General features: G+C 63.0%; 58 protein-coding genes, 1 tRNA gene and 1 pseudogene (1 of these 60 only partly in view). 29 read left to right on the top strand and 31 right to left on the bottom strand.

Annotated features, from left to right (window positions below; translation table 11 throughout):
• The 7 genes from GS429_RS10445 to GS429_RS10415 all read left to right on the top strand — a co-directional run.
• Positions 1-29, top strand: the final stretch of a protein-coding gene (locus GS429_RS10445) for a polymer-forming cytoskeletal protein (protein WP_328821338.1). 826 nt of this gene lie to the left of the window's left edge; the window shows 29 of its 855 coding nt (coding positions 827-855); its start codon lies beyond the left edge, outside the window; it ends in the stop codon at positions 27-29.
• A gap of 388 nt (positions 30-417) precedes the next feature.
• Complete coding sequence (locus tag GS429_RS10440; RefSeq protein ID WP_160065301.1) at positions 418-1,287, top strand: electron transfer flavoprotein subunit beta/FixA family protein; 870 nt, start codon at positions 418-420, stop codon at positions 1,285-1,287.
• Positions 1,288-1,289: 2 nt separating this feature from the next.
• On the top strand, positions 1,290-2,879 hold the full coding sequence (locus GS429_RS10435) for an electron transfer flavoprotein subunit alpha/FixB family protein (protein WP_160065299.1): 1,590 nt from the start codon (positions 1,290-1,292) through the stop codon (positions 2,877-2,879).
• Complete coding sequence (locus tag GS429_RS10430) at positions 2,872-4,542, top strand: FAD-dependent monooxygenase (protein WP_160065297.1); 1,671 nt, start codon at positions 2,872-2,874, stop codon at positions 4,540-4,542. Before GS429_RS10435 ends, GS429_RS10430 begins: the two co-directional genes overlap by 8 nt.
• 2 nt (positions 4,543-4,544) lie before the next feature.
• Positions 4,545-4,922, top strand: coding sequence for a DUF8055 family protein (locus GS429_RS10425; protein ID WP_328821337.1), 378 nt, complete (start codon positions 4,545-4,547; stop codon positions 4,920-4,922).
• Positions 4,923-5,018: 96 nt separating this feature from the next.
• Positions 5,019-5,660, top strand: coding sequence for a helix-turn-helix domain-containing protein (locus GS429_RS10420; RefSeq protein ID WP_328821336.1), 642 nt, complete (start codon positions 5,019-5,021; stop codon positions 5,658-5,660).
• 54 nt (positions 5,661-5,714) lie between these two features.
• The gene (locus GS429_RS10415) at positions 5,715-6,026 is read left to right on the top strand and encodes a HalOD1 output domain-containing protein (protein WP_160065295.1); all 312 of its coding nucleotides are present in this window, start codon (positions 5,715-5,717) and stop codon (positions 6,024-6,026) included.
• A 51-nt stretch (positions 6,027-6,077) separates the two neighbouring features.
• Here the strand turns inward: GS429_RS10415 and phoU are convergent, their stop codons facing one another.
• On the bottom strand, positions 6,078-6,749 hold the full coding sequence (phoU, locus tag GS429_RS10410; protein ID WP_160065293.1) for a phosphate signaling complex protein PhoU: 672 nt from the start codon (positions 6,747-6,749) through the stop codon (positions 6,078-6,080).
• Between the two features lie 161 nt (positions 6,750-6,910).
• Here phoU and GS429_RS22660 point away from each other — a divergent pair.
• Both GS429_RS22660 and GS429_RS10405 read left to right on the top strand, forming a co-directional pair.
• Positions 6,911-7,028 (top strand): annotated as a pseudogene (locus tag GS429_RS22660) (ACR3 family arsenite efflux transporter); the annotation flags it as partial.
• Between the two features lie 79 nt (positions 7,029-7,107).
• The gene (locus tag GS429_RS10405) at positions 7,108-7,863 is read left to right on the top strand and encodes an HNH endonuclease (protein WP_160065351.1); all 756 of its coding nucleotides are present in this window, start codon (positions 7,108-7,110) and stop codon (positions 7,861-7,863) included.
• Positions 7,864-7,906: 43 nt separating this feature from the next.
• On the opposite strand, the gene GS429_RS10400 is transcribed toward GS429_RS10405, so the two are convergent.
• The 6 genes from GS429_RS10400 to GS429_RS10375 all read right to left on the bottom strand — a co-directional run bounded on the left by GS429_RS10400 (position 7,907) and on the right by GS429_RS10375 (position 15,879).
• Positions 7,907-9,805, bottom strand: a complete 1,899-nt coding sequence (locus GS429_RS10400; protein ID WP_160065291.1) for an ATP-binding protein — start codon at positions 9,803-9,805, stop codon at positions 7,907-7,909.
• 139 nt (positions 9,806-9,944) lie between these two features.
• A complete protein-coding gene (gene pstB / locus GS429_RS10395; protein WP_160065289.1) occupies positions 9,945-10,799 on the bottom strand; it encodes a phosphate ABC transporter ATP-binding protein PstB in 855 nt (284 codons plus the stop codon).
• Between the two features lie 235 nt (positions 10,800-11,034).
• Positions 11,035-12,798: a sensor histidine kinase gene (locus tag GS429_RS10390; protein ID WP_160065287.1), complete on the bottom strand. Its 1,764-nt coding sequence runs from the start codon at positions 12,796-12,798 to the stop codon at positions 11,035-11,037.
• A gap of 199 nt (positions 12,799-12,997) precedes the next feature.
• Entirely contained in the window at positions 12,998-13,933 is a 936-nt protein-coding gene (gene pstA / locus GS429_RS10385) for a phosphate ABC transporter permease PstA (RefSeq protein ID WP_160065285.1), read from the bottom strand.
• Positions 13,934-13,985: 52 nt separating this feature from the next.
• The gene (pstC, locus tag GS429_RS10380) at positions 13,986-14,903 is read right to left on the bottom strand and encodes a phosphate ABC transporter permease subunit PstC (protein WP_160065283.1); all 918 of its coding nucleotides are present in this window, start codon (positions 14,901-14,903) and stop codon (positions 13,986-13,988) included.
• A gap of 1 nt (position 14,904) precedes the next feature.
• Entirely contained in the window at positions 14,905-15,879 is a 975-nt protein-coding gene (locus GS429_RS10375) for a PstS family phosphate ABC transporter substrate-binding protein (protein ID WP_160065281.1), read from the bottom strand.
• A 203-nt stretch (positions 15,880-16,082) separates the two neighbouring features.
• Here GS429_RS10375 and GS429_RS10370 point away from each other — a divergent pair, with 203 nt between their 5' ends.
• On the top strand, positions 16,083-17,078 hold the full coding sequence (locus GS429_RS10370; protein ID WP_160065279.1) for a phosphate signaling complex PhoU family protein: 996 nt from the start codon (positions 16,083-16,085) through the stop codon (positions 17,076-17,078).
• 115 nt (positions 17,079-17,193) lie between these two features.
• Positions 17,194-18,177, top strand: a complete 984-nt coding sequence (locus GS429_RS10365) for an aldo/keto reductase (protein WP_160065277.1) — start codon at positions 17,194-17,196, stop codon at positions 18,175-18,177.
• A 134-nt stretch (positions 18,178-18,311) separates the two neighbouring features.
• On the opposite strand, the gene GS429_RS10360 is transcribed toward GS429_RS10365, so the two are convergent.
• From GS429_RS10360 to GS429_RS10350, 3 genes are all read right to left on the bottom strand, one after another.
• The gene (locus tag GS429_RS10360; RefSeq protein ID WP_160065275.1) at positions 18,312-18,683 is read right to left on the bottom strand and encodes a 30S ribosomal protein S8e; all 372 of its coding nucleotides are present in this window, start codon (positions 18,681-18,683) and stop codon (positions 18,312-18,314) included.
• 119 nt (positions 18,684-18,802) lie between these two features.
• Complete coding sequence (locus GS429_RS10355; protein ID WP_160065273.1) at positions 18,803-20,155, bottom strand: outer membrane protein assembly factor BamB family protein; 1,353 nt, start codon at positions 20,153-20,155, stop codon at positions 18,803-18,805.
• 130 nt (positions 20,156-20,285) lie between these two features.
• Positions 20,286-22,541 (bottom strand): NADP-dependent malic enzyme, encoded by a 2,256-nt coding sequence (locus GS429_RS10350; RefSeq protein WP_160065271.1) that lies wholly within the window; start codon positions 22,539-22,541, stop codon positions 20,286-20,288.
• Between the two features lie 141 nt (positions 22,542-22,682).
• On the opposite strand from GS429_RS10350, the gene GS429_RS10345 reads away from it, so the two are divergent.
• Positions 22,683-23,180 carry a phosphopantetheine adenylyltransferase gene (locus tag GS429_RS10345; protein ID WP_160065269.1) on the top strand — a complete coding sequence of 166 codons (498 nt, stop codon included), beginning with the start codon at positions 22,683-22,685 and terminating at the stop codon, positions 23,178-23,180.
• Between the two features lie 217 nt (positions 23,181-23,397).
• Here GS429_RS10345 and GS429_RS10340 read toward each other — a convergent pair whose 3' ends face one another.
• Positions 23,398-23,706 carry a transcription initiation factor IIB family protein gene (locus GS429_RS10340; RefSeq protein WP_160065267.1) on the bottom strand — a complete coding sequence of 103 codons (309 nt, stop codon included), beginning with the start codon at positions 23,704-23,706 and terminating at the stop codon, positions 23,398-23,400.
• Positions 23,707-23,976: 270 nt separating this feature from the next.
• Here GS429_RS10340 and GS429_RS21840 point away from each other — a divergent pair, with 270 nt between their 5' ends.
• From GS429_RS21840 to GS429_RS10320, 5 genes are all read left to right on the top strand, one after another.
• Entirely contained in the window at positions 23,977-24,150 is a 174-nt protein-coding gene (locus GS429_RS21840; protein ID WP_012943626.1) for a hypothetical protein, read from the top strand.
• Positions 24,151-24,196: 46 nt separating this feature from the next.
• Positions 24,197-24,281: transfer RNA gene (locus tag GS429_RS10335), tRNA-Leu, on the top strand.
• A gap of 356 nt (positions 24,282-24,637) precedes the next feature.
• Positions 24,638-25,456 carry a diadenylate cyclase DacZ gene (gene dacZ, locus GS429_RS10330; RefSeq protein WP_160065265.1) on the top strand — a complete coding sequence of 273 codons (819 nt, stop codon included), beginning with the start codon at positions 24,638-24,640 and terminating at the stop codon, positions 25,454-25,456.
• A 1-nt stretch (position 25,457) separates the two neighbouring features.
• Entirely contained in the window at positions 25,458-26,222 is a 765-nt protein-coding gene (locus GS429_RS10325; RefSeq protein ID WP_160065263.1) for a mechanosensitive ion channel family protein, read from the top strand.
• A 170-nt stretch (positions 26,223-26,392) separates the two neighbouring features.
• Positions 26,393-27,766, top strand: a complete 1,374-nt coding sequence (locus GS429_RS10320; protein WP_160065261.1) for an APC family permease — start codon at positions 26,393-26,395, stop codon at positions 27,764-27,766.
• Between the two features lie 135 nt (positions 27,767-27,901).
• Here the strand turns inward: GS429_RS10320 and GS429_RS10315 are convergent, their stop codons facing one another.
• Positions 27,902-28,729, bottom strand: a complete 828-nt coding sequence (locus tag GS429_RS10315; RefSeq protein ID WP_160065259.1) for a nucleoside phosphorylase — start codon at positions 28,727-28,729, stop codon at positions 27,902-27,904.
• 59 nt (positions 28,730-28,788) lie between these two features.
• On the opposite strand from GS429_RS10315, the gene GS429_RS10310 reads away from it, so the two are divergent.
• A complete protein-coding gene (locus GS429_RS10310; RefSeq protein WP_160065257.1) occupies positions 28,789-29,223 on the top strand; it encodes a DUF488 domain-containing protein in 435 nt (144 codons plus the stop codon).
• Positions 29,224-29,270: 47 nt separating this feature from the next.
• Here the strand turns inward: GS429_RS10310 and GS429_RS10305 are convergent, their stop codons facing one another.
• The 4 genes from GS429_RS10305 to GS429_RS10290 are packed head-to-tail and all read right to left on the bottom strand — an operon-like array spanning position 29,271 to position 32,356.
• Positions 29,271-29,492: a CbaC protein gene (locus GS429_RS10305; RefSeq protein WP_328821335.1), complete on the bottom strand. Its 222-nt coding sequence runs from the start codon at positions 29,490-29,492 to the stop codon at positions 29,271-29,273.
• Positions 29,492-31,288 (bottom strand): b(o/a)3-type cytochrome-c oxidase subunit 1, encoded by a 1,797-nt coding sequence (locus GS429_RS10300; protein ID WP_160065255.1) that lies wholly within the window; start codon positions 31,286-31,288, stop codon positions 29,492-29,494. The genes GS429_RS10305 and GS429_RS10300 overlap by 1 nt, the downstream gene beginning before the upstream one ends.
• Positions 31,281-32,138, bottom strand: coding sequence for a cytochrome c oxidase subunit II (locus GS429_RS10295; RefSeq protein WP_160065253.1), 858 nt, complete (start codon positions 32,136-32,138; stop codon positions 31,281-31,283). Before GS429_RS10295 ends, GS429_RS10300 begins: the two co-directional genes overlap by 8 nt.
• Positions 32,135-32,356 carry a hypothetical protein gene (locus tag GS429_RS10290; RefSeq protein ID WP_160065251.1) on the bottom strand — a complete coding sequence of 74 codons (222 nt, stop codon included), beginning with the start codon at positions 32,354-32,356 and terminating at the stop codon, positions 32,135-32,137. Before GS429_RS10290 ends, GS429_RS10295 begins: the two co-directional genes overlap by 4 nt.
• 99 nt (positions 32,357-32,455) lie before the next feature.
• On the opposite strand from GS429_RS10290, the gene GS429_RS10285 reads away from it, so the two are divergent.
• Complete coding sequence (locus GS429_RS10285; protein ID WP_160065249.1) at positions 32,456-32,659, top strand: DUF8131 family protein; 204 nt, start codon at positions 32,456-32,458, stop codon at positions 32,657-32,659.
• A 133-nt stretch (positions 32,660-32,792) separates the two neighbouring features.
• Positions 32,793-35,372 (top strand): heavy metal translocating P-type ATPase, encoded by a 2,580-nt coding sequence (locus GS429_RS10280; RefSeq protein ID WP_160065247.1) that lies wholly within the window; start codon positions 32,793-32,795, stop codon positions 35,370-35,372.
• 35 nt (positions 35,373-35,407) lie between these two features.
• Here GS429_RS10280 and cdd read toward each other — a convergent pair whose 3' ends face one another.
• From cdd to GS429_RS10245, 7 genes are all read right to left on the bottom strand, one after another.
• Positions 35,408-35,800, bottom strand: coding sequence for a cytidine deaminase (gene cdd / locus GS429_RS10275; RefSeq protein WP_160065245.1), 393 nt, complete (start codon positions 35,798-35,800; stop codon positions 35,408-35,410).
• A 159-nt stretch (positions 35,801-35,959) separates the two neighbouring features.
• A complete protein-coding gene (locus tag GS429_RS10270; RefSeq protein WP_160065243.1) occupies positions 35,960-37,027 on the bottom strand; it encodes an ABC transporter permease in 1,068 nt (355 codons plus the stop codon).
• Positions 37,020-38,381 carry an ABC transporter permease gene (locus GS429_RS10265; protein WP_160065241.1) on the bottom strand — a complete coding sequence of 454 codons (1,362 nt, stop codon included), beginning with the start codon at positions 38,379-38,381 and terminating at the stop codon, positions 37,020-37,022. The genes GS429_RS10270 and GS429_RS10265 overlap by 8 nt, the downstream gene beginning before the upstream one ends.
• Positions 38,378-40,063, bottom strand: coding sequence for an ABC transporter ATP-binding protein (locus GS429_RS10260; protein WP_160065239.1), 1,686 nt, complete (start codon positions 40,061-40,063; stop codon positions 38,378-38,380). Before GS429_RS10260 ends, GS429_RS10265 begins: the two co-directional genes overlap by 4 nt.
• A 10-nt stretch (positions 40,064-40,073) precedes the next feature.
• The gene (locus GS429_RS10255) at positions 40,074-41,129 is read right to left on the bottom strand and encodes a BMP family lipoprotein (protein WP_160065237.1); all 1,056 of its coding nucleotides are present in this window, start codon (positions 41,127-41,129) and stop codon (positions 40,074-40,076) included.
• Positions 41,130-41,416: 287 nt separating this feature from the next.
• Complete coding sequence (locus tag GS429_RS10250; RefSeq protein WP_160065235.1) at positions 41,417-42,835, bottom strand: phosphohexomutase domain-containing protein; 1,419 nt, start codon at positions 42,833-42,835, stop codon at positions 41,417-41,419.
• Between the two features lie 158 nt (positions 42,836-42,993).
• Positions 42,994-43,629 carry a MaoC family dehydratase gene (locus tag GS429_RS10245; protein WP_160065233.1) on the bottom strand — a complete coding sequence of 212 codons (636 nt, stop codon included), beginning with the start codon at positions 43,627-43,629 and terminating at the stop codon, positions 42,994-42,996.
• 261 nt (positions 43,630-43,890) lie between these two features.
• Between GS429_RS10245 and GS429_RS10240 the strand changes: the two genes are divergently transcribed.
• The 6 genes from GS429_RS10240 to GS429_RS10215 all read left to right on the top strand — a co-directional run bounded on the left by GS429_RS10240 (position 43,891) and on the right by GS429_RS10215 (position 48,157).
• Positions 43,891-44,211: an AbrB/MazE/SpoVT family DNA-binding domain-containing protein gene (locus GS429_RS10240; protein WP_160065231.1), complete on the top strand. Its 321-nt coding sequence runs from the start codon at positions 43,891-43,893 to the stop codon at positions 44,209-44,211.
• On the top strand, positions 44,208-44,693 hold the full coding sequence (locus tag GS429_RS10235; protein ID WP_160065229.1) for a hypothetical protein: 486 nt from the start codon (positions 44,208-44,210) through the stop codon (positions 44,691-44,693). The genes GS429_RS10240 and GS429_RS10235 overlap by 4 nt, the downstream gene beginning before the upstream one ends.
• A 52-nt stretch (positions 44,694-44,745) precedes the next feature.
• On the top strand, positions 44,746-45,291 hold the full coding sequence (locus GS429_RS10230; RefSeq protein ID WP_160065227.1) for a poly(R)-hydroxyalkanoic acid synthase subunit: 546 nt from the start codon (positions 44,746-44,748) through the stop codon (positions 45,289-45,291).
• Entirely contained in the window at positions 45,288-46,913 is a 1,626-nt protein-coding gene (phaC, locus tag GS429_RS10225; protein ID WP_160065225.1) for a class III poly(R)-hydroxyalkanoic acid synthase subunit PhaC, read from the top strand. The genes GS429_RS10230 and phaC overlap by 4 nt, the downstream gene beginning before the upstream one ends.
• 90 nt (positions 46,914-47,003) lie before the next feature.
• Positions 47,004-47,747 carry a beta-ketoacyl-ACP reductase gene (locus GS429_RS10220; protein ID WP_160065223.1) on the top strand — a complete coding sequence of 248 codons (744 nt, stop codon included), beginning with the start codon at positions 47,004-47,006 and terminating at the stop codon, positions 47,745-47,747.
• Between the two features lie 5 nt (positions 47,748-47,752).
• A complete protein-coding gene (locus GS429_RS10215; protein WP_160065221.1) occupies positions 47,753-48,157 on the top strand; it encodes a VOC family protein in 405 nt (134 codons plus the stop codon).
• Between the two features lie 14 nt (positions 48,158-48,171).
• Here the strand turns inward: GS429_RS10215 and moaC are convergent, their stop codons facing one another.
• Positions 48,172-48,726 carry a cyclic pyranopterin monophosphate synthase MoaC gene (moaC, locus tag GS429_RS10210; RefSeq protein WP_160065219.1) on the bottom strand — a complete coding sequence of 185 codons (555 nt, stop codon included), beginning with the start codon at positions 48,724-48,726 and terminating at the stop codon, positions 48,172-48,174.
• Entirely contained in the window at positions 48,719-50,146 is a 1,428-nt protein-coding gene (locus tag GS429_RS10205; protein ID WP_160065217.1) for an NAD(P)H-hydrate dehydratase, read from the bottom strand. Before GS429_RS10205 ends, moaC begins: the two co-directional genes overlap by 8 nt.
• A gap of 175 nt (positions 50,147-50,321) precedes the next feature.
• Here GS429_RS10205 and GS429_RS10200 point away from each other — a divergent pair, with 175 nt between their 5' ends.
• Positions 50,322-50,819 (top strand): hypothetical protein, encoded by a 498-nt coding sequence (locus tag GS429_RS10200; RefSeq protein ID WP_328821334.1) that lies wholly within the window; start codon positions 50,322-50,324, stop codon positions 50,817-50,819.
• Between the two features lie 71 nt (positions 50,820-50,890).
• On the opposite strand, the gene GS429_RS10195 is transcribed toward GS429_RS10200, so the two are convergent.
• Positions 50,891-51,169 (bottom strand): acylphosphatase, encoded by a 279-nt coding sequence (locus GS429_RS10195; protein ID WP_160065213.1) that lies wholly within the window; start codon positions 51,167-51,169, stop codon positions 50,891-50,893.
• Between the two features lie 175 nt (positions 51,170-51,344).
• On the opposite strand from GS429_RS10195, the gene GS429_RS10190 reads away from it, so the two are divergent.
• On the top strand, positions 51,345-51,590 hold the full coding sequence (locus GS429_RS10190) for a hypothetical protein (RefSeq protein WP_160065211.1): 246 nt from the start codon (positions 51,345-51,347) through the stop codon (positions 51,588-51,590).
• Between the two features lie 151 nt (positions 51,591-51,741).
• Here GS429_RS10190 and GS429_RS10185 read toward each other — a convergent pair whose 3' ends face one another.
• Both GS429_RS10185 and GS429_RS10180 read right to left on the bottom strand, forming a co-directional pair.
• The gene (locus tag GS429_RS10185) at positions 51,742-52,059 is read right to left on the bottom strand and encodes a DUF3784 domain-containing protein (RefSeq protein ID WP_160065209.1); all 318 of its coding nucleotides are present in this window, start codon (positions 52,057-52,059) and stop codon (positions 51,742-51,744) included.
• Positions 52,060-52,145: 86 nt separating this feature from the next.
• Positions 52,146-53,027, bottom strand: a complete 882-nt coding sequence (locus GS429_RS10180) for a DNA-3-methyladenine glycosylase family protein (RefSeq protein ID WP_160065207.1) — start codon at positions 53,025-53,027, stop codon at positions 52,146-52,148.
• Positions 53,028-53,196: 169 nt separating this feature from the next.
• Here GS429_RS10180 and GS429_RS10175 point away from each other — a divergent pair, with 169 nt between their 5' ends.
• The gene (locus GS429_RS10175) at positions 53,197-53,703 is read left to right on the top strand and encodes a DUF555 domain-containing protein (RefSeq protein ID WP_160065205.1); all 507 of its coding nucleotides are present in this window, start codon (positions 53,197-53,199) and stop codon (positions 53,701-53,703) included.
• Between the two features lie 127 nt (positions 53,704-53,830).
• On the opposite strand, the gene GS429_RS10170 is transcribed toward GS429_RS10175, so the two are convergent.
• The 3 genes from GS429_RS10170 to GS429_RS10160 all read right to left on the bottom strand — a co-directional run bounded on the left by GS429_RS10170 (position 53,831) and on the right by GS429_RS10160 (position 55,601).
• Entirely contained in the window at positions 53,831-54,067 is a 237-nt protein-coding gene (locus GS429_RS10170; RefSeq protein ID WP_160065203.1) for a UPF0058 family protein, read from the bottom strand.
• Positions 54,068-54,336: 269 nt separating this feature from the next.
• Entirely contained in the window at positions 54,337-54,516 is a 180-nt protein-coding gene (locus GS429_RS22155; protein ID WP_160065201.1) for a DUF7836 family putative zinc-binding protein, read from the bottom strand.
• Positions 54,517-54,629: 113 nt separating this feature from the next.
• A complete protein-coding gene (locus GS429_RS10160) occupies positions 54,630-55,601 on the bottom strand; it encodes a transcription initiation factor IIB (protein WP_160065199.1) in 972 nt (323 codons plus the stop codon).
• Between the last annotated feature and the right edge of the window lie 421 nt (positions 55,602-56,022).

Raw genomic sequence — 56,022 nt, 5'->3', positions numbered from 1 at the left:
TGGGGACGACCGATCGCGACCCGGAGTGATACGTGACGAGTGCGGACGAGCGAGCGACGAATGCGCACGGCTATCGGCGAGACGCACCAACCGTTTTCGGGACTTGCTGTTACTGTTTCTGCTACTGACCGGATCCTGCACTGACTAGTGTTTCTGCTACTGACCCAGCACCTGTTCCTGCTACAGTTCCCGTCTCTTCCCTAGCACTGTCACCGACCCAACCTTTACTCGGCACTAAGGTCCCGGTTCGCACTAATAGCCGGCACAGCGCGTACACTGCGCTCGAGTGAGCGATCGGCAAGTGCTAACCGTCGCTGTATCTGTCGGCGATTTTGACCCCTATTCTTAATACTGACAATTGCGATAGGGAAAGACAGGCATGCGAGTGAAAACCACGCAACGATGGTGGAGGGATCAATGCGATCGATCGTGCTGACGAAAGGGGTGCCGGACTTCTCGGAGGGTGCGGTGTCGTTCGACGAGGACGGCCACCTCGAACGGGGGAAGACGCCGACGGTGATGAATCCCAACGACGGGTTCGCCGTTCGGGCGGCGCTGCAGACGAAGGTTCGCCACGGCGGGCACGTCAGCGGGATGAGCATGGGACCGCCGGGGTATGCGGACGTGTTAAAGGAGGCCATGGGCTCGGTCTACACCGACGACAGCTATCTGCTGTCCGACCGGGAACTGGCGGCCTCGGACACGTGGGCGACGGCGATCACGCTCAGCGCCGGCCTCGAAAAATACCAGGAGGAGGTCGGAGAGATCGACCTCGTCTTCGCCGGCTTCAAATCGGCCGACGGGGAGACCGGACAGACCGGCCCACAGACCGCCTGGGCGATGGACTGGCCGATCGTCACGCACGTGCTCGCACTGGATATCGACCCCGACGAGCGAACGCTCCGGGCGAAGCGACTCGTCGAGGGCGACAGGGACGAGATCGAAACCGTGGAGGCACCGCTGCCCTGTTTCGTCGTCACCGATCCCGAGTTCCAGCCGACCTATCGCAAGGCCTCCCACCGGTTGACCCACAAACGGCTCCGAGCGGAGACCGAAGAACGGGCGGCCGACCACGACGACCATCTGACGACGTGGAGCCAGGAGGACCTGAACCTCGACCCCGACTACATCGGACTCGACGGCTCGCCGACGATCGTCTCCTCGGTCGATCCGATCCCAAAGGCGCCGTCGGAGCGGGAGGCGACGATGGTTGATCCCGACGAAGAGACCGAGATGAGCGAGGTTCTCGAGGAGATGCAACCGTACGCGGCGGGGGCGGGTGATTGACGATGACGGAACTCGATCCCGACGACCACACCGTCGACGAACTAACCGAGAAACTCGAGACGATCGACGACGTCGAGGAACTCCGGGGAATCCTCGAGGCCGAGCAGGCCGGACGAGACCGGAAGACGGCCCACGAGGCGGTTCACAGGCGACTCGAGGCGATCGGTGCCGAGGCGGCCGGTGAGGGTGACAGCGGCGGCGTCGAAGAGGGCACCGAGACCGAAGGCGAGTACGAAGAAACGAAAGAAGACGTCGGCGAGGAGGCCGAGGGCGAGGAAGTCGAGGCGGCGACGGAAGACGACGAAGAAACCGAGCCGGACGAAACCGACGAGCCGGCAGAAGACGACGGGCTCTCACACCCAACGCGCGATAAGAAACACGTCAGAGCGCTCGCGGACGGCGAGTACGCCGACATGTGGGTCTTCTGTGAGACCCAGGGCGGCGAGTTGCTCGAGGTCTCGAAGGAGATGCTCGGCAAAGCCCGACGGTTGATGGACCAGTTCGCGGACGACTATGGCGACGAGGAGCGGGTCGTCGCGTTCCTCATGGGCGACGACTGCGAGGGGCTCGCCGAGGAGTGTATCACCTACGGTGCGGACATCGCAGTCTATCACGACGACGAACGACTCGAGCGATTCCTCCACAAACCCTACACCGAAATCTCGTCCCACATGGCCCGCGGCGAGGGAACCGTCGAGAGCACGGACTGGCGCGACTACGACAAGCCGCGTTATATCTTGTTCCCGGCGACGAACAACGGGCGGGACCTCTCCGCGAAGGTCCAGGCCGAACTCGACTCCGGGCTCGCGTCGGACTGTTCCGACCTCTTCATCGAAGAGAACGAGGTCTCGAACCCGGTCAAGACCGGCGAACCCGGCGTCAAGAAGACCTTCGAGAAGGTCTTACACATGAAGCGGCCGGACTTCTCGGGCTTCGAGTATTCGACGATCCTCTGTCTCGACAATCCCGGCCGGGAGTTCCACCCGCAGGGGGCGTCGATCATTCCGGGGAGCTTCGATCCGATCGAACGCGACCCCGATCGCGACGGACTCGTGATCGAACACGACATGGAACTCGAGGAGGACTGGTTCCGGGTCGAGATCACCGAGTACGACCAACTCGAGGCCGGAATCGACCTCACCGGTCACGAGGTGATCGTCTGTCTCGGTCGCGGCATCGCCGACGATCCGACCGGAGGGATGGAGCTCGGACTCGACCTCGTCGACGCCTTCGCGGACGCCGAACTCGGCATCACGCGGGGGATCGTCACCTCCTCCTACCAGTTCGAGGGCCACGTCGAGGAGTACTCGAAGGAGGAGCGCCAGATCGGCGAAACCGGTCAGGTGGTCGCACCGAATCTCTACGTCGCCGCCGGCGTGTCCGGTGCCGTCCAGCACAAAGTCGGTATGGACGAGTCGGACACGATCGTGGCGATCAACACGGATACGGACGCTCGGATCCGAGACTTCAGCGACTACTTCGTCGAGGGCGACCTCTTTGCGGTGCTCCCGCGGCTGACGGACGCGGTCGAATCGGGCGAGATCGAACTCGAGGCAGTTGCGGACGGAAGCGGAGGTGAACGCGATGACTGAGTACGAACACTACGAAGCCGTCGTCGTCGGCTGTGGACCCGGTGGGGCCGCGGCCGCCGCGCGACTGGCCGATCACGGCGTCGAGACGCTGGTTCTCGAGCGGGGTACGGAAGCGGGATCGAAGAACGTCTCCGGCGGGCTCATTTACGCGGAGGAGTCGGCACCGTACACGATCGACGACCTCTTCGAGGGCTTCCGCGAGGAAGCCGGCGAACGACCGGTCACGGACTACCACATCCACAACATTGCGGAGAACAGCGTCAAGACCTACGACCTGTCGGATCTCCACGAAGACGATACCGACTGGTGTGACGCGGTGTTGCGCCGGAAGATGGACTCGTGGCTCGAGCGACGGGTCCACGAGAAGACCAGCGAGACGGGCGGCGGGGTGTTGACGAACGTCCGCGTGAACGGGCTGCTCCGCGACGGTGGCGAGATCGTCGGCGTCACCTGCGACGAACTCGATCCCATCAAAGCCGACCTGATCGTCGGCGCCGACGGCGTCAACTCCGAACTCGCCCGCGATGCGGGCCTGATGGACTGGGAGGAGCCCGACGAGTGGTTCCAGGGGGTCAAAGCCGTCGTCGATATGGAGCCCGACGTGATCGACGACCGGTTCGACATCGAGCCGGACGAAGGAGCCGCCCACCTGTTCTCGGGCGACCTCTTCGAGGACGTTCGCGGCGGCGGGTTCCTCTACACGAACGAGGACTCGCTGTCGATCGGGACCGTCTTCCACCTCGACAGCCTCGTCGAACAGGAAGCCGAACCCCACGAACTGCTCGACGCGTTGCTCACCCATCCCCTGCTCGCCCAGTGGGTTCGCGACGACTATCACGAACGCGAGTACGCCGCGAAGCTCGTTCCCGACTCGAAGAAAGTCGCCCACGAGGAACCCTACCGAGACCGGCTCGTTCTCGTCGGCGACGCCGCCGGACAGATGCAGGCTCAGGGGCCGATCATCAAGGGCATGAACCACGCTGTCACCGCCGGCGCGCTCGCCGCCGACGCCTTCGTCGTGACTCGCGGGAACACCGACTCGGAGGCCGTCGGCCGGCGATACGCCCAGATGCTCGAGAAGTCCGGCACGATGGACAAACTGCGGCCCCGGCGGTACGAAATCTCGCGGACCCTCGGCGAGCGCGACGCCGTCACGAACGTCGTCGAACGGGTCCTCGAGTCGCCGGTCGGATCGGTCGCGATCGGCAACCCGATCGCAAATCGGCTCCTAAAGCGGGCGTACAACTCGCCGTTCCTCGTCTCGATGCTGCCCGATACGAAGACCGGCTACGTCACGCTCCCGTCGATCATCGGCGAGGAACACGGTCGGTCGATCCACTGGGAGAACGAGATCGAACCGCCGACGCTCGAGGAGCGTATCGGCGACCTCACCTACGACACCGACATCGGCAACCCGCACATCGAACTCCGTGACGAGTCGGTCGAGGCGAGCGGGGCCGCGGTCCACGCCTGTCCGGTCAGCGCCGAAGACTTCGGCGGCGGCTGCTATCGCTCGGAGACCGTGGCGACCAACGGCAGCGAGGAGACGCTGGTCAGCCTCGACACCCAACCCTGCATCGAGTGTGGCACCTGTGCCGTCGTCGCCGACACCGACTGGGAACACCCGCGGGGCGGCAAAGGCGTCGAGTACCGCGAGGGATAGTCGTGAGCCGGTACGGATCGCGAATCGCCGCCCTCGAGCGGCGGGCGGAACGCGACCGAGCGGCCGTCGACGAGGCTGCTGGCGGGGCCGAAGCCGACGCCGAGACGTATCTCCGCGAGGGTGCAGGCCAGGCTATCTGGCTCTACGTCGAGGCTCGTACCGGCGGCCGAATGGTCCCGTTTTCGCCGCCCGAACTCGCCGCCTTACGGCGCGCGATGAACTGCTGGCTCGAGTGTTACACCCGCTGTTACGGCGTGGAGTTCGACGCCGAGTTTACGGTTCGCGAAGCCGCAGAACTGCTCGTTCAGACGCGGAACGTCGACGACGTCGGGCAGTTGCTTACCGGGGTCCCGCCCCGGGATCGCGAGCGGGTCGAGTGAACCGACTCGCACCCTTTCGCACTCGAGCGTGTAACACAACCGCTTAGTGACATGTGATAACAATAATTGCGGTTGGACGAGTAGATACTCGTACCCGTGGCGCTCATCGTCGAGTTCGAGTTGCGGACCCCGATCTTGCAGACCGCCGCCGAGGCGATCCGCAGGATCGAACTCGAGGAGGTGTACAGGACCGAGTCCGACGAGGCGAAACTGCTCTTCTGGGCGTTCGCCGACGGATTCGAGCCGTTCGATGCCGCACTCGCCGACGATTCGAGCATCGCGACGTACACCGTTCTCGACGAGGTGGCCGATCGACAGCTGTACAGCGTCGTCCTGTCCGATCGGGCGGCCGACCGGCTCACCTACCCCGTCGCCGCCGAACACGACGTCACGATCCTCGAGATCGTCGTCACGACCGAAACGCTCGTTCGAGCACGGGTACCGTCGCGCGAATCGCTGTACGCCTATCGCGATCGGTGTCTCGAGAAGGGCGTCGGCTTCCACCTCCGCCGGCTGTATCACGAGTACGAAACGGAGGGCGATCAGTACGGGGTCACGGACCGCCAGCAGGAGGCGCTGCTGTCGGCCTTCGACGAAGGTTACTTCGAGGTTCCGCGGGGAACGACGCTCTCGACGCTCGCCGAGGAGTTCGAGATCTCCGATCAGGCGCTGTCCGCCCGCCTTCGTCGTGGGCAGGCCAATCTCCTTCGGCACACTCTCGTAGACGACCCCTCTTGAAAGGTTGGGCAATCAATGCGGTTCCTTTCCTCCCGTTGTGGCCTTCGTCTGACTATGACTTCTGGCCAGTCCACCACAGACTCGCCGAGCGAGCACGATCGATTCGTCTATCAGGCCGAACCCGACCAGCCGCCCAGCGAAGCGGTCATCACCGCGATCGCGATGCAGTCCGAGGCGGACGATCTAACGGCCGTCGCGGACGAACTCGACCCGCTGTACAACGCGATCGATCCCTCCGCACTGGACGCGCTCTTCGACTCGTCGGGAACCCACGACCGATCTACCGGTGCTGTAACCTTCGAGTACGCGGATCGTCACGTCAGGATCGATACGACGGGACGAATCGAACTCACGGCCGAGGAGTGAGCGGAACGCGACCGACCGGTGCAAAACGGAACGCGGAGTTCTCGTCCGTCGTTAGTAGATCAGTTCGTCGTCGTTTTCCACCATGTACAGCGTCCGTGCAGCGATGTTGACCGCGTGATCGCCGACGCGCTCGAGATCCCGAATCGTCAGCAGGAGCCTCGAGACGTCCTGCAGGAGTAGCTCGACCTCTTCGGGGGCGTCGAGTTCGCGCTCGATCAGGTCCCGAACGACGATCTCGCTCGCCCGTTCGGCGAAGTGGTCGAGGTCGTCGTCGCGGGCGGCGAGCTCTCGACACTGGTCGACGTCTTCCGTATCGTACGCGATCATCGCATCCTCGATCATCTCGAGGGTCAACTCGCCCATCTCCTGGACGTCGACGTCGGGAAAGAGGTTTTCTTCGGCGTCGAGCGTGTACTCCCCGAGGTTGACCGCGAGGTCGGCGATCCGCTCGAGGTCGGTGATGATCTTGAACGAGGCCGCGATAAACCGGAGATCGCTCGCGACCGGTTGCTGGAGCGCCAGTAAGTCGATACAGTCCTGCTCCAGATCCAGATACATCCGATTGATCTCGCCGTCGCCCTCGATCACTTCGCGGGCGAGCGCGTCGTCTTTCTGCTCGAGCGCGTCGAGCCCCATTCGAAGTCGCTCCATGACGACTTCGCTCATGTAGAGGATATCCTCGCGGAGTTCCGCGAGTTTCTCCTGATACGATTTTCTGGCCATGATTCACGCACCTTTCCGGGCGAAGATATAGCTTATGCTCATCGGAACGGTCCGCTGTATCGCGATGATGTTGGTCCGATACGGATTACTGTAACTATTTACCGGCGCAACCGCGACCCGGGCGGTGGTTGCGCCGGAATGACTTACAATAAACCGTATGAAGCGACTTCGTGGACGGCTCGAGCGAGTACGCGGCGGGACTCGTCGCGTTCACCAGCGTCTTCCGGATCATCACCTGCGGAAGTGTACACCTGGTTCTTCGCCCTGGTCATCTCTCCGCGGCCAAGGACTGATCGGACGGCGGCGCAGTGCCGGCCCGCCGATGGAGCTATTCTTCTGGCGACCGCACACCCGACCGATGGGGACCGGAGCCGACGCCGGCGATCGGGTCGATACTCGAGGCTACGGCGAGGGCTGGGACGAACTCCGCCGAAAGACCCTGTGCCGGGACGGCTACGCGTGCCGGCGCTGCGGAGCCGACGATCGAACGCTTCAGGCCCACCACATCGTGCCTCGATCCGCCGGCGGACCGGACGACCTCGAGAACCTCATTACGGTCTGTCGACCCTGTCACGGCGTTATCCATCAGTCAAACAGCTCCTTCGACGACGTTCGCGACGACGCTGCGCTCTTTCCCAGGCCGGATGCCCCCGATCCCGTCGCGCGAATGCGCGAGCCGTCGGACGGGTGTTGTAGCCGGTGTGGTGGCGAGTTCGAACCGGCCGAACTCGTCGCCTGGATGGACGTGCCCTCGACCGCGGGAACGAATTCGACAGCGCGCGAGTCGTCCGTGGACCACCTCACGCTCTGTAAACCGTGTGCCGGGTTCGTCCTCGAGCACGTCCCTGCCTGCGACCGCGACTCGTTGACCGGCAACCATCGGGTTCCGATCCACGAACTCTCGGCCCGGCGACTCGACGCGCCGGTGCGGCCGAGCGTCTTTGCACCGTCGCCGGTCGCGGTTCGCCGGGAGCCACGCGGTCCCCGCGAACGAGTCGTCGACGATACGCCGCTCCGGTTTCTGCTCAACCACCGCGGGATGCGCTGGCTGACGCTCCTCGCGATCGGGTACGTCGTTCTGTTTCTCCTGATGGGGTCGATGGGACCGGTCTGAGGGCGAAAACCGGTCCAGTATCGATCGGGGCGGAGACGACCGACTACCGAACGAAGTTCACGCCCCTAATCTCGAACCGCGTGCCGCCATCGGACCCGTCAGTGACGTCGATGGTCCAGCCATGTGCATCGACGATCTGTTTGACGATGTTCAGCCCGAACCCCGCCCCGTCGTTCGAGGTCGAATAGCCGATCTCGAACACGTCGTCGCGGTTCGCTTCGGGGATCCCCGCGCCGTCGTCGGCCACGTAGAACCCGTCGCCGTCCTCGAGACGGCCGACGGTTATCGTCACGTTCGGCCCCCCGTGATCGATCGCGTTTCGAACGAGGTTCTCGAGAAGTTGCTGGAGTCGGCTCTCGTGGGCCTCGATCACCCGTTCGCTGTCGGTTTCGATAGCGACTTCGAGCGTCGCTTCGCCCGTGGCGACGCTCCGCCAGCACCGTTCGCTCAGCGTTCCGAGATCGACCGGGTCGAGCGACCCGACCTCCTCGCCTTCTCGGGCGAGGGTCAGCAGGTCGTCGATCAACGCGTCGATCCGATCGACGGCCCACGCGGCGTCCTCGAGGGACTCACTATCGTGCTCATCGCGGACCAGGTCCAGATTCCCTTTCGCGACGGTCACGGGGTTACGGAGGTCGTGAGAGACGACCTTGACGAACTCGTCGAGGCGCTCGTTCTGTCGTTCCAGCTGCTCGGTCCGGTTCTGTAGGGCCCGCTTGTCCTGCAGTTGGGCGAGCTTTACCCGCGCGTGCCCGACGAGAAGTTCGGCGAACTCGCGATCGTGCTGATCGAACGCGTCGACCTCGCTGGCGACCGCCTGAAACGTCCCGAACTCCCCGATGGGGACCGTTACTGCCGACCGGTACTCCGGATCGGCAGGCGTGATCTCGCACTCCCGGAGGTCATCGACGACGATCGTCTCCTGGCGATTGTAGGACCGAGCGGCGAACGTGTCGCCCGTCTCGAGGGAGGTCCGGTCGTGGTAGGCCCTGTCCTCGACGTCGAGCGTCCAGGCCTCCTGAATCAGGTAACCGTCGTCTTCGACATCGACGGCGACGAGATCGAACTCGAGAATTCGCTCGGCGGTCTCGGTGAGCGTCTCGTAGACGGCCGCGGACTCGTCCGCGCCGCCGATCTCCCTGGCCGCGGTGTGCAGTGCCGAGAGCGTCTGTTCGCGTTCCTTGCGCTCGGTGATCTCGCGGGTGAATCCGGCGATCCGAACGACGTTCCCGTCCCGGTCGACGATCGGTTCGCCTTTCGTCCAGACCCACCGCGGTCCGTCGTCTCTGCAGATACGATACTCGAGGTCGACGGAAATGCCATCGGAAAGTCGGTCCATCGCTCCGCTGACGGTCTCTCGATCGGCTGGATACACGCCGTTCAGGAAATCGCGGGGATCGTTCTCGACCGCGTCGACGGGACGACCCCAGACCTGCTCGTAGCCGGAGATGAACAGCGTCTCCTCCCACTCGCGGTCGAACAGCCAGACACAGTCGTGAAGGTTTTCGGTCAGTTCCTGGAGCCGTTGGCGGAGTCGGTTTGCGTTTCGCTCGGTCCGGCGCTGTTCGACTGCGTTCGTGATCCGATTGGCGAGAACGTCGTACTGTCCGGTGCCGACTTCTTTCTGAAGGTAGTCGGTAACGCCGGCCGAGATCGCCCGACTCGCGATCTCCTCGCTTCCCTTTCCGGTAAAGAGAATAAACGGCAGATCCGGATACTCCGCCCGAACGTCGCCGAGAAATTCGATCCCGTTCCGCTCCTGCATATCGTAGTCCGAAACGATACAGTCGACGGTGTGATCGTGGAGATACTTCAGTCCGTCACCGGCGTCGGTTGCAGTCTCGACGGTGATCCGATCGTCCGCGCGCTCGAGAAAGGTAGCGGCAAGATCGGTGAAGCCGGCTTCGTCGTCGACATGCAGGACCCGAATCGGGTCGTTCATGCCACCTACTCGTGAGGTCCACCGGTAATACTTTTTGGTACTCGGAAACGCACACCTCGGTATGCGGACACCATAGCGGAACGGGAGACAATTCACACTGCGCGGAGTTACTCGAGGGCGTCGTTCGTACCCGTCGGCGTTATCCGAATTTGCCCGTAATGTAATCCTCGACGCGGTCGCTTTCGGGGTTCTCGAAGATCTTGCTCGTGTCGTCGAACTCGACGAGGTGACCGCCGGTGAGGAAGACCGCGGTCTTGTCCGAGATGCGGGCAGCCTGTTGCATATTGTGGGTGACGATGATGACCGTGTACTCCTCGGCGAGTTCTTCGACCAGATCCTCGATCTTCGACGTCGCGACGGGATCGAGCGCCGATGCCGGTTCGTCCATCAGAATGACTTCCGGATCCGGGGCGATCGCGCGAGCGATACAGAGGCGCTGTTGTTGACCCCCCGAGAGATCGAGTCCGCTCGAGTCGAGTTGATCCTCCACTTCGTCGAGGATAGCGGCCCGTTCGAGTGCGGTGTGGACCTGTTCTTCGACGTCGTCGTCTTTGCCCTGGACCCGCAGTCCGTAGGCGACGTTGTCGAAGATGCTCTTCGGGAAGGGGTTCGGCTTCTGGAACACCATGCCGATCTTCCGGCGCAGGGCGACGGGATCGACGTCGTCGTCGTAGATGTTCTTGCCGTGGAAGTAGAGATCGCCATCGACGCGGGCGATGTCGATGAGATCGTTCATCCGGTTGATCGAGCGCAGGAACGTCGACTTTCCACACCCCGACGGACCGATGAGGGCGGTCACCTTGTGCTCGGGGATGTCCATATTGATCCCGTGAAGCGCCTGGTCGTCGCCGTAGAACACATCGAGATCGCGAGATTCGATGACGGCATCGTCGACGCGCGGCGAGCCAAGCGGCGCGTTATCGGTCATCGCGGCGTCCGAACGAGCGCCGCTCGAGTCGGCCGTCGACACGGTCTGGGATCCGTTCGCGGTCATATGAGGTAGTTACACCTTGGGTCTGAGGCAGTTACCTGTTGCGGAATGGAGTTCGAGACGGCCGACACGACACCCTCGATTGACCCCCGTTGGCGCTCCGATCCACTCGCAGTTGTCATTACTACGGACGATCCGCCGACCGCCTAAATACAATACTATGATCGCTCTGTTCGGCTTCTGTCGGCTCAATACCGCTATATAGTACTATACCACTCGCGGACAACGCGCAGTCGAATCACGCCGGCTCGCGGTCATCGTCGGCGTCCTCGTTCGCGGGATCCGCGTTCGCCGTAGGGGCTGGAGCCGAGGGGAATTCGAGAACGACGAGCGCTCCGTCACAGGAGGCGTCGTCGGTGGGAACACCGGAACCGCGTTCAGTCGTCTCGGATTCGCCTTCGGGGGTCGCTGACGCCGCCTCGCCACTCGAGCCGTTTGGTTGAATCTGGAGTCGTCCGTCGTATCGACTGACGATCCAGTCAACCAACCACAGCCCGATCCCGCCCGTGTGGCTGACCTGTGAAATCGTCCGATCGCCGGTGATGACGGCGGCCTCGTCGGGGGGAATCCCGGGACCGTCGTCGGCGACCCCAATTCGAACGCAGTCGTCGGCCGCCTCCACTGCGACGGCTACGGTGGGCTCGGTCCCGGCGTGAACGGCGACGTTCTCGAGGAGTTCGTCGACGGCGACTGCGACCTCCGGTCCGCAGGCGGCGATAGCCCGTTCCGGACTCCTGACGGAGGCCACCGACGCCGCGACGGGGTCGTCCCCCTCGGGTGAGTGGCTGAACAGCCTGACACGTTCGCGAACCACGGCCGCAAGGTTCGTCCGTGGCGACTCATTGTCGACCGGATCCAGCAGATCCTCGGTCATCCGGGCTCGGTCGGCTAACTCGAGCAGTTCCGTCGTCGCCGCGCGAATTTCGCGAGCGGACTCTCGGTTCTCTCCGTCGAGTCGTTCCTCGAGGTCGCCCGCCCGCCCGACGACCACGTTGAGCGCGTTCCGAAGGTTGTGTCGCAGGATGCGGTTGAGAACGAGGAGCATCTGTTCACGCCGGGCAAGCGATTCCGAAAGCTGCTCGAGCGCCCCGTCGATTTGGCGCCACTCGGCCGCGCCCCCCAGCGGCTGGCTCGAGTCGTACTCTCGCCGCTCGAGGGCCTGGAGCCGCTCCGTAAGTTGTCCGATACGCCGGATTTTCGATCGATACACCCACCCGCCAAAGGCCGTGATCGAGCCGAGCAACGCGATTCCGGAGACGACCTGAAAGAGGACGAGGCGGTTGATCTGTTCGTCGACCGCCGTTCGATCGCGGTGGGCGGTGATCGCCAGGTCAGTCGCCTCGAGTTCCACCGTCCTGGCGATAGTGTCGTCGAACGAATCGGCAGTCGTGTACACCGTCTCGGATCCCGCTTTGACCGTAATCGCGTCCCGTTCTTCGTCGCCGTCCAGCGACTCGAACAGCTCCGTGTCCTCGAGATGATAGGCCGCGTTAATCGAGCCGGTAACCTCACCGTCATCGACGAGCGGCGTACTGATTACGACGATCAGATTACCCGTCTGCGCGTGAAACGGGTCGCTGATATGTTGCTCGCCGTCGAGCGAAGCGCGGACGTACTGTTGGTCCGCTAACGTTGTTCCGACGATTCCCTCGGAACCGCTCGTCGAATCAGCGGTTTCGTACGACTGCACGACTCCCGTTTCGTTGACCACCGTCGCGCCGTCGAACTCCGTCCTCTCGATGAACGCCTCGAGCGCCCGGTCCTGATTCTCCGTTCCGTGTGCCGTGAGATCGGGGTTCGTCGCCGCAACCCGTACAGTCTGCTGTTGCTCCTGTATCTGATCGTCCATGGCCGAAGCCGACAGCTGGGCTCGATCAGCGACCGATGCAGTCGCACTCTCGGCTACATCGGTCCGGTGTGCATCGAACGTGACCGCGAGGACTGCACCGGAGACCAAAACGACGATGAGAAACGCGATAGTGAACCGATACACGAGCCTCATTCGACTATACCTTTATATACGTAAGAATAACGGGACAATGGGTCTTGCGGTCAAGAGTACAGGCCACAGCGAGAGAAGTTGCCAACGGTCACTGGACACCCGATCTCGTGATAGGGCTGTGAAGGGCGCGTAAATCGTTACAGCAATCCGTATCAGGCCTCGCCGAGACCGATACTGGATAGTCGATACCCGATGGCGATCAGCGCCTGCGGTTGTACTTGTTCCGGATGAGGATCGCGACTGCGTTCATCAGGAGCAAGATCGTCAGGAGAACGACGATCCCCGCAGCGGCGACGTGCTGGAAGTCGGCCTCGGGCAGACGCGCCCAGTCGAAAATCTGCATCGGCATCGCACTGAACGCGTCGGTCGGCTGTGTAAGCCGCGGCGGGGCGAACATCGACGTCGCCGCTCCCACCATCAAGATCGGTGCCGTTTCACCGATCGCTCGAGACAGTGAGAGGATAATGCCCGTCATAATGCCGGGGATCGCTTCGGGAAGAACGACGTTTCGAATCGTCTGCCACTTCGTCGCACCGGTTCCGTAGGAGGCTCGTCGCATCGAATCGGGGACGGCACGCAGGGACTCCTGTGCGGAGACGATAACGATCGGCAGGATCAACAGCGTCAGCGTCAACGCGCCGGCAAGCAAACTGCTCCCGGTCTGGAGCGCCCGGACGAACATCGCCAATCCGAGCAGGCCGTAGACGATCGAGGGAACCCCCGCGAGGTTCGCGATGTTGGTCTCGATAAACGTTGTCAGTCGCGTATCCGGTGCGTACTCCTCGAGATAGATCGCCGCGCCGACACCCAGAAAGAGGGTGAAGATCGCGGTGAGGACGATCAGATAGATCGACCCGATCAGTGCGGGATAAATACCGCCGGGGCCGGTATCGAGTGCGCCGTAGTTCGCCGGATTGTAGTTTTCGACGAACCGGGACGGTGGGTACGTCAGGAACTCCCAGGTAAGCCATCCCCAGGCCTCCGTGACGACGTCGACGAGCAACGCGATCAACGCGACGATACCGACCATCGTCGCCGCGAAACACGCCCCTACAAACGCCTTTCCGAGCAGGCGTTTGCGCCGAAGCGCCGAGCCGTCGAAGTCGAAGCTATCGGTATCCGTATCCGTGCTCATGCGATCCACCTCGCCGTCACGAGCCGTGTGAAACCGATCGGTCCATCACCAATCATTGGTATTCCTCCCGGTAGCGCGCCCGAACCCACTCGCTGAAGATGTTCATCGAGAGCGTCATGACGAACAGCGTAAGTCCGACTGCGAACAGACTCTGATAGCCGACGGTGCCGACGGCGATATCGCCGGTCCCGACCTGAACCATGTACGCCGTCATCGTCTGGATTTCCGCCAGCGGATTCGTCGTGATCTGGGGCAACATCCCCGCCGCGAGCGTGACGGCCATCGTTTCGCCGATCGCTCGAGAGATGGCGAGGATGTACGCCGCGAGAACGCCCGACAGCGAAGCGGGAAGGACGACCTGTGTCGACACCTCGAACTTCGTCGCACCGAGGCCGTAGGCCGCGTTGCGAAGCGAGTCCGGCACCGAACTCATCGCGTCCTCGGAGAGCGACGACACCATCGGGATGATCATGATGCCGACGACGATCGCGCCCGCCGCCGCGTTGAACGTCCCCGTGCCCGGGAAGAGGGTCTGGAGGATCGGAGTGATAAACGAGAGCGCGAAGAAGCCGTAGACGATCGTCGGAACCCCAGCGAGAATCTCGAGAATCGGCTTGACGGTCCGTCGAACCCGCGGATCGGCGTACTCGGAGAGGTAGATCGCCGTCAGGGTTCCGACGGGTAACGCGACGACCGCCGAACCGACGGTGATCAGCATCGTTCCCCAGATCAGCGGCCAGATGCCGAAGCTGGTCTCGTTGATCGCGTCCCACTCCGTCGACGTGAAGTATTCGACAAGCGATACTTCGGCGAAGAAGTCGATCGCGCCGTTGACGAGCACGACGATGATCGCGAGCGTGGTCAACACCGTCACCAGTGCACAGCTGAAAAAGACGTAGCGTGCGAGCCGATCACCGAAGCCGCCGACGTCGCTTTCCTCGCGCGTCAGATCGAATGATTCTGAACTCATGTTATGCGTACTCCGCAATCGCGTCTTCCAGTCTCTCGCGCTGTCGGGCGATCGTCTCGTCGGAAACCGCATAGAAGCCGACCCCTCGAGCGGTCTCCTGTGTGACGTCGAGGTAGTATCTGAGGAATTCGCGATAGGCCTCGGACTCGAGTGCGTCGAGTCTGACGTAGATGTACATTGGCCGCGAAAGCGGCTGATACTCGCCCTCCTCGATCGTCTCGGGCGTCGGATAGACGCATCCGTCACCGTTATCGACGGCGATCAGTTCGAGGTCGTCTTCGTTCTCGTAGTAGTAGCCGGCACCGCCAAAGCCCGTCGCGTATTGGTTGCCGCGCACGCCGCGGACGATTACGTTCGTGTCGGGTGTGCCGCTGTAGTCCGAACGGATGCTCCCCGACTCGCCGGCGATCGCTTCGGTGAAGTAATCGAACGTTCCCGACGCGGAGTCGCGACCGTAGAGGGAGAGTTCCTCGTCCGGCCACTCGTCGTCCAGATCGCTCCAGGTTTCGACCGTCGAGCCGGATTGCCAGAGTTCCGTGAGCTGGTCGACGGTGAGACACTCACACCAGTCGTTCGCCGGGTTCTTGTAGAGTGCGATACCGTCTCGGACGACCTCGAGTTCCATCCATTCGACGCCGTTTTCGGCACACCACGTTTCCTCGTCCGATTTGATCTCGCGGCTGGCATCTTGGACTTCCGTCTCGCCGTTACAGAACTTCTGGAAGCCGGCACCCGTCCCGGAGCCGCGGACCGGAATCCTGACGCGGTTGTTCTCCCAGTTGAACTGCTCGGCGACGGCCGCGCTGTTCGGTAACAACGTATTCGAGCCATCAATGCGTATTTGTCCTTCGAGTCCGCTGTCCTGTCCGCGAACGAGACAGCCCGAAAGTCCCGTCAGGCCGGCACCAGCGGTACCGAGTAGAACGTGACGGCGAGAAACTGCGCCGTCTGAACCGGATATCGGCTCGTTACCCATCACTGTCCCTTAGGGGGGATCCGCTCTAAATACCCTACTATGTTATCTATATATCTCTATGTTCGACAGCGATTCACAGTGCAAACAGCCGTCCGATACGCTGCTGTTTTCCGCTTTCGTTACCGAGCACGGCGGCTTGCTGACGTTCCGCACGGACTATAGAGGAAGGTGGGTTTATCAGTATCCGCCCGAAATCGGGCAGTATGGAGACGCGAAAAGTCCAGGTGACGGGGGGCTCAACGTATACCGTTTCGCTGCCGAAATCGTGGGCCACCGAGAACGACGTCAGCGCCGGCACAACGGTCGAGTTCTACCCCGAGAAGGACTCGCTGCTGTTGACGCCACAGAGCGAAACCGACCGACAGGAGGGCACCCTCGACATCTCCGCTCTCGAAGGGGAACGGCTCACCCGAGCCGTGCTGACGATGTACGTCAGCGGCTTCGACATCATCCGACTCGAGGCGAGTCGCATCACGACGGACCAGCGCAGCGCGATCCGAAGCGCAACCCGAAGCCTGGTTGGCGTCGAAGTGTTATCGGAGACGACCGACAGCGTCGTCATTCAGGACCTGCTGGACTCCTCGGAGCTGTCGATCGTCAACGCCGTCTCCCGAATGCGCCTGATTGCGCGGTCGATGCTCGAGGACGCCGTGACCGCGCTCATCGAAAACGACGACGACATCGCTCAGGACGTCATCGAGCGCGACGACGACGTCGATCGACTCTGGCTGGTCGTCTCGCGGATCTTCCGCGCCACGCTGCGTTCCCCTCGCGCCGCGGAGGAACTGGGGGTGCCCCGCGAAGACTGCTTCGATTACCACTCGAGTGCCCGCCAACTCGAGCGCGTCGCCGATCACGCCGCCAAGATCAGCAACCTCGCGCTCAAACTCGAGGAGATCCCCGAAGACGTCGCTGACGCACTCGTCGAACTCCACGAGGACGCCTCGGACGTCCTCGAGAAGTCCATGGACGCGCTGGTCGCCGACGACAGCGAGGAGGCGAACCGTCTGGGCCACGCCGCCCGCGAGGCCGTCCTCGAGATCGACGAACACACTCGCTACATCGACGACATGCTCCGAGAGCTCGAACCGGTCCAGGCCCAGTCGCTCGGACTGATCGTCGACTCGTTATCTCGAAGCGCCGACTACGGCGGGAACATCGCCGAAACGGCACTGCAGAAGGCCGCACCGAGGCCCTGAGCTGCTTTCCCGTCGCCTGCTACGTTCTGCAGTCGTCCCATCGCGTATCACTGCTCGGGACAGTTCACCGGCCGACAACTGGGAATTATTCCTCGAGGCCACGAAGCGCAGCGGGATGGAGTATACGACCCTCGGCCGGACGGGACTGGAGGTCTCGCGACTGTGTCTCGGCTGTATGAACTTCGGGAGCGACGAGCCGTGGATGGTCGACGACCGCGAGCAGTCCCACGCGGTGATCGAACGGGCGCTCGATCTCGGTATCAACTTCATCGATACGGCGAACGTCTACTCGCGGGGCGAAAGCGAGGCGATCCTCGGCGAGGCGCTCGCCGACGCCGACCGCGACAGATCGGAACTCGCCGTCGCGACGAAGGTGTACGGCCCGATGCACGACGGGCCGAACGGACAGGGGCTCTCTCGCAAACACGTTCTCGAACAGGCCGAGGCGAGTCTCGAGCGACTCGGCCTCGACTACGTCGACCTCTACCAGATCCACCGCTGGGACGACGAGACTCCCATCGCGGAGACGCTGTCGGCGCTGGATCGACTCGTCGAGAAGGGGATGGTCCGCTACGTCGGCGCAAGCACGATGCCGGCCTGGAAGTTCTCGAAGGCGCTCTACGAAGCCGACCTCGACAACGCCGAGCGGTTCGTCTCGATGCAGTGTGAGTACAACCTCGTCGACCGCCACGAGGAGGCCAACGTGCTCCCCCTCTGTGCGGATCAAGGAATCGGCATCCTTCCGTGGTCGCCGCTGGCTGGCGGTTTTCTGACCGGCAAGTACGACCGCGAGGAAGAGCCAGCCGAGGGTCGGGCCGCGACGAACGACTTCATGGACAAGCGGTTCGCCGAAGACGGCTGGGCCGTCCTCGAGGTCGTCCGTGAGCTCGCCGACGAGAAAGGTGTAACTCCGGCACAGCTCTCGCTCGCGTGGTTGCTCCACAAGCCGCTCGTCGACGCGCCCATTGTTGGGCCGCGAACGATCGACCACCTCGAGGACAACGTCGGCGCGCTCGAGGTCGATTTCACCGATAGCGAGATCGAACGGTTAGAAGAACCGATTACGCCCGTCTGGAACCCCGATATCGGCGACGTCTGATACTGTTGGACAGAACGACGCTTCGTATTGACTGCTGTCCGACAGTATGAGTAGCTGGAACTGCCGGGGTGGTCCCGGCGGCGGCTGGCCGTCGCTCGAGGGCGGTGATGACTGTAAAACGGTACGCGATATCGTTACTCGAGGAGAACGGCGTTGACCTGACCAGTTTGGCCGGGACGGGACGTGACGCGTGCCTGGCCTTCGGAGGTTTCGATGAGCGCGCCCTTCGTGATGATGTTTCGGCGGACGTAGTTGGGGTTGGCGTCGTTTTCGACGACGTTCTCGATGTCGGCGGAAACCGTCTCGTCGCCCTTGTTGACGCTTGCGACGTTCGTCGACAGTGCGCGTGTCTTCGTTTCGTTACCGCGGGCATCGACGGTTCGGAACCGCGGCTCGCCGACCTCCGTCTCGGTCGGGAGTCGGCCGAGTTCGTCCTTTCGGCGTTTGCGCACGTTCTTCAGTCGGCCGCCGGTTCGCTTTCGCGTAGAGCGTCCCTGGTCTTGCATACCCGATCAAATTGCTGGCGCATACTTGAATGCATTGTTACGACTGCTGGCACCGATCGACCGTCGCCCGGCCGCCCCAGCGGGGGTGAAGCAAGCCGTCCGTTCGTCCGCGTCGCCGGTCATTCGTCGCCGACCAGACAGTACGCGTGGCCGGGCTCGTCCATGACATCGTCTCCGGAATCGTCGGTCGAGAACGCGGCGCGCTCCGCGTAGTAGATCCGGCCGTCGACGGGCACCGGTGCGCTGGTGACTCGGCCCCGGTTTTCGACCCGCCACCGCCTCTCGCCGGTCTCTTTGTCCAGCGCGTACAGGTGCGTATCGTACGAGCCGGCGAGGACGGTCTCCGCGGTCACCGTCAACGCGCCGATGACACGCCCGTTGACGTCCGCCGACCACAGCTCCTCGCCGGATTTCGCGTCGAGCGCGTAGACGTAGTTGTCGTCGCTACCCATGTAGACGATATCCTCGTCGACGTCGACCGCAGGATTCGACATGATCGACGCGCCCGTCTCGAAGGACCACTCCTGTGACCCGTCCTCGAGGTCGAGGCAGTAGAAGTTGTTGTCCCAGCTTCCGACGTAGCCGTAGCCGTCGTGGGCGGCGACCGTCCCCTTGACCTCGGCACCGGCGCGGAACGACCCGCCCTCCCGTTCCTCGCCGTCTGCCTCGGCCTGAAACTCCCAGGCGAACTCGAGGGAGGGAAACTCCCAGCAGTAGACGACGCCGTCGTTCGAGCCGGCGACCATCCGTCCCGCCTCGAGATCGATCGTCGGCGACGGGTGCGGTTGCCCCCACATCCGGTCGTCCTTCCAGGTCGGATCGCCGGTGTCCGGATCGATCGCCCAGATCGTCCCGGTGGAGGGGGAGCCGTACTCGGAGACGACGTAGAGCGTGCCGTCGTAGTAGGCCGGACTCGAGCCGATGGCGAGCGCACCGTCGAGGTCGTCGGCTCGCGTTCGCCAGACGATATCACCGCTCTCGGTATCCAGCGCGTAGAGGTCTCCGTCGTACCCGCCGATGTAGGCGGTGTCGCCGACGATGGCCGCGGAGCCGTGAAAGCCGAGCTCCGTCGCGCCGGTCAACGTCGACCAGCGCTGTTCGCCCCGCGGCGTGTACGCCTGCACCCTGCCCGAATCGCCGGCGAAAACGATCGTCTCGCCGTCGGGCGTCGGAACGGGGCTGGACTTGGCCGCGGTGTGCTCGACGTAGTTGATCGGAAACGTCCAGTTGACGCTGACCGAGTCCGGAACGGTTTCGTCCGGGTAGTAGCCGAGTCGGCGTAATCCGCCGTGGAACAGCGAGACGTCCCCGGAGTCTGCGTCCCTGGCACTCAGTGTGTTCGGGAGGTCGACACAACCGGCGAGTCCCGTCGCGGCGGCCACACCGGTCAGTCCGAGGAATCGCCGTCGCGACGACAGGGCGACCCGGTCTCGATCGGGCGCGGGCGCGGCGAATCGGTTCGTGGGTCCCATAGCGTGGTCTACCGCGGAGTACGGTATCGCTCAGGTAAAGCCCGGTGCATTACCGCTCTGGGCGAGAACGCAACCAAACAAGGGGCCGGTATCAAAACGTGACTGGGGCTTCAGAACGCGATTGCGCGGCTCACTCCTGTTGAGCGTCGACGACCGCCACGCCCGCCAGATTCACGATATCTTTGACTTCGTCGCCCCGCTGGAGGACGTGGACCGGTTCGTCCATCCCGACCAGCATCGGGCCGATGGCGTCCGCGCCGCCGAGTCGCTGGAGCAGCTTGTAGCCAATGTTGCCCGACTCGAGGTTCGGGAAGACCAGCACGTTTGCGGGCTCCTCGAGGTCCGAAAAGCCGTACGTACCCTCGAGAATGTCTTCGACAACGGCGGTGTCGGCCTGCATCTCGCCGTCGACGGGGAAGTCGATTTCGGGGTCGTCCTGCAGCATGGCTGCAGCTTTCCGGGGCTTGCGGGTGCCCTCGTTGTCGACGCTGCCGAAGTTCGAGTACGACAGCAGTGCCGCGCGAGGTTCGATGTTAAACCGGCGGGCGAGTTTGCCCGTCTGCTTGGTGACCTCCGCCAGAACCTCCTCGTCGGGGTCCTGATTGACCGTGGCGTCAGCCACGAATATCACGCGGTTCTTGAACGTGAGCATGTAGACGCCCGCGGCGTAGTCGACGTCGTCGTCGGTGCCGATCACCTGAAGCGGCGGCCGCAGCGCGGACGGGTAGTGATGGGAGAGCCCGGTCAACAGCGCGTCGGCGTCACCCTGTTCGACCATGACGCTGCCGAAGTAGTTCGAGTCGCCCTCGATGAGTTCGCCCGCCTCGGAGCGCGTGATCCCCTTTCGTGCCCGCAGTTCGTGAAGACGATCGGCGTACTCCTCGTAGTCGCCGACCGACGGATCCGCGACCTGCGGGTCGTAATCGAGTCCGAGATTCGCCGCCGTCTGGCGAATCTTGCTCTCGTCGCCGATGAGGACGGGGAGCGCGATTCCCTGCTCCTGAATCTGGTAGGCCGCCCGGATCATCTTCTCGTTTTCGCCCTCCGCGAGGGCGACCGTTTTGGGGTCGCTCTTGGCCTTGTTCAGGACCACCCGCATCATCTCGCGGGACTTGCCGAGGCGAGCCTCGAGTTCCTCTTCGTACTCCTCGAGATCGATTTCGGTGCGGGCGGCACCGGATTCCATCGCGGCCTCGGCGATGGAGGGCGCGACGCGGAACAGGACGCGGGGATCGACCGGCTTCGGGATAATGTAGTCGGGGCCGTACTGAATCGGCTCATCGCCGTAGGCTTTGACGACCGCGTCGGGGACGTCCTGCCGGGCCAGTTCGGCCAGCGCCTCGGCGCAGGCGACCTTCATGTCCTCGTTGATCTCCGTCGCGCGGACGTCGAGTGCGCCGCGGAAGATGAAGGGGAAGCCGAGGACGTTGTTGACCTGGTTCGGGTAGTCCGAGCGTCCCGTCGCCATGATGACGGTGTCCTCGCGGGCCGCCTTGGCCTCCTCGTAGCCGATTTCGGGATCCGGGTTGGCCATCGCGAAGACGATCGGGTCGCTGGCCATGGATTGGACCATCTCCTGGGAGACGATGCCGCCGACCGAGAGGCCGACGAAAACGTCAGCGCCGTCCATCGCGTCCGCGAGGTCTCCCTCAGGGACGTCGCGCGCGAACTGCTGTTTGTACTCGTTGACGTCGCCGCGCTTTGCGCGCTCCTCGGTGATGATCCCCGAGGAGTCACACAAGGTGATGTTCTCCTTCTTACACCCAAGCGAGACGTAAAAGCGAGCCGTCGCGATCGCGCTCGCACCGGCGCCCGAGAAGACGATCTCGAGGTCCTCGAGTTCCTTGTCCGCGATGTCGGCGGCGTTGAGCAACGCGGCCCCGGAGATGATGGCGGTGCCGTGCTGGTCGTCGTGAAAGACCGGGATATCGATTTCCTCGCGCAGGCGCTCCTCGATCGTGAAACAGCCGGGCGCTTTGATATCCTCGAGATTGACGCCGCCGAAGGTGGGTTCCATCATCTTGACGGCCTCGACGACCTTGTCAGGGTCGGCCTCGTCGAGTTCGATGTCGAAGACGTCGATATCGGCGAAGCGTTTGAACAGCACGCCTTTGCCCTCCATAACCGGTTTCGACGCCTGGGCACCGATATCGCCGAGTCCGAGGACCGCGGAGCCGTTCGAGACGACGCCGACGAGGTTGCCTTTGGCGGTGTAGGTGTAGGCGTCGGTCTCGTCCTCGTCGATCTCGAGACACGGCGCGGCGACGCCGGGCGAGTACGCGAGCGAGAGGTCGCGCTGCGTGTTCGTCGGTTTCGTGGTCGAGATCTCGATCTTTCCGGGTGGATCGGTTCGGTGATACTCCAGTGAATCCTCGTCTAGTCCCATACCGGGGACACTGCAGGCGGCTACTAAAAACAATGCGAAGGGGAGTTTCGACAGTTGACGAAACAACTCGGAATCGAGTTATCGTCGTCGGTGAGTCCCAGATTCGACCGTTTTATACGCACCGCTCCAGTGGGATGCGGTATGGACGTCGCGCTTGGTGGGACGTTCGACCCCGTCCACGACGGCCACCGTCGGCTGTTCGAACGGGCGTTCGAACTCGGTGATGTGACCGTGGGACTGACGAGTGACGAACTCGCACCGAAGACACGACACGTCGAGCGACGGATCAGGTCCTTCGACGAACGGAAACGAAACCTCGAGACGGAACTCGAATCGATCGCCGCCGACCACGGCCGTACGTTCGAGGTTCGAGCACTCGAGGAACCAACCGGAATCGCGACCGAGCCACAGTTCGACTATCTCGTCGTCTCACCCGAAACCCGCGACGGCGGCAAACGAATCAACGAAATCCGCCGCGAACGAGGCCACGAGCCGCTCGAGGTCGTCGTCGTGCCGCACATACGTGCCGACGACGGCGACATCATCTCGAGTACCCGAATCGTCAACGGCGAAATCGACGAGCACGGGAACGTTCTCGACGAGCAGGACGCGAGCGACGACGCGAACTGCGACGATTGAGGCACTGATATAGTAGGGATTCAAATACTGATTCTCGTACTAATACTGATTTTGACACCGACAGTACGAGCGCAACCGATTCCCCCTCCAACCGCAGTACGAAACCCGTATAAAGAACCCCGTTGTTGCCCTCGGTTTCGTCCGCGTATTGTACACTTACGCCGACACAGTACGGGACTGCGTCGGTGAAACGACCGAAACGGTCGGTTCGCTCACGCTACCACCGCGGTGGCTCGAGTCCGGCCGCTTCGAGGAGGTCCTTCCAGCGTGACTGGATCGACAGCCGAGAGACGTCGGCTGCGTCGGCGACCGTTCCCTGCGTCCGACCGTCGCCGGCGACGAGCGAGCCAGCGTAGACGCTCGCCGCGAGTACTGCCCGTTTCGACCGGTCCTCGTCGGGGACGTCCATGAGAAAGAGTTCCGACGCACACGACCGCGCCTCCGTCGAGAGCTCGAGGCGCTCGGCGACCTGATCGAGTTCCTCGAGCCACTGCTCATATTCCAGACGGTCCCTGGCGCTGTGCATACGACATGGTAGCCCAGCGGCAGGAATAAAGCTACGGTCGGCAGCTATCGTGAAACTGTCGCTTTCGTTTAACGAAGAATCTATTTGAGTCGAGGAGACACAGAAACAACGGCCCAATACGGTGCTACGCGGGGCAATGTTCAGCTACGAACGTCTATCAGAATTGGCCGTTCACTGTCAGTTTCACTAGGATACGACTACTAAAGCATAGGTGCCCCAACGGATTAGTTGACGCCTGTATCCACCTCGGTCCACAGTGGCGTCCCGTCTATGAAAGAGCCAACCTGCAAGCTTGTCTGTACCGGCTGCGGCCTCGAGATGCCGTACCGAGATCGATCACTGGCCGAACAAGCGGCGGAACTACACCAGCTTCGCGACTCGGAACACGTCACTTTTATTGTCCCGCCGGACTGGTCGCCCGAGGAGCCAGTGAAACAGCGCTAACACGGACCGACAGGTACTTACTCGATTCGTGAAAATCGGTATGTAGGCGCGGGTAGCCAAGCCAGGCCAACGGCGCAGCGCTTAGGACGCTGTCCCGTAGGGGTCCGCCGGTTCGAATCCGGTCCCGCGCACTGAGCGAACGACGTGATCGAAGGAGCAGGGCCGGATTCGAGCCCTGGAAACCAAACGAAATGAGGTTTCCTCAGGTTCGAGTCCAGTCCCGCGTATTGCTGTCGCGAGTAAACCCGCGAGCGACAGCGATCGTCGACCGATTCGAACGAGAGACGACGCGCACAGCGACCGACGGGAGCGAGCACATCTTCGGGTTGTTCGAATTCGGTTCCGCGCATTCTCCGCGAACGACGTCGAAAGAACCGCGGGGTACCGACATCGAACGGGAGAAAGCCGCCCGAATACAACACCTCGCGGCAGACGCGCGTCAGACGGTCCACAACGCTTATTCGCGCGGGAACAGCTTGTATGATCAATGGCCGGGTTAGACGACGTGTTCGGCGATCTCTACGCGAATGTCGATGCAGTCGTCCTCTTCTCGCCGAGTGGCTCGTACTACGAGCGCTTTACCGACGTAGAGGACCTCGACGTCATCGTCATCGGGACGGAAAACGCCGTCGGCGCGGAGACCTTCGTCGAGCTCCCGCTGGCGTTCGACGATATCAGAGAGCGCATTCGGTTCGGTCTCGAGGGGGCCGTAGAGCAGGGCCTGATCGAGGACGGTGACGAACTCGTATGTGCGACGGCAGCGTTCAGCGACAGTACCAGTATCGATACCCTCTCGCGCGTCCGGGCGGACGCCGAAACTCACACGGGGATCTACGACCTGTTCGTCAAGTCCCGCGCGGAGCCGGAAGTAGTCAAAGCGGTCCTCGAGTTGGCGATCGAACTCGGAAAGAAGGGCCAGAAGGGGAAGCCGGTCGGCGCGCTCTTTGTCGTCGGCGATGCGGGGAAGGTGATGAACAAGTCCCGCCCGCTCTCGTACAACCCCTTCGAGAAGTCCCACGTTCACGTCGGCGATCCGATCGTGAACGTCATGCTGAAGGAGTTCTCGCGGCTCGACGGAGCGTTTATCATCTCGGATGCGGGCAAGATCGTCTCGGCGTATCGCTACCTCGAGCCCTCCGCAGAGGGCGTCGACATTCCGAAGGGGCTCGGGGCACGGCACATGGCCGGCGGCGCGATTACGCGGGACACCAACGCGATCACGATCGTGCTCTCGGAGAGTGATGGGCTCGTCCGGGCGTTCAAGGCCGGGGAGCTCATTCTGGAGGTCGACCCGGAGGCGTACTGATATGAACTGGCAGACGCTCATCGACGAACCGGCCATCATAGCCGCGGCGGTGCTGGCACTCGGCCTCGTCGTCGGCTACCTGGTCGGGCGGCTCAACGAAGAACTGCTGTCCGCGTCGGGTGTGCCCGAAGCCGTCGAGGGCACGCCGTTCGAGCGCACTGCCCAGTCGATCGGGACGTCGACGGTCGAAATCGTCGCCCGGTTGAGCTCCTGGTTCATTTACGGGATCGCCGTGCTGACGGCGATTCATATCGCGCAATTGTTGGATACCGACGCGTTCTGGCTGCGAGTGACGGAGTTCATCCCGCAGGTGTTTATCGCGGTTCTGGTGCTTATTCTCGGCTTTATCATCGCGGACAAGGCGGAACTGATCGTCGGCGAGTACCTTCGCGGCGTCAAACTTCCCGAAGTGTCGATTCTCCCGAAACTGGTCAAGTACACCGTGCTGTACGTGACCTTTATCATCGCACTGGGGCAAATCGGGGTCCACGTTCTGGCGCTGTTGATCTTGCTTACCGTCTACGCCATCGGAATCGTGATCGTCGGGACCGTCGCCTTCAAAGACTTCCTCATCTCGAGTGCAGCGGGGATCTACCTGTTACTCAACCAGCCCTACGGGATCGGCGACGAGGTTCGGATCGGAGAGCAGACGGGGATCGTCCAGGAGGTCGATCTCTTCGTGACGAAGATCGAAGACGACTCCGAGGAGTATATCGTGCCGAATCGGAAAGTCTTCGAGGACGGGATCGTCAGGTTGCGAGACTGACCGCGGTCTGACTATTTTTTCGTCGCTCGCTATCTCGATCCGCCAGTATAGCGAAATTATGTTTGACTCCGACCGTAGTGTGCTGGTAACTGGTAAGCTTCTCAGTCCAAAGTCGTAACATTGTTACCGAGTACGGGTGTGGTACGAACTATCGTTCCAATCGAACTAATATGTCAGAACATGGTATAATCGATACTGAAGTCGGTCTGATCGGCGCAACGGTGCTCATCATCGGGAACGTTATCGGGGTAAGCGCGTTCGTCCTTCCCGGTCCGCTGGCAGGGGATGCCGGGCCGGGCATTATTTTTGCGTTGTTACTCGCGTTGATCCCGCTAACCTTCGGCATTCTCATGTCGTTGCAGTTGGGGAGTGCGATCCCGGTCGCCGGCGGCAGTTACGTCTACGCCTCGAGGCTCGTCGGTCCGTTCTGGGGCTTCCTGTTGCCGTGGATCACGATCCCCGGCGTCTGGGCGGGCATGCTGTTCATCGGGCTCGGATTCGCAGAATACGCCGGTTTCGTCGCCGATACGATCTCGTTCGTTCCGGAAATTCCCGACCTCGCACTGATATACGGACTGCTCGTTCCGTTTATCGTCCTGAACGTACTCGGGATCAAGATGGTGGCTATCGTCCAGTTCATGATGGTCTCGCTCATCGTCGTCGGAATGCTCTCGTTCATCGTTCCCGGCGCGTTTACCATCGACACCAGCAACTACACGCCGTTGTTTCCGGAGGGTACCGGACCCGCCATCGTCGCCGTCGTCTCGCTGTACTTCCCGCTTCGCGGGTTTCGACTCGTGGTCGAACTCGGTGAGGAAATGAAAAACCCCGCGAAGAATATTCCACGCGTTCTGGGGCTGTCGGCTGCGATCTCCCTCTCGCTGCTGGTCGGACTCGTCGTCGTCCTCGTCGGGACGACGAACTACGAAGTTCTGGGCGGAATGGACGCCGCCGTTGCACAGGTGTCCCTGGACAACTTCCCGGCACCGCTGACGGCGCTCGTGTTGATCGCCGCTGCGATGGGCGCGCTCACGTCGATCAACATGACCTACACCGCGTACTCGCGACTCCTGATGCGGGCCGGCCGTGACGACATCATTCCGGCGGCGATCGCCCGCGTTCACGACCGGTACGACTCGCCGTACGTCGCCGTGTTGCTACTGGGGATTCCGCCGCTGCTCGTTGCGCCGTTTTCGCCCGGCACCGTCACGCTCTCGGTCGCGCTCTCGTTGACCATCCTGTTCGGTCTCGCCGTCGCCGGCGTCGCGCTGTGGAACCTCCCCAAAGTGTTCCCGGATCGGTACGAGTACTCGCTGTACAAGCTCCCACCGTGGCTGCTCAAGCTCACTGCCGTCGGAGCGGTCGTCTCCGCGATGCTCCTGTGGGTGCTGGTGTCGACGCAGCTCCCGATCATGGTCGGCGTCCTCGCCGCCTGGATGGTGCTCGGCTACGCCTTCTACCGCGCTCGTATCGCGTACTTCAACAAGCGCGGTGTCGACCTCGAGAGCCGGATGGAGCGGCTTCACGAGAACGAGCAACTCTAGCCGGACTGCTCGACTTTGTGCACGCAGGAAGAGACAAACGCAGGGAGTCGACTCATACGGGTTACTGTAGTCAATTACCGCCGATCACCGACCCCGTCCCTGGTGATCGGCGGTAACTAGTTACAGCAACCCGTATCAGGCATCCTCGAGCGAGAGCCCGGCGTGCCAGCTGTCGACGCCGGCCTCGCGTTTTACGGCGTCCATTTTGGCGAGCAGGTGCGTCGCGAGCGTCGCGGTTTCGGCGGCGCGGGACTCGCCTTCGGTGCGGAATTCGCCGCCGTCGCGGTCGGCGTAGACGGTACAGACGGCTCCGCCGCGGAGTCCGTAGATGTTCGCGAGCGTCAGGATCGCGCTCGCCTCCATTTCGATGTTCTTCACGTTGGCCTCGACGAGTTGGTCGACGAGGTCGTCGGAGCCCGCGGCTTCGAACCCGTCGAAGCCGGATCGACCCTGGCCCGCGTAGAACGAGTCGGCGCTCATGGTGATGCCCGTATGGTAGTCGTAGCCGAGTCGCTCGGCCGCCGCGACGAGGGCGCTGACGACCTCGTGATCGGCCACGGCGGGGTAGTCCTCGCGGACGTACTCGTCGCTGGTTCCCTCCTGCCGAACGCCGCCGCTCGTGATCACCAGATCCCCGACGTCCATCTCGGGCTGAATCGCGCCGCAGGAGCCGACGCGGATGAACGTATCGACCCCGACGCGCGCGAGTTCCTCGACCGCGATGGCGGCGGACGGACTCCCGATGCCGGTCGATGTGACCGAGATCGGCGTTCCGTCGTACGTCCCCGTCGCGGTTCGGTACTCGCGGTGGTGGGCCACGACCTCGTGGTCGTCCCAGTGGGGGACGATCTTCTCGAGGCGCTCAGGGTTCCCCGGGAGGAGAACGGTGTCCGCGACGTCGTCGTCGGTGACCTCGAGGTGGTACTGTACGTCCGCGTTCGGGTCTTCGCTATCACCAGTCATTCAGGCTGTGGCGTTCGTCCCGGCACCGTATATAAATACAGGGCGTCCGTACCGCGGCCATGGCACGAGGGACGCTCGCGGACACGTACGTCGCCGCGATCCAGCACGAACTCACGGCCCTGCCGCCGGCGGCGACCCTCGTCGGGGTCGTCCGACAGCCCGCGGGCTGGTTCCACGCCGCCGTCGACGAGAACGTTCCCGAACTCGGCCCGCCGTCGTCGCTTCTCGAGTCGTTCCGACGGACCGAAACGGACCTCAAGATGCGCGGGATCTGCGAGGAGGGTGCCCACAACGCCGCGTGGGACGAAGTCGAGTTCGAGACGGCCTACCGAGACCATCTCGAGTCCTCGCCCGACGCACAGGCGGCGCTCGAAGCACTCGAGTCGCGACTCGAGGGGGGCGAATCGATCGCGCTCGTCTGTTACGAAAATACCGACAAGAAGCGGTGTCACCGGACGATTCTTCGGGAAATCCTCGAGCGGGAATCGTCGTAATTACGAGGGACGGAGCGCCGGTGGCGCTGTCCCTGCTCTGGGGAGGTCTACGGACCCGACTTCGAGACGTCCGTCTCGGACGACTCGTCGTCGCCGTTTTCGGGCAGGAACGCCCAGACCAGAATCACGCCGACGATGAGCGCCCCGATGACGGCCGTCTCGAGGACGCCCAACTCGACGTTGATCCACGAGAGGACCGTCCGCAACTCGACCAGCAGCGGTGCGAGCAGCGCCAGAACGATGAGCAGCCCCGCCTTCGAGATGCGCACTATCGGATCACCCCTGGGACCACGGTCTGGACCGCGTTTCCGGCCGACTCGAGAGCGGCGGTTCCGAGGTGTTCGACGGCGAACGTCAGGAATGCCACGGACTCGAGGCTAACGGGGAACGGGTTGACGTCGGGGCCCAGCAGGCCGCCGCGGTCGATGATGCTCAGCAGCGGGAACGTGTACGCGAAGATCACAAGCACGACGGCAATCGCCGTCCAGAGTTTGAGGTTGTCGAGGACGAGCGGGGCGTCCTCGGGCCCGGACAGCGTCTCGGCGTACTCGTTTGCGGGAAGTGCGTCGCTTCGGCCGTTCAGCGCCGTCCCGATGACGTTGGCGAAGAACAGCACCAGCGAGAGGGTGAGCAGTACACCGCCCAGTGCGACCTGTGCGTCGAGTTCGCCGACGGAGCCGACGGCGGCTTCGAACTCGAAGCCGTCGTACTGCGGTTCGGCCGTCCGTCGCGGAATCCCGAGGAGGCCGCCGCGATGCATCGCGTTGGACATGAACGTCATCCCGACGAACCAGAGCACGACCTGTCCGAGCGCGACGGAGCGGCTCCAGAGCGCCTTGCCGGTCACCTGTGGCAGGAACCAGTAGGTAACTGCCATGAACGTCAACGCGACGGCGGTGCCGACGGTGAGGTGGAAGTGCCCGACGACCCAGAACGTGTTGTGGACGAGATAGTTGATGTTCATGCCAGCGTTGATCATCCCCGAGAACCCGGCGGCGGCGAACATTAGTCCGGCGAGCGCCATTCCGGCGAAGACGGGGTCACGCCACGGCAGCGCCTTGAGCCACCCCACGTAGCCGGTGCCGCCGCGCTGGCGGGCCCCGTGTTCCATACTGGCGACGACCGTAAAGGCCGTGAGCAGGCTCGGCAACAGCAGGAACATCGTGTTCGTCATCGCGATGAACTTGAACCCTTCAGCGATCCCCGGGTCCAGATACTGGTGGTGAATCCCGGTCGGCACCGAGAGGATCAGGAACAGCACGAAGACGACGCGAGCCAGCGGATCGCTGAACAGCTTCCCGCCGGAAACCTTCGGCAGCATGATGTACCACATCATGTACGCCGGCATCAACCAGAAGTAGACGACCGGGTGGCCGAAGAACCAGAACAGCGTCCTGGTGAGCAGCGGGTTGACGGTCTCGATCAGCCCGAGCGACCACGGCAGCAGGAAGAACAGAATTGCAACGGCGACGCCCAGCGTCGCGAGATACCACATGAGCGTCGTCGTCAGCACCATAAACGTCGGGAGCGGGATGCGCTCGTCGGGGTTTTCGGCCTTCCAGGCCCACCACGAGCGGAACCAGTCGAGCCCTGCGAGCCAGGTCCCGACGACGAACAGGACCAACCCGATGTAGAACAGCGGATGGGCTTGCAGCGGCGCGTAGAACGTAAAGAGCACCGATGCGCTCATGTCGATCGAGTCGATGAAACCGGCCAGGATTGCGATGCCGGACAGCGTTATCCCGACCGCCATCAGCAAGTACCAGGCCCAGGTAAATCGGATGTCTTCGACTTCCCGGTCGAGGCTGGTTGTTATCGCCCAGGTGAAGATCCCCACGAGGAAGAAGATCGTAAACGAGATCACGAGGAAGACGCCGTGGGCCGTCAGAACGGTGTAGTAGTCCGCCGGATCGATAAATCGGTAGAAATCCGTCCGGTGGAGCGTCTGGATGATGCCGAACACCCCTCCGAGCGCGAGTGCGAAGAAGGAGCTATAGAAAGCTGCTCGAACGACTTTCGCTTCCGCCGGGAAGTTGTCGATGTACGCGTCACGGGCCTCACTCATCGTCCTCACCTCCGTCGGTGTCGCCGTCAGAATCGTCGTCTCCGTCCTCGTCGTCACCGTCGTCCGTCTCGTCTTCGTCCTCGAGGTCTTCGACCACGGTCAGGGTCCCGCTCTCCTCGTAGTCGTCGACGGTGACCGTCCAGTCGTGGTCGCCCTCGCCGAGTTCGCTCGAGTCGACCTCGAACGTCGTTTCATGGGTTTCGCCGCCGGCGACGGTGATCGTTTCTTCGAACGTTTCGTTACCGATCTCGAGGGTCACGGTCGTCTCGAGATCATCGAGCGCGGCGTTTTCGACGGCGACGTCGAACGTCGCTTCGTCACCGAGTTCGATCTCGTCGTCGGCTTCGACTGATAGCTCGGTCATGTCGAACTCGTCTTCGGGGACGACGTGGAGCAACCCTTCCATCGTGTGGTGGAAATCACCGCAGTACTCGTTACAGACAACGCCGTACTCGTCGGGTTCGTCGAACTCGACGGTCATTTTCGACACCTCCCCGGGAATGACCATCGTGTTGATGTTCGTGCCGGCGACGCTGAAGCTGTGAATGACGTCGCGGCTCGTCACGTAGAAGGTTACCTCACTGTCCGCCGGGACTTCAATCGGGTCGGGATAGAACGTAAACGTCTGAGCGATAACGTAGGCTTCGTACTCGTTTTCACCCACCTGTTCGACGCGCGGCTCACCGAAGCGCTCGTCGTCGTTGAGTTCGCTCGGTTCGATCGTTTCTTCCTGATCACCGACCATGGTGATTCCGAGCGCGACCGACCCGTAGGTGATCGTCGCGATGAATCCGACGATCAACACCAGTGCGGCGATCAGCCACACTTTCTCGTAGGTGTGGATATTCATTGCAGCCCCACCACCGTCAGGACGAGGCCGACAACGGTCGGATCGTTACCGAGGAACTCGACGAAGTACATGAAAAACCACAATGCGACCAGAATGAGGAAATACAATCCGATCAGCACGAGCGTTCCGATCGGATCGAACTCGTCGTGGCCGATCTCACGTTTGCGTTCGGGTTCGCGGTCACGTGATTGCGTAAGCTCTTCTGTAGCCTGATCCATACGCCCGAGTTAGCAGAGTTATTTCTTAATCGTTCGAGTGATTCCCACCCCGTAGGAACGGGGGTTATTATTATGCTCTTCTACCCGCAACCGTTTCGCATGGTACTCGAGGCGGTCACCCCACGACACGCACTCGTCGTCGGACTACTGGCGATCCTCCCGGTCTCTTGGTACGGACTCGGCAGTTCGCTCTCAGCCGGCGTCGTTTCCGCGATCAACGTCTTGATCATTCTTACCTGCCTCTACGTCGCGTTCGAGCCCGTTTCGAACCACCACGGCCACGGGTCGAACGAGACGTCGTAAGTGGACGGGACGATGATCGGTGCCAGCACGTTCGTCCCCGGTCACGACTCCGGCTACAGTCGCGCTCGGACAACGGCCGTCGAGCCCGCAGCATGAGTTTACGTGTCTATGAGCCTATGGACCTATTGAGCCTATGAGTCGCCTCCCGTTCCGGTCCGACGCCGACGAGTCCGTCGGCGAAACCGACTCCGGCGGCGAGACCGCATCCGGTCCCCGAGTCGCCGGTACGGACGAGGGGTGTACGCTCTGTTCGTTCCCGACACCGAGCGATCCCATCACCGCGAGCGACGTCGCGGGAGCGTTCTGCTGTCAGGGCTGTCTCGAGGTCCACCGAGCGCTCGATACGGTCGACGACACCGACGCGACGGCCGTCCGCGATCGACTCGAGGCCGACGCCAACGCCGGCTCCGAACTGGACGACCTCGAGGGCGAAGACGCGTTCCTCGCAGTCGATGGAATGCACTGTGGGACCTGCGAAGCGTTTCTCGAGTCGCGAGCGCTCGGATCGGAGGGCGTTCTGGGCGCGGAAGCGAGTTACGCCACGGACACGCTGCGGCTGGTGTACGATCCCGACGCGGTCGACGAATCGACGCTTCCCGACGTCGTCTCGGGGTACGGCTACGACGCTCGAGACCGGAGCGAGGGCCGCGAGGAGGAGCCTCGAGACGCCGCGCTCGTCAAGTTCCTGATCGGCGGCGGGATGTTCGGGATGATGGTGATGATCTGGTACGCGATGTTTCTGTACCCAACGTACTTCGGCTACGAACCGCTGGCCGAGTTCGGCAGCTACGACGGCTACTACGTCGTCGCGAACATCTGGCTCATGACGTCGTTCGTGCTGTTTTACACCGGCTATCCGATCCTCCGGGGCGCGTACGTGAGCCTCCGGGCCGGAGTGCCAAACATGGACCTGCTCGTCTCGCTCGCCGCGGTCGGCTCCTACGCCTACAGCACACTTGCGATGAGCCTCGGCCGAACGGATCTCTACTTCGACGTCACGGTCGCGGTCATCCTCGTGGTTACGGCCGGCACCTACTACGAGGGATTGATCAAACGCCGGGCCGCCGGCCTCCTCTCGGATCTGACCGAGTCACAGGTGGACGAAGCCCGACGCGCAGACGGCGGCGAGACGGTCCCGCTGTCGGCCGTCGGCCCCGGTGACCGCCTGCTCGTCCGTCCCGGAGAACGCATCCCCCTCGACGGGACGGTCGCCGACGGTCGAGCGGCCGTCGACGAGTCGTTGATGACGGGCGAATCGCTCCCCGTCGAAAAGGCGCAGGGCGATCCCGTCCGCGGCGGCACGGTCGTCACCGACGCCCCGCTGGTCGTCGCCGTCGGCGAGGGCGCCGAGAGCACCCACGACCGGCTCGTGTCGCTGCTCTGGTCCATCCAGAGCGCTCGCCCCGGCGTCCAGCGGCTCGCGGACAAACTGGCGACGATCTTCGTCCCGCTTGTTCTCTTCCTCGCGGCCGCCGCGACCGCCGCGTTGCTCGCGACCGGCTCGAGTCCCGCCGCGGCGTTTCTCGTCGGTCTGACCGTCGTCATCGTTTCCTGTCCGTGTGCACTCGGGCTGGCGACGCCACTCGCGATCGCATCGGGCGTCCAGACCGCCGCACGGCGCGGCATCGTCGTCGCGGCGGAGACGATCTTCGAGGACGCTCCGGACATCGATATCGTCGTCCTCGACAAAACCGGGACGCTCACCGAGGGGGCGATGGCCGTCGAGAGCGTCCACGTCGCTGGGGTCGGCGAATCGCCGAGCGGAAACGAGGGGTCCGCGGCCGAGACGTCGTCGCTCGAGGGCGACGTGCCGGTGCTCGAGACCGACGGCTCGAGCGCTGGCATTGCTACTGACAGCGATATCGACACCAGCGACACCGAGACCCTCCTTCGGCGCGCCGGAGCCGTCGAAGCGCTCTCGGAACACCCCATCGGACGAGCCATCACCGAGGCCGCGTTCGACGACCGCAATCTCGAGGAAACCGCTGCCGTCGACGGGTTCGAACGACACGCCCGCGGCGTGAGCGGCGTCGTCGACGGCGAACGAGTCCTCGTCGGACACCCCGATCTTCTGCGCGACCAGGAACTCTCGATTCCGACCGCGCTCGAGCCCGAAATCGACCGCGCTCGGGCGGCCGGTGACGTGCCGGTCGTCGTCGGCTGGGCGGGCCGGGCCCGCGGCGTCATCGTCGTCGGCGACTCGCCGCGCGCGGACTGGGACGACGCCGTCGAGGCTCTCGCGGACGGCCGAGAGGTCGTCGTCCTCACCGGCGACGAGGGTGCCGCGGCCGACCGATTCCGGACCGTCGACGGCGTCGACGAGGTCTTCTCGGGAGTCCCACCCGAAGCGAAAGCGGAAACGGTCCGGCGACTTCGGACTCGAGGAACGGTCGCGATGGTCGGCGACGGGAGCAACGACGCACCCGCGCTTGCGGCCGCGGACGTCGGCATCGCCATGGGGAGCGGGACGGAGCTCGCGACCGACGCCGCCGACGCCGTGATCGTCGGGGACGACCTCGAGTCCGTCGTCGAGACGTTCGATATCGCGTCGGGCACGTACTGGCGCATCCGGCAGAACCTGGGCTGGGCGTTCGTCTACAACGCGATCGCGATTCCGCTCGCGATCCTCGGGCTCCTGAATCCGCTGCTCGCCGCAGTGGCGATGGCAACGAGCAGTCTACTGGTCGTACTCAACTCCTCGCGGTCGCTGTGAGTCGGCCGAAATCCGCTCGGTAGCGTTTGCGTTTGCTACTCGAGTGTGTCCTCCGAAATCGTATTCGGTAACAGCTCTCCGAGCGTGTACTCCGTTGGCGCTTCCCCCTCGCCTTCGTCACAGAGCACGAGGAGGTCGTCGTCGCAGAACTCGGCGAGCGTCTGGCGACACATTCCGCAGGGGGTGACGGCGTCCCGCCGGCCCGAACTCACGGCGAGTCGCGAAAAGTCGCGGTGGCCGTTCTTGACCGCCTCGGCGATCGCCACCTCCTCCGCGTGAAGGCTGTTACTGAAGTTCGCGTTCTCGAGGTTACAGCCGACGAACACCGCGCCGTCTTCGGTCTCGAGGGCGGCACCGACGGGATACTCGGAGTAGGGTACGTGCGCGGCCGACTGGACCTCACGGGCGGCGTCGAGCAAGTCGTTCATGGCAGCTAGTGGCTCGAGTACGGGCAAGAAGGCATCGACCGGTAATTGCGTATCGAGAGGGTCGTCGCCGTCTGTCTCATACGGTTTACTGTAGTCAATGACCGCCGATCACCGACCACGTCCCTGGTGATCGGCGGTACATAGTTACAGCAATCCGTATCAGTCCTCGCCGGACTCGTAGTTCTCCCCGGCGGCGTCGGGCAGGGTAGTTCGACCGACGAACACGAGGACAACGATCACCGTCACGTAGGGGATCGTACGGATGAGCTCCGTCGGGACAGCGTAGCCTGCCGCCTGGAGCCGGATCTGTAACGCGTCGAGGCCGGCAAAGAGAAACGAGCCGCCCAGTGCGCCGAGCGGGTGGTAGTTCGCGAACAGGTAGGTTGCGATCGCGATAAAGCCCCGGCCCTGGATGTCGGTTTCGCCGCCGCCGGCGAACGTGCCCAGTTGTCCGAGCGCGAAGCCGGCACCGCCGAGGCCAGCGAACACGCCTGAGAGGAGAACCGCGGTGTACCGAACCTTTCGGACGTCGACGCCGGCGGTGTCGAGTGCCTTCGGGTTCTCGCCGCTGGCGATGACCCAGCGACCGAAACTCGTCTGGGTGAGCAAGTACCAGCCTGCGGCCGCAGAGCCGAGCATGAGATAGACCTGCGGCGGCGTGTCGAAGAGCAGGTAGCCGACGAAGGGAAGCTCCGACAGCAACGGAATCGTGACGTTGTCGAACGTCCCGACGTTGCCCGTGTTCGGGCTGTCGAAAACGATCCGCGAGACGAACGGCGCGAGGCCAAGCGCGATGAGCCAGACTGCGAGTCCGGCGATGATCTGGTCGGCTTTGAACTCGATGCAGACGACCGCGAACAGCAACGCGAACAGCGTGCTCGCGACGACGCCCGCGAAGAGTCCCCACCAGTGATGGGAGAGTGCCAGCGTCGACTCGCCGGAGCCGAGCCAGAACGTGACGATGATCGCGCTGAACGCGGAGACGATGAGCAGTCCTTCGATCCCGATGTTGATGACACCGCTTTTCTCGGCGAATATGCCGCCGATGGCGGCGAGTGCGATCGGAACTGCGAGGCGAAGCGTCGCGGTGTGCGTGCTCGGACTCGCAGCGATTCCGAGGAGTACCCCGGCCCACGAGTCGGGAAAGAGGAAGCCGGCAACGATCCAAACGACCGCCAGCGCGCCGGCCCCCGTGATGATCATCCGGCGTGAGAGACGGTCAATCATCGCCCTCACCGCCGTTGTCGGCTGCTGTTTGATCTCCATCAGCGGCTACTGTTTGGTTCCCATCATCAGCTGCTGGTTGATCCCCGTCGTCGACTGACGTTCGATTGCCGCCGTTGGGTGACTCCTCATCGGTTGCCACTCGAGCCCCGCCGTCCGCCCGTACGGCCTTCTTCTGTCCGATACCGTACCGCATGCCGATCATCCGGAAGAACTCCGGCATCGCCACGAAGAGGATGATCAGTCCGCTCAGGATACCGACGAGCTCGGGTGGGACGGCAGTCCCAGTACTGATCGACCGTGACCCGCTCTGGAGAACACCGAACAGGAACGCTGCCGCGCCCACTCCTAGCGGGTTGTTGCCCGCGAGAATCGAAACGGCGATCCCGTCGAACCCGAGCGCTGGCACGTTCTCCAGCCAACGCCCATGGACCATGAGGACCCAGAATGCTCCGCCGATCCCCCCGAGTGCGCCCGACAGCGTCATGCTCGTGACGGTCATTCGCTTGTCGTCGACGCCACCGTAGGCGGCTGCCAGTGGCTGGACGCCGCTGATCCGCAACTCGTAGCCAAACGAGGTGCGTGCGAGCAGCCAGGCGATGACGATCATGAGGACGATTGCGAACCCGAGTGCGAGCATCGAGAAGTTCATCCGGCCGCCGAAACCGATAAACGGGATGTTCGGAATCTCCGCGTACTCCGGAACTGGTGCCGTCTGCGGGTTGGCGCTGTTCGGGTCCTGGAACTGCCAGGACAGCAGCGTCGAGGTGAGCCCGACCGCGACGAAGTTGAGCATGATGGTTGTGATAACCTCGTTAGCACCGCCGTAGGCCTTGAGTGCACCCGGAATCGCTCCGTAGAGGCCACCGGCGATCGCTCCGGCGAGGACACCGATCGGGATGAGAACGATCGTACCGACGAACCCGCCAGGGACAATTGCGGCTGCATAGAGTACGGTCACCGCCGTCGCGAGGCCGCCGACTACCAACTGGCCCTGGGTACCGATGTTGAAGAGACCGGCACGAAACGCCACTGCGACCGACAGCCCGGTAAAGACCAACAGCGTCGTCTGCTGGAGCGTCGTCGCCAGATTGAAGTTTAACGGATGAAAGCCCGGTTCGAGCGGGTGGCCGAGCGCTCCGAGGAACAGTTCGTAGTAGACCTGCATCGGATTGTAACAGAACGTCCAGCCGACGATATCGAGGCCGGTTCGACAGGACGCGAACCCGCCGGAGACGAAAACGAGAACAGCTCCGACGAGTATCGAGGCCAGGAGGGCCGCGATACTGACGGCGACCCGCTCGACGGCCGACGCGTGAATGAGTCGGTCGAGGAGCTGTTCGATACTCTCTCTCATTCACTTTCACCTCCCGTATCTCCGGTCTCGGGGCCGAATGCTGCGTCGGAGCCGGTGGCATCCATACTCGAGTCCGTTCCGGTGGTCGACTCTGACACCGGACGTTCCTCCGGCCGTTCGCCCGCCATCAGCAGTCCCAGTTCCTCTTCGGTGAGATCGTCCGGATCGGTTACGTCCATGAACTGTCCCTCGTAGATGACCGCAAGGCGGTCCGAGAGGCTTCTGACCTCGTCGAGCTTCGAGGAGACGAGCAGGATGGCGACGCCCTCCCGACGGAGGTCGAGCAATCGGTCGTGAATGAACTCCGTCGATCCGATGTCGACGCCGCGGGTCGGGTGGGTCGCTACGACGAGGTCGGGATCGCGTTCGAACTCGCGTCCGACGATAAACTTCTGCTGGTTGCCACCCGAGAGCGACTCCGCATCGGCGTCGGCATCCGGCGGCCGAACGTCGTAGGTGTCAATTACGCTTTCGGTATGATCGCGGACGCCGTCCCAGTTGATCCGACCCGACCGGGAGAACTCCGGTGATCGCTGGCTCCCGAGGACGCCGTTCTCGACGAGGTCGAACGACATCACCAGCCCCCGTTCGTGACGATCCTCCGGGATGTACGCCATTCCGGCGGCGATCCGCTCGCGGCGTGACCACTCGGTCACGTCTTTTCCACCGAAGCTGATTGTTCCCTCGTCGGGCGTCATGAGGCCGGTAATGGACTCGATCAGCTCGGCCTGACCGTTGCCGTCGACGCCGGCGATACCGAAGATTTCGCCCGCGTGGACCTCAAGGTCGATCCCCGAGACGACCTCGACGTCTCGGGCGTCCTCGACGGTGAGATCCGCCGCCGAGAGAACCGTCTCTCCGGCCTCGCGAGCGTCGGCCTCGGCCTCCAGAAGCACTTCCCGGCCGACCATATACTCGGCCAGTTCATCCTGGCTCGTTTGGTTTGGGTCGACCGTCCCGACGGATTTGCCGTCTCGCAGAACGGTGATCTCGTCGGCTGCGTGAGTGGCTTCGCCGAGTTTGTGCGTGATGAAGATGATCGTCTTGCCCTGTGCGGTGAGCTCTTCGAGGACGTCGTAGAGGCCCTCGACTTCCTGGGGAGTGAGGACGGCAGTTGGCTCGTCGAGGATGAGGATATCCGCGCCCCGATAGAGGGCTTTGAGGATTTCGACGCGCTGCTGTGCACCGACGCTCAGATCGGAAACCGTCGCCTGGGGATCGACGTCGAAGCCATACCGGTCACAGAGGTCGTGGATCTTTTGATCGATGCGGTCGCGATCGACCGCCAGTCCGAACCACTTCCGAGGCTCGTTGCCGAGCGCGATGTTCTCGGCGACCGTCATCGTATCGACCAGCATGAAGTGCTGGTGAATCATCCCGATACCCGTCTCGATAGCGTCACGAGGCGATTCGAACGACCGTTCCGTCCCGTCGACGACGACCCGACCCTCGTTGGGCTCGTATAGCCCGTAGAGGACGTTCATCAGGGTCGTCTTTCCCGCACCGTTCTCCCCGAGCAGGGCGTGGACGGTTCCTCGCTCGACCGCCAGATCGACGTCGTCGTTGGCGATAACTCCGGGAAACCGCTTTGTGATCCCGTCGAGGTGGACGGCGAGGTCGCTGTTCGTGCTCGGTCGACCGGACGGATCCGTCTCATCAGCTCCCGTTCTCGTCTCAGTCATACGTCATGCGTTACGGTTCTTGTGGGACATCGATCTCGCCGTCGATGATCGCCTGTCTGGACTCCTCGAGTTGATCTTTGACATCGTCGGGAATCTCGTCGCCGATCGTATCGCCGTAGACGGCCGCAACGCCGTCCTCTTCGAGGCCGAGCTCTTCGACCTCGCCGCCTTCGAACTCATCGTTGACGACCGATTCAACGGCGGTGTAGACCGCGGTGTCGACCTGCTTGACCATACTCGCGAGGATCACGTCGGCGTAATCGGATTCGGTGAGCGACTGATCGGCGTCGACACCGATCGCGAACCGACCTTCGGACTCGGCGGCCTGGAAAACGCCGACGCCGGTCGCACCCGCTGCGTGGAAGACAATGTCGGCGTCGTGGTCCTGGTACATCGAGAGCGCTGCCTCCTGTCCGCCGGCCGTGTCGTTGAAGTCGCCGACATACGACGAGACGACGTCGGCATCCTCGTTCGCGTGCTCGACGCCGGCCTCGAAGCCGGCCTCGAACGACTGAATCAGGGGCGACTCGACGCCGCCGACGAAGCCAACGACATCCGCGTCCGTGTTCGTCTCGCCGTCACCAGCCGAAAACTCCTCACCGGTCAGCAGACCTGACAGGTGACCGACCTGAAACGATCCTTCAGGCTCGCCGAACACGTAGCTTCGAACGTTGTCCTCCTCGAGGACCGCGTCGATGATGATGAAGTTTTGATCGGGATACTCGGGCGCGTTCCCGGAGAGTGCGTCTTCCTGGGCGAAGCCGATGCAACTGATCAGATCGTAGTCGCCGGATTCGGCGAAGTCACGCTGTGCACCGTCGAACTCACCTTCGCTTTCCGGTTCGCTCTCGTCGAATGCGATATCGTAATCGTCCTGTGCAGTCAACACCCCTTCCTGGGCCATATCGTTGAACGAGTTGTCGCCGAGGCCGCCGGTCGCGTACACCATGCCGACCCGCGCCTCTGTGTCCTCCGCTTCGTCACCGAAGCCGCCGACACAACCGGCCATCGCCGTCAGTCCAGCAACCCCCGCACCCTTCAGTACCGTTCGCCTATCGCGTGGCATGGTATCATCTAACGCAGACCTCCCCTTTATACTCGTCGAACTGTAGTACAAATCGAATAAGTGGTTAAACATATTCCACAGGCCCCAAGCCAGTTCTCTCACCGCCGTTTCCGTATACGAACCGGTCGATTCGACGAGTGCGGATCCGCTCGCGTATACTGCCGGACAGAAGTCAATGATGAAGATTCGCCGGACGGAGACGGTGAATCTTCACAATAGTTCTGTCCGGCAGTATAACAACCGACGAAGGTGGAGACTGGTGTCGGCGTCGGAAATCGCCTCCGACGCTACTTCGAGTCGTCGACGGTCGACTCGACGACGTCACGCGCGTCTGCGACCAGTTCGTCGACGGTATCGCTTTCGGCGTAGATCCGCACGTAGGGTTCGGTGCCGCTCGGTCGGACGAGAACCCAGGACGCATCGGCGAACTCGAGGCGGACGCCGTAGTCGGTGTCGACCGTTGCGTCGGGGAACGCCTCGGGGAGGTCGGTCTCGAGAGCGGTCATCGTATCGGCCTTCGCCTCGTCGGGGCAGTCGACGCTGACCTTCCGGTAGGGGCGTTCGGTGACGGGAGCACGTAGCGAGTCCGTCCCGCCGGCGTCGGCGACGAGCGCGCCGACCGTGGCGGCGCTCGCGACGGCGTCGATCCAGCCGCCGAAGGCGGTGTGGATGTGTTTCCACGGTTCGGCCGCGAAGACGACCGCCGTTTCGTCGCTCGAGTCATCGGTCGTGTCGGCGGCGTCCCGACGCACTCGAGCGATGCCTTCGTGAAGCGCGCCGAGGCGGACCCGTTCGACGCGCCCGCCGGCGTTTCGGACCTGTTCGTCGATACGAGCCGAGGCGTTGGGCGTGGTGACGACGACTGGGTCGCCGACCTCGCTCGCCGCCGTATAGTGGGCTGCGACGACCGCGAGGACGGTGTCTTCGTGGATCACGGCCCCGTCGGGACCGAGCACGACGAGACGGTCTCCGTCGCCGTCGTGGGCCAGTCCGAGGTCGAACCGACCGTCCGCGAGGAAGGCGGTGAACTCCGACAGCGTCTCCGGCGTCGGTTTGCTCTCGCGAGCGTCGAAGTGGCCGTCGACGTTCGCGTTGACCGCGACGACGTCGGCACCGAGGCGCTCGAGCACGTGTGGCGTTGCGAGCGATCCCATGCCGTTGCCACAGTCGACGGCAACGGACAGGTCGGCGAGTAGCAAAGGCTCGGTCGATCGGGTTCGATCCGCCTCGCCGAACTGGTCGCGAACGTAGGAGACGACGCCGTCACGGTACTGCTCGAGGACGTCGACTTTCGTCGATCGGCCCCACTCGTCCCAGCGGGCGAGTCCGGCCGCAGAGTCGTCGGTTGCGACCTGCGCTTCGACGGCTCGTTCGGCGTTGCGGTCGTACTCGACGCCGTTTGCAAAGAGTTTGATTCCGTTGTCTTCGGGCGGGTTGTGGCTCGCGGTGAGCATCACGCCCTTTCGGCCGCGCGAGGCGAACGCGAGCGCCGGCGTCGGCACCTGTCCGATCCGGTAGACGTCGGCACCGGCGCTCTCGAGGCCGGCTTCGACGGCCGCGGCGAGTGCCGGACCCGTTACCCGGCCGTCGCGGCCGATCACGAACGTCGCGCCCGGCTCGCCGGCGGCCTGGCCGACCGAGAGCGCAAGCGACGGCGTGACCTCCTCGACTGGGCCGCGGATCCCTGCTGTCCCGAATAGCGTCATATGGGTGCCGTTCCGCGAGGAACTACTTATACTGTCGGAGAACGGAAAACTGTCGCAAAATCCTCATTTCTGTCGCCGATGACGGGCGGACCGGGCGGGGAAACCGAACCAGTAACCACGGATATGCGCGCTGACCGGGCGTCGACGGATGCGTCGGACTACTCCGCCGGCAGGTCGTCGATCAGCACGACGGCCTCGCCGTTGATCACGGTCGCGTCGTCATCTTCGTTCCGAATGACCGTCTCGAGGCGGTACTGGTCGTTGCCGAGGTTTTCGACGACTTCGACGCGCGCGGAGACGCGGTCGCCGATGCCGACGGGACCGCTGAACTCGAGGTCCTGGGAGAGGTAGATGGTGAGTCCGGGGAGTCGAGCCAGTGCGGCGCTGATGAGACCGGAGACGAGCGTCCCGTGGACGATCCGTTCGCCGAAGCGGGTATCGGCCGCGAAATCGTCGTCGAGGTGGAGTCGATTCGTGTCGCCGCTGACGTGGGCGAACGCGCGGACGTCGTCTTCGCTGAGAACTTTCTCGAACGTGACGGTGTCGCCGACGCTGATATGATCCGAGTCGTCGACGGTCCGGTCGAACTGCCAGTCGAGGTTCGAGTGGTCGATCGAGGGGATCGACGCGGCGACGGTCTTGCTGTCGGAGCCGTTCGACGTGCTAGGGACGAGCATCGCGGACATAGCAGCGCGGTTTGCAGCGGTTGCGCTCTCGAGGAAGGTCTGGGTCATCGACGTCCACGCGTCGGTCATGGCGGCAAGGTTCCGTTTCGCAACGTTCTGGTTGGTCATCTAGTGCGTCGCTAGGTGTGTGGTCGTTATGACTTCTTTGGCTTCACCAAGCCGCTGTTACTCCGGTAGATTGCTAGTAATTTATTACTAGGAGTCCTCTCGATGGGGGACTTGCTGTCGGCAACGGTGACTATCGCCCCCGTCCAGAACGACAGTCAGCCGGAACATTCAGTGGAGGTCCAATCCGGGCTGCCCCATCTAATGGTATCAGATGGTATCTAGTGGAAACGTTTATCAGCACCGAGTGCATTGGTACTGGTGATGACGGACGACTCCGACCGAACGCCCTGGTTTCCCCCTGCGATGTTCACCGAACAGATGCAGGAGGCGGGCGAGCAGGTTGCCGAATCCCAGCAGGAGATGATGAAGAAGCTGATGCAGGCCGGTAGTTCGAACCCGTTCGATACCGGAGCCGGTCTCGGCCCCATGAATATGGGAACGGCGACGTTCAAGGCCCGTGTCCAGAGCGGCGGTCGAATAAGCATTCCCGGTCCGGAACGGGAAGCCCTCGACATCGAAGAGGGAGATATCGTCCAGACGATCGTCGTCCCCGTCAAACGCAACCGAGAGGATCAATCATGACTCAGAACCCATTCACCGCCGTCTTCGACGCACAGCGCACCGCACTCGAACAATCCCAGAACTTCACCCACGACGCCCTCGAGGCACAGAAGGCCTCGATCAGCGCCTTCGGCGATGCCGTCGAGTCCTCGAGCACGCTCTTCGAGTCCAACGCGGAACTCACCAAGGGCGCCGTCCACGCCTACTTCGACGCCCTCGAGGCCTCGATGCCCGAGGGAAGCGCCGAGTTCGACGAGATGCGTGACCTCGTCGACGAAGGCTTCGACTCCGCGACCGAGGCACAGCATCAGTCGCTGGAAGCCGTTCTCGAAGCTATCGACGAGTCCGAGGCCGCATACGACGAGTTCGCCGCGAACTACGCTGAGATGGTCGACAGCTCCTTCGACGCCGCCCTCGAGGCCCACGAACAGGTCGAGACCAACGTCGAATCCGTCGCCGACAACGTCGGCGAGGCCGCAGAAGAGCTCGACGTTTCGGCGTAGACCGCCGCGACAGGGCGTAGCCTTTTGACAATCGATTCCCAATTTTATGCCAATGACAGATCCACAGCCCCAGATGCAAAACTGGAACGCCTTCGTCGAACAGTGGAACGAACAGTTCCTCGATGCGCTCGAGGAGAACATGGAAGCCCAGGCCCAGTTCGTCGAGAGCTGGTCGGAGACCGTCGGCGAGGTCAGCGAGGAGAACGAAATCTCCGACGGCGTCGAGGGCTACGCCCGCGCCTACGAGACCTGGATGAACGCGTCTCAGCAGATGGTCGACCGGATGAACGACCAGTTCGAGGGCGAGGACGTCGACATCGAGGAGTTCCGCGATATCTGGCTCAACACGGCCAACGAGGCGTTCAAGGACGTCATGTCGACGACCGCGTTCGCCAAGATGACGGGCGAGACCGTCGGCGACGTCCTCGAACTCCAGCAACAGGCCGACGAAGCCTCTCAGGACACCCTGCGGACGCTCGGCTTCGCGACCGAAGACGACGTCGTCGAAGTCGGTGACCGCCTCGTCGAACTCGAACGCCGCCAACACGCCGTCGAGCAGAAACTGGACCGCGTCCTCGAACACCTCGAGGAGGAATGATGAATCCGTTCACAACCGTCCTGGACATGCAACGCCAGGCCTGGGAAGCGACGGCCGATCTGGCCGAAAAGAGTAACGTCGCCCCCGAACGGACCGAAACCATCGAGAATATCGAGGTCGGTCAGACGCCGAGCGAGGTCGTCTACGAGGAGAATAAGCTCAAACTGCTCCACTACGAGCCGATGACCGAGGAGCAACACGACGTCCCGATCCTCGTTACGTACGCGCTGATCAACAAGCCTTACATCCTCGATCTGCAGCCGGATCGCTCGGTGGTCCAGACGCTGCTCGAGGCCGGCTTCGACGTCTATCTGATCGACTGGGGCGAACCCTCCAAGCTGGATCGAACGCTGTCGCTCGACGACTACGTCAACCGCTACATCGACAACTGCGTCGACGTCGTCCGCGAGCGCTCCGGTCAGGATTCGATCAACATCCTCGGCTACTGCATGGGCGGCACGAAGTCGGCCATGTACGCGTCGCTGTACCCCGAGAAGGTCGAGAACCTCGCCCTGATGGCCGCCGGCCTCTGTTTCGCCGGCGACGGCGGCGTGCTCGAGCTCTGGGGCTCCGAGAACTACTACGATCCCGAAACGGTCACCGAGACGTTCGATAACGTCCCCGCGGAGTTCCTGGACGTCGGTTTCGCGCTGATGGATCCCGTCGCGAACAACGTAACGAAGTACGTCCGATTCTACGACAACATGGAGGACGAGGACTTCGTCGAGAACTTCGCCCGCATGGAGCGCTGGCTCGACGAGGGAATCGACGTCGCGGGAACCGTCTACGAGGAGTTCATCCGCGACATCTATCAGGAGAACAAGCTGTACGAGAACGAACTCCACCTGAACGGTGAACACGTCGACCTCACGAACATCGACATGCCGGTGCTCCAGATCGTCGCGGAGTACGACCACCTCATCCCGCCGGAGGCCTCCAAGCCGTTTAACGACGTTATTTCGTCCAACGACACCCAGATCATGGAGTTCGCGACGGGTCACATCGGGATGTCGGTCTCCTCGCGGAGTCACGACGAACTCTGGCCGGACGTCTGCGAGTGGTTCGAATCGCGCTCGAACGGAACCGATGTCGAGACCGAAACCGAGACGCCGGAACCCGCAGACGCGGACGCCGCACTCGCGGGAGACGTAGCCGGTGACGAATCCGGTCCCGAGGACCTCACCGACGGCGGCTCGAGCGTCGAGTCCGCGGACACGAGCGACACCGCCGACTCGCCTGACACGACGACCGCGGAGACCGCCGACATCGACGCCGAAACCAGCGATCGCCACGGCGAAGACCGATCCGACGCGGAGATCGCCGAACGCGAGGCGGACGACGTGCAGACGGAGCCCGCGGAACCGGGCGAGATGACGGTCGACGAGGACGTCGTCGACGACGTCACCGACGAGACTGCCGCGGCCGACTCCGCGATCGAGGCCGAAACCGACGATCTCACCGAACTCTCCGGTGTCGGGCAGGCTTACGCGGACGCGCTGGCCGAGGCCGGGATCGAGACGTTCGACCAGCTCGCAGCCGCCGACGTGGCGGAACTCGCCACCGAGACGGGACTGTCACCCAGCCGGCTCGAAGACTGGATCGGCCAGGCTCGGGACCGGTAGCCCGATCGTCTTCTCCCGTTCCGTTCGCGTTTTCAGTTCCGATATCTAACAGGTCGTTATTTACCATCGGGTGCGTAATGTTCACGTACTATGTCCATGGATGGACGCACCTGCATCATCACCGGCTCGGCGCGTGGTATCGGACGAGGCATCGCGGAGTACCTCGGTGAGGAGGGGGCAAACGTCGTCATCAACTACCGCTCTTCGGAGGGGTCGGCCCACGAGGCCGTCGAAACGATCGAATCGGCCGGCGGCCAGGCGGTCACAGCTAAAGCCGACGTCACTAACCGCGACGACGTCAACAACATGCGCGATGTCTGCCACGAGGCGTTCGGCCCGGCGGACGTCCTGGTCAACAACGCCGGCATCACGGCCGACGAACAGTTCACCGAGATGACCCGCGAGGAGTGGGATCGGGTCATGGACGTCAACCTCGGCGGTATGTTCAACTGCACGCAGGTGTTCTTCGACGACATCTGGAACGCCGACGAAGGCCGACTCATCAACATCTCGAGCGTCGTCGGGAAACAGGGCAACTTCGGACAGGCCAACTACGCCGCCGCCAAGAGCGGAATGTTCGGTTTCACCCGGACGATCGCCCTCGAACTCGCCAAGGGCGGCTCGACGGCCAACTGCGTCGCACCCGGGTTTACCCGCACGGACATGCTCGAGAGCGTGCCGGACGCCGTCTTGGAACGGATCATCTCCGGAATCCCGCTCGAGCGACTCGCGGAGGTCGAAGACATCGCCGCCGTCGTTCGCTTCCTCGCCAGCGAGGACTCCTCGTACGTGACCGGCGAGGTTATCGACGTCAACGGCGGGATGGATCTGTAACCACCATGGTCGCGCCGAACGGGTTCTATCACGTCGCACTGAAAGTCCCGAACGTCGATGACGCCGTCGCGTTCTATCGCGATACCCTCGACGGCGACCTCATCGAGCACGAACACCCCGACGAGGGAGCCTCTGGCGCGACGGCTGTCGAGCACGCCGCACTGATGGTGGGCGACAAACACCTCTACGTCTTCGACCGGGCGCCCTACGAGGCCGCGGGACTCGTCGACGAATTACCGTACGGTCCCCTTCATTTCGGCTACACGGTTGACGACGTCGACGCGGCGGTTGCGGATCTCGAAGACGACGTCTCGTTCGTCATGGAGCCCACCGTCTTCGGCGACCTGAAGGTCGCGTTCTTCGAGGACCCCGCGGGAACGCGGATCGAACTGCTCGAGTATCTGGACTGACCAGGGCGGCGTCCTCAGGCCCGCTCTTTCTCCTTCGCGAGTACCCGTACGTTCTCGATTCCCGTGTCGGGGTACTGCCCGTCCGCGTCCTTCTCGACGGCTTTGACCATATCCCAGACGACGTTCAACCCGGTCGTGACGCCCTCGAGCGCCTCCATCTCACACCCCGTCTTGCCGGTGGTCTCGACGCCCACCTGCAGTTCGATCCGGTCGTCCCCGAGCGAGAAGTCGGTGTCGACGTTCGTGATCGGAATCTGGTGGCACATCGGGATCGTCTCCCAGGTGTGTTTGACGGCCTGAATCGCGCCGACTCGAGCGGTCGCCAGCACGTCTCCCTTTCCGACTTGATCCTCCCGGATCGCCTCGATGGTGGACGGCTGGAGGCGGATTTCGCCGGCGGCGACGGCGCGGCGCTCGCTGTCGGGTTTGTCGCCGACGTCGACCATCTGCACGTCTCCCTCGTCGGTAGTGTGGGTGAGTTCGTCGGCGGTTGCGTCGCTCGAGTCCGCTGACGACTGGTCGTCCGCAGCCGACTCCGCTGACGACCCCTCTTCGGGCGTCTCACTCATCGGTCTCACCCCACAGGACCGCCGGAATCTCCGCGAGCATATCCGATGCGAGGAAGCCGTGCTCCTGGGTTTCCGCCAGCCGTTCGCCAGCGAGGCCGTTGACGTGGGCCCCCGCTGCGGCGGCGTCGAACGGTTCGGCGTGTTCCATCAGGGCCGCGACGATGCCGGCGAGCGTGTCGCCGGTGCCGCCGACTTTCATGCCGACGGTTCCGGAGCGACTGAGTCGGGTCCGTTCGCCGTCGGTGATGACGTCGGTCGCCCCCTTCGCGAGCACCAGGTGACCCAACTCGGCCGCGAAGGCTTCAATTTCGTCCGCTGCGGCGGCCAGATCGTCGGTGTCGGGGCCGCCCATCCTCGCCAACTCGCCGCGGTTGGGCGTACAGACTAGCGTCGCGTCGGTGTCGAGGCCGGGCACGACGTTCAGGGCGTCCGCATCGATGACCGCCCGGCCGGTGTAGGATTCGAGAAACTGACGGGCGGCCTCGAGGGTCTCGTCGGCCGTGCCCAGCCCCGGGCCCAGAACCACGACGTTGTCGTACTCCTCGGCGGTCTCGAGGAGATCGCCGACTTGATCCGGCGTGAGAATATCGCTCTCGTAGGGCTGGACGATGAGGTCCTCGCTGTAGCCCTGGATCTCGCCGGCGACGGAGTCGGGGGCGGCGACAAAAGCGAGTTCCGCACTGGCACGAAGGGCGCCCTGGGCGGCGAGCGCTGGCGCGCCGGTGTAGGGGCCGCCGCCGATGACGTTGGGTCGCCCCTCGCGACCGTCGGGGCGCGCGAGCGAGATGTCCCCCGGACCAACGTCGCGCTCGGCCGCTTCCGGGATGCCGATATCGGCGACCGTGACGTTGGCGTCGAGATCCTCGAGACCGGGTTTCGCGTCGTGGAAGGTCACGACGCGGTCGGCCTTGACACCGTTGTCCGCGTGGTCGCCGTCGTCGGCGTCGAAACCGGAGGGAACGTCGACCGCGACGACGGTAGCGTCGGATTCGTTGATCGCTCGCGCGGCGGTCGCTGCGGGTTCGCGGAGGTCGCCGCTGATTCCGGTCCCGAGCATCGCGTCGACGACGACGTCGCAGTCGGGGAGGGCGAACTGACTCGAGTCCATGACCTCCTGCGTGTCGTAGCCGCCCCGCTGGAGCGCGTCCCAGTTCTCTCGAGCGATTTCGGTTCCGATGGTCTCGGCGCGACCCAGCAAGAGGGTGGTGACCGAGTAGTCGTCCAGAAAGCGAGCCGTGACGAAGGCATCGCCGCCGTTGTTCCCGCGTCCGGCGACGATGGCGACGCTCGAGCCCGGTTCGGCGGCGTCTCGGACCCCGCGAGCGACCGCGTGCCCGCTCGACTCCATCAGTTGCTTTCTCGGCACGCCCAGTGCCGCGGCGTTTTCGTCGACGGCGGCCATCCGCTCGCCTGTGATCATACTCGAGGTTCGACGGGCCGACCGTTGAAGATTGCGGACGACGCATCCACTCCGCCGAGCGTCGCTGGTCGACCGAACCGGATCGATCACCCAACGGCGGTCGACACACCGTACCACACGATTGGCCTACGTAGGTTGCCACTACGCTCAAGTTCGCGTGTCTCCGAGCACCGCTGTGAACGTCTTCTGGCTCGACGAGGACCCGCGGCTCGCCGCGCGCTATCACTGCGACCAGCACGTCAACAAACTCCTTCTCGAGGCCGCACAGGTTCTCTGTACGGCGGCTCGTGAAAACGGCTACGACGCCGACTTCCTCTACAAGCCGACTCACACCGGCCATCCCGTGACGCGGTGGGCGACCGAATCTCGAGCCAACTGGCTCCGCTTGCGCGACCACGCCGACGCGCTCAACGCGGAGTTCGTCGAACGGTACGAGAAGACGGACGATCACGCCAGCTGGCAGGTAATCGAACGTATCGATCCCGACCTGATCGCGTTCCCGACCGACGAGCCGACACCGCGGCCGCAGACGATGCCCGACGAGTACAAACGTCCCGACGATCCCGTCGCGGCCTACAGGGCCTACTACGCCGGCGAGAAAGCCGACTGGGCGGAGTGGAACTACTGCGACGAGCCACCGTGGCTCGCGGCGTATTTTGCTGACGGTGAGTGACTCGCTTTCGACTCTCAACTCTCGATTCCTGGTCCACCCGTCTTCCCGAATCGCCGTGACTGCAGTCCGAATCAGTACCTGATTTCGAACCCGTCCTCGCCCTGTGGTTCCTCGTATTCGGCCTCGACGTCTTCGACTTCCGCTGCGGGACTCCCCGTGTGACACCATTCGATCATCGACTCGACGGCGTCTTCCGGCCCTTCGAAGATCGCCTCGACGCGGCCGTCCTCGAGGTTCCGTACCCAGCCGCCGACGCCCTTCTCTCGAGCCGTCTCTCGAGTGTTCGCACGGTAGTAGACCCCCTGTACTGTTCCCGTAACCAAAACGTGGGCGCGAGTTCGGTCCGCCATGCGCGATCCATCGATCGCGAGCGTCAAAAATCCGGGTCTCCCACGGGCGTATCCGCTCGGGTACGTCGGACACCCGGAGCGGGTAACTCGCGACAGCGTGCGTTGTCGCGTCTGAAATCGCGTTCGGAAACCGATATCGAAGAGCAAACCACGCACGACGTTCTGCTAGGGACAGATGGGAATCATCGACCGCTTCGAAGACGAATATCTCGACGTTTCGACCGGTCGCGCAACGATCCGGGAACTCCTCGAGTTGGTCGTCGGTTCGATCCTGTTCGTCCTCGTCGCAGGCGGGCTCACGTTCTATCTGCTCGGTCGAACGATCGCGCTCGCAGTCGCGGGGCTGCTCGCGCTCGTCTTCACTATCACGATCCTCTCGCAGGCGTACTGGGCGCTGACCGGGCGCGATGACTACGAGTAGTCTCCATCGCCCAGCGACCGAAACTGGCTCTCGAGGGCAGTCAGACGCTCGTGTACTCCCTGAGGGAGTGAGTAGAAGCCGAAGCCGCAGATCCACAAAGCGGATCAGTGAATCGGGTCCGCTCGAGTCGTGGCGGGATCCGTGGCGAAACTTACGTTGGGGCTTCGTACCGGCGACTCCCGACGATCATTCGAGCGGCAAGCGCCACGACACCGACGACGAACGCGATCCAGACCGCCCCGGTGGCGTCGAACCACTGTGAGTACTCGACGAATGCGACGAGCGCGGTCAGCCCGGCGACGTACAGCGCGTTCGTCCCGACAAAATCGGCAAGCGCTTCCTCGTCGGAGACCCGATCCGGATCGTAGCCGGCGATCAATTGGACCATGCCGAAGTACATGATGAGGATTCCCAGCGCGCCGACGAACCCCGCGGCGACGAGCAGGGTGAGCACGGTCCCGTTACTCATACGCCGCTATTGACAATCGTCTCACAAAACGGTTCCGAGTTTCGAGCAAAGACGTGCCCAGCAAACCGTACACGGCGGACTGAGACTCACTCTGCAGTCCGCAGGTGGTGGAAGATGTACGTCTGTGCGTAGCCGGCGTATTTCCCGCCCAGTCGCTCGCGAAGCGCCCGCGAGGTCGCCGCGTACGACCCGCGATCGCAGTCGGGGTAGTAATCCTCGATCGCCGACTTGAGCCAGGTGTCAAGCGGGACGGCCTCGTCGAACCCCAGCGAGAAGAGGAGCACGCAGTCGGCAACCTTGTCGCCGACACCGACGAACCGGGTCAGCGACTCGCGAGCGGCTTCGTACTCGAGATTCCGGGCTTCGGCCGGATCTGCCTCCCCGCTGGCGACCATCTCGGCCGTTCGGACGACGTACGGCGCTCGGTAGCCGAGCCCCAGCTCGCGCAGTTCGGCCTCGGTCGCCGTCGCGAGTTGCTCCGGCGTCGGGAACGCGTGGTAGGTTTCGCCGTCGAACGCGATCGGATCGCCGTACTCTCGAGCCAGCGTCGAGACCATCGTGTGGATCCGTCCCACCCGCATCTGGGCCGAACAGATAAACGAGATCAGACAGCCGAACGGCGGATCGTCGACCAGCCGCATCCCGCGGTGTGCCTCGTAGGCTTCCGCCAGGAGCGGATCGTCCGGCGCGGCCGCGACGATCGTCTCGAGGTCATCGTTCAACCGTAACAGTCGGCGCACGATCGGTTCGGCGTCGGTCGATGACTCCCACTCGAGACGCCCGTTTTGAGTTCTGACACGGACGATTTCGCGGTCGACGACGGTGTGATACCACGCGTCGGGAGCCGGCGTGTCGGTGTACATTTCACCGTCGCTGCGCCGCCAGAGGTAGCTTTGGCCGCTCTCGAGGGTCCGATACAGGTCGAGGCCGCCGGAGAGGTCGGCGAGGGGGATCGTCCCTGTCTCCATCTGTCCGTGCCTTCGGGGGCGCGGGCTTTTGCCTTTCGAACCGACGGCGAGCACGCGGCGCTCGAGACCGCGGTGTCGTCGACCGATCCGAAGCAGATGCTCCCGACGGCAACACCGGTGGAGTCGGGTGAGGCGAACCTTCATACAGTAGGCGACACATTGTCTAGGTATGCACTGCAGGGTTGTTGTCGAAGCTGCTGTGCCGGTGTTCGACGTCGAAACGGAAGACGAGGCGATCCGTATCGCTATCTCGAAGACTGGCGAGATGTTAAACCCTGATCTGAACTACGTCGAGATCAACATGGGCGAGCGCACCGCTCCGTCGGGAGAGGAGCTACCGCCCGCCTTTATCGCCGCCGACGAAGCACTCGTCGCGCTCGAACTGGAGATGACCGTGTTCAACGTCGAGCGCGAGGAACACGCCTCGCGGATCGCCCGCAAGGAAATCGGCCAGCTCCTCGAGAACATCCCGCTCGAGGTGATCAGCGTCGAGGAGTTCGAGGAGGAAGACGAAGACGAAGACGAGTCGGAATCGGAGACGGACGACTCGTCGAACGATCAAGACGGAGACTCGAGTGCGGACGAGACGTCGTCGACGTCGGAAACGGAAGCAGAAGGGAATACTGATGCGGACGACGACGAGATTCTCCCCGAATTCGAGGACCTCGTCGAGTAAGCGAGACCGGCGGTTTCGGTGGATTCCTGGCCGGAATTGGTGTGGTAGTTCTGCTACGAGCGACAGACGAGAAAGAGACGGATCTCGGCAGTGAAATTGGTGGGTAGCGAAGAACGCAACGTTGTTTTCAGTCTGCGGTAGCGGCGACTGCTTCCTGCTCTCCGTCGCGCATGTTCATGGTGATTCCACCGGCGAGCGCAAAGACGGCAGCTTTGTGATCTGTTTTCGATTTGTGGATCGATGTCGGCCGAATACCGAGTGACTCGTATTCGTCGAGGTCGATCTGACAATCCTCCCACGCCGCACACTGGTTCGATACCTCCGCGAGAAGGCCGTGAAGGTGAATGAGCTCCTGCTTCTTCATAACCATCCAATCCTACCCACTGCAGGGTTATATTATTATCTTGAGTCGCGTTAACACGCGGCCCGTGTACGATAACTGGTATATCATCGTCTAGATGCGAGAGAAGGCTGTCCCTATATTCCGGTAACCACCAGAAGGCTCCGACTATAAGACGGTATTATCGGACTAATTAGCGGTTACATCCCAGTTTCCAGTGGTCCTACTCATGAGAGTTAAACCGTCCCTACCGATGGTTTGAACGGTGAAGAGAACGAAAACGGGACGCCGTCTTATCCGAGTTGCTTCAGCGTCTGGAGATCGCGATCCGTTCGCATAAATTCGGACATTCGTCGGGACGCATGACAGTTCGGACAATGGAACATTTTAGCAGCGGACGGCAGTTCACCAGGAGAGTGCTGCCAATCTTTCGTACATTCTGGACACAACAGTTGGACGGTCGTCTGGTCCATGGCACACTGTTACACACCCTCATTGAAAAACGTTGTCGCGCGTTCGATTCCGAATCGGCCGAAAAAACCACCCGACAGCATATCGACACCGCCGATGACGGGCTCGGTCCCGCTTACGCGGGCGCAGCCGTATCGGAGGCCTCGAGCAGTTCCTTGTACCGGTTTCGGATCGTAACCTCGGAAATGCTCGCAACTTCGCTGACGTCGTTCTGGGTGACTTTCTCGTTGGTCAGGAGCGCGGCCGCGTACACTGCTGCGGCGGCGAGACCGACCGGCGACTTGCCGCTGTGGACGCCCTCCTGACGGGCCGATTCGAGCAGTTCGCGGGCCATCCGTTCGGTCTCGTCCGAGAGGTCGAGATCGCTGACGAACCGCGGGACGTAGTGTTCGGGGTCAGCGGGCTTGACCTCGAGACCGAGTTCTCGGATGACGTAGCGGTACGTGCGGGTCAGCTCCATCTTTTCGACGCGGCTGACGGCCGAGATCTCGTCGAGGCTGCGCGGCGTGCCGGCCTGCCGAGCGGCGGCGTACAGCGACGCCGTTGCGACGCCCTCGATCGACCGCCCCGGAAGGAGATCCTCCTCGAGTGCGCGGCGGTAGATCACGCTGGCGGTCTCGCGGACGTTCTCCGGGAGACCGAGCGCGCTGGCCATGCGGTCGATCTCGCCGAGGGCCTGCTTGAGGTTGCGCTCTTTCGAGTCGCGGGTGCGGAAGCGCTCGTTCCACGTGCGAAGCCGCTGCATCTTCTGGCGCTGGCGACTCGAGAGCGCGCGGCCGTAGGCGTCCTTGTCCTGCCAGCCGATGTTGGTCGAGAGCCCCTGGTCGTGCATCATGTTCGTCGTCGGGGCGCCGACGCGGGACTTCTTGTCCTTCTCGGCGGAGTCGAACGCCCGCCATTCGGGGCCGCGGTCGATCTCGTCTTCCTCGACGACGAGGCCGCAGTCGCTACACACCGTCTCGGCGTGTTCGTCGTCGGAGACGAGCCGGCCGCCACACTCCGGGCAGTGCTCTTGCTCACCCGACCGCTCGGTCGTTTCTTCGTCCTCCGTTTCGTTCGTGTAGGTTCTGATGGTGGTGTCTGTCATGGTGTATCGGGTTGGTTACTCGGGGCTCCCGGGTGGGGTAACCAGAAGAAACCCGGATGCCTCGGCTAACATATAGTTAGGCCGAAACCCATATAAAGGTTTCGTTTGCTTTATAAACTAATCGGATTTCCTGGTATATATGTTCCGGTTATATGTCTATTAATCGTTTGGAATAGGCTGTTCGGGCTGCGGTACCCCACTCCAGCATCACTCGAGTCCTCGTGAGGTGCCGAATCGGTGATACTGACTGTGATCACTGTTTCACTCGCGTGTACGAGGCTGATCTACAGAAAAGTACTGTCCATATACGTTGGTACTGAGACGGTTTGCTGTAACGAGTACGTGTTTAGCCCCAGCTGATTTCGTTAGTATCTCGTAGGGGGCGATCTACGGTGGAGATATGCTTTGTCGGCAGGGGTCA

The organism is Natronorubrum halalkaliphilum (assembly GCF_009834785.1).
Lineage (GTDB): Archaea > Halobacteriota > Halobacteria > Halobacteriales > Natrialbaceae > Natronorubrum > Natronorubrum halalkaliphilum.
This window is presented reverse-complemented; position numbering and strand designations above follow the sequence as displayed.

Coding starts and splice junctions, on each gene's coding strand:
- GS429_RS10185 (WP_160065209.1), bottom strand. CDS start 52,059: ATGAGTAACGGGACCGTGCTCACCCTGCTCGTCGCCGCGGGGTTCGTC.
- GS429_RS10355 (WP_160065273.1), bottom strand. CDS start 20,155: ATGGGACCCACGAACCGATTCGCCGCGCCCGCGCCCGATCGAGACCGG.
- GS429_RS10260 (WP_160065239.1), bottom strand. CDS start 40,063: ATGACTGAGACGAGAACGGGAGCTGATGAGACGGATCCGTCCGGTCGA.
- pstC (WP_160065283.1), bottom strand. CDS start 14,903: ATGAGTTCAGAATCATTCGATCTGACGCGCGAGGAAAGCGACGTCGGC.
- GS429_RS10310 (WP_160065257.1), top strand. CDS start 28,789: ATGGCACGAGGGACGCTCGCGGACACGTACGTCGCCGCGATCCAGCAC.
- GS429_RS10270 (WP_160065243.1), bottom strand. CDS start 37,027: ATGATTGACCGTCTCTCACGCCGGATGATCATCACGGGGGCCGGCGCG.
- GS429_RS10435 (WP_160065299.1), top strand. CDS start 1,290: ATGACGGAACTCGATCCCGACGACCACACCGTCGACGAACTAACCGAG.
- pstB (WP_160065289.1), bottom strand. CDS start 10,799: ATGACCGCGAACGGATCCCAGACCGTGTCGACGGCCGACTCGAGCGGC.
- GS429_RS10205 (WP_160065217.1), bottom strand. CDS start 50,146: ATGATCACAGGCGAGCGGATGGCCGCCGTCGACGAAAACGCCGCGGCA.
- GS429_RS10320 (WP_160065261.1), top strand. CDS start 26,393: ATGTCAGAACATGGTATAATCGATACTGAAGTCGGTCTGATCGGCGCA.
- GS429_RS10400 (WP_160065291.1), bottom strand. CDS start 9,805: ATGAACGACCCGATTCGGGTCCTGCATGTCGACGACGAAGCCGGCTTC.
- cdd (WP_160065245.1), bottom strand. CDS start 35,800: ATGAACGACTTGCTCGACGCCGCCCGTGAGGTCCAGTCGGCCGCGCAC.
- GS429_RS10250 (WP_160065235.1), bottom strand. CDS start 42,835: ATGACGCTATTCGGGACAGCAGGGATCCGCGGCCCAGTCGAGGAGGTC.
- GS429_RS10340 (WP_160065267.1), bottom strand. CDS start 23,706: ATGCACAGCGCCAGGGACCGTCTGGAATATGAGCAGTGGCTCGAGGAA.
- GS429_RS10285 (WP_160065249.1), top strand. CDS start 32,456: ATGGTACTCGAGGCGGTCACCCCACGACACGCACTCGTCGTCGGACTA.
- GS429_RS10240 (WP_160065231.1), top strand. CDS start 43,891: ATGACGGACGACTCCGACCGAACGCCCTGGTTTCCCCCTGCGATGTTC.
- dacZ (WP_160065265.1), top strand. CDS start 24,638: ATGGCCGGGTTAGACGACGTGTTCGGCGATCTCTACGCGAATGTCGAT.
- phoU (WP_160065293.1), bottom strand. CDS start 6,749: ATGGCCAGAAAATCGTATCAGGAGAAACTCGCGGAACTCCGCGAGGAT.
- GS429_RS10180 (WP_160065207.1), bottom strand. CDS start 53,027: ATGGAGACAGGGACGATCCCCCTCGCCGACCTCTCCGGCGGCCTCGAC.
- GS429_RS10365 (WP_160065277.1), top strand. CDS start 17,194: ATGGAGTATACGACCCTCGGCCGGACGGGACTGGAGGTCTCGCGACTG.
- GS429_RS10295 (WP_160065253.1), bottom strand. CDS start 32,138: ATGAATATCCACACCTACGAGAAAGTGTGGCTGATCGCCGCACTGGTG.
- GS429_RS10430 (WP_160065297.1), top strand. CDS start 2,872: ATGACTGAGTACGAACACTACGAAGCCGTCGTCGTCGGCTGTGGACCC.
- GS429_RS10230 (WP_160065227.1), top strand. CDS start 44,746: ATGACAGATCCACAGCCCCAGATGCAAAACTGGAACGCCTTCGTCGAA.
- GS429_RS10360 (WP_160065275.1), bottom strand. CDS start 18,683: ATGCAAGACCAGGGACGCTCTACGCGAAAGCGAACCGGCGGCCGACTG.
- GS429_RS10440 (WP_160065301.1), top strand. CDS start 418: ATGCGATCGATCGTGCTGACGAAAGGGGTGCCGGACTTCTCGGAGGGT.
- GS429_RS10220 (WP_160065223.1), top strand. CDS start 47,004: ATGTCCATGGATGGACGCACCTGCATCATCACCGGCTCGGCGCGTGGT.
- GS429_RS10370 (WP_160065279.1), top strand. CDS start 16,083: ATGGAGACGCGAAAAGTCCAGGTGACGGGGGGCTCAACGTATACCGTT.
- GS429_RS10160 (WP_160065199.1), bottom strand. CDS start 55,601: ATGACAGACACCACCATCAGAACCTACACGAACGAAACGGAGGACGAA.
- GS429_RS10195 (WP_160065213.1), bottom strand. CDS start 51,169: ATGGCGGACCGAACTCGCGCCCACGTTTTGGTTACGGGAACAGTACAG.
- GS429_RS21840 (WP_012943626.1), top strand. CDS start 23,977: ATGAAAGAGCCAACCTGCAAGCTTGTCTGTACCGGCTGCGGCCTCGAG.
- GS429_RS22155 (WP_160065201.1), bottom strand. CDS start 54,516: ATGGACCAGACGACCGTCCAACTGTTGTGTCCAGAATGTACGAAAGAT.
- GS429_RS10170 (WP_160065203.1), bottom strand. CDS start 54,067: ATGAAGAAGCAGGAGCTCATTCACCTTCACGGCCTTCTCGCGGAGGTA.
- GS429_RS10190 (WP_160065211.1), top strand. CDS start 51,345: ATGGGAATCATCGACCGCTTCGAAGACGAATATCTCGACGTTTCGACC.
- GS429_RS10265 (WP_160065241.1), bottom strand. CDS start 38,381: ATGAGAGAGAGTATCGAACAGCTCCTCGACCGACTCATTCACGCGTCG.
- GS429_RS10215 (WP_160065221.1), top strand. CDS start 47,753: ATGGTCGCGCCGAACGGGTTCTATCACGTCGCACTGAAAGTCCCGAAC.
- GS429_RS10290 (WP_160065251.1), bottom strand. CDS start 32,356: ATGGATCAGGCTACAGAAGAGCTTACGCAATCACGTGACCGCGAACCC.
- GS429_RS10280 (WP_160065247.1), top strand. CDS start 32,793: ATGAGTCGCCTCCCGTTCCGGTCCGACGCCGACGAGTCCGTCGGCGAA.
- GS429_RS10390 (WP_160065287.1), bottom strand. CDS start 12,798: ATGAGGCTCGTGTATCGGTTCACTATCGCGTTTCTCATCGTCGTTTTG.
- GS429_RS10350 (WP_160065271.1), bottom strand. CDS start 22,541: ATGGGACTAGACGAGGATTCACTGGAGTATCACCGAACCGATCCACCC.
- GS429_RS10345 (WP_160065269.1), top strand. CDS start 22,683: ATGGACGTCGCGCTTGGTGGGACGTTCGACCCCGTCCACGACGGCCAC.
- GS429_RS10245 (WP_160065233.1), bottom strand. CDS start 43,629: ATGACCAACCAGAACGTTGCGAAACGGAACCTTGCCGCCATGACCGAC.
- moaC (WP_160065219.1), bottom strand. CDS start 48,726: ATGAGTGAGACGCCCGAAGAGGGGTCGTCAGCGGAGTCGGCTGCGGAC.
- GS429_RS10315 (WP_160065259.1), bottom strand. CDS start 28,729: ATGACTGGTGATAGCGAAGACCCGAACGCGGACGTACAGTACCACCTC.
- GS429_RS10405 (WP_160065351.1), top strand. CDS start 7,108: ATGGGGACCGGAGCCGACGCCGGCGATCGGGTCGATACTCGAGGCTAC.
- GS429_RS10235 (WP_160065229.1), top strand. CDS start 44,208: ATGACTCAGAACCCATTCACCGCCGTCTTCGACGCACAGCGCACCGCA.
- GS429_RS10415 (WP_160065295.1), top strand. CDS start 5,715: ATGACTTCTGGCCAGTCCACCACAGACTCGCCGAGCGAGCACGATCGA.
- phaC (WP_160065225.1), top strand. CDS start 45,288: ATGATGAATCCGTTCACAACCGTCCTGGACATGCAACGCCAGGCCTGG.
- GS429_RS10375 (WP_160065281.1), bottom strand. CDS start 15,879: ATGGGTAACGAGCCGATATCCGGTTCAGACGGCGCAGTTTCTCGCCGT.
- GS429_RS10325 (WP_160065263.1), top strand. CDS start 25,458: ATGAACTGGCAGACGCTCATCGACGAACCGGCCATCATAGCCGCGGCG.
- GS429_RS10300 (WP_160065255.1), bottom strand. CDS start 31,288: ATGAGTGAGGCCCGTGACGCGTACATCGACAACTTCCCGGCGGAAGCG.
- GS429_RS10175 (WP_160065205.1), top strand. CDS start 53,197: ATGCACTGCAGGGTTGTTGTCGAAGCTGCTGTGCCGGTGTTCGACGTC.
- GS429_RS10255 (WP_160065237.1), bottom strand. CDS start 41,129: ATGCCACGCGATAGGCGAACGGTACTGAAGGGTGCGGGGGTTGCTGGA.
- pstA (WP_160065285.1), bottom strand. CDS start 13,933: ATGAGCACGGATACGGATACCGATAGCTTCGACTTCGACGGCTCGGCG.